The sequence below is a fragment of the Acrocarpospora pleiomorpha genome (genome assembly GCF_009687885.1).
Classification (GTDB): Bacteria; Actinomycetota; Actinomycetes; order Streptosporangiales; family Streptosporangiaceae; genus Acrocarpospora; species Acrocarpospora pleiomorpha.
Map to the genome: position 1 here is coordinate 55,625 of NZ_BLAF01000015.1, position 57,671 is coordinate 113,295.

The 57,671-nt window shown below is 68.2% G+C and carries 51 protein-coding genes (2 of these 51 running past the window's edge); 25 read left to right on the plus strand and 26 right to left on the minus strand.

The genetic code is table 11. The features are described from left to right. The 5 genes from Aple_RS15145 to Aple_RS15165 all read right to left on the minus strand — a co-directional run. Positions 1–895: the 5' portion of an amidohydrolase gene (locus Aple_RS15145; RefSeq protein WP_155345226.1), read on the minus strand. 728 nt of this gene lie to the left of the window's left edge; 895 of the gene's 1,623 nt are visible here — the first part of the coding sequence; its start codon is at positions 893–895; its stop codon lies off the left edge, out of view. A 76-nt stretch (positions 896–971) separates the two neighbouring features. Then, positions 972–2,450, minus strand: a complete 1,479-nt coding sequence (locus Aple_RS15150; RefSeq protein ID WP_155345227.1) for an aldehyde dehydrogenase family protein — start codon at positions 2,448–2,450, stop codon at positions 972–974. After that, on the minus strand, positions 2,447–2,833 hold the full coding sequence (locus Aple_RS15155) for a cupin domain-containing protein (RefSeq protein ID WP_155345228.1): 387 nt from the start codon (positions 2,831–2,833) through the stop codon (positions 2,447–2,449). Before Aple_RS15155 ends, Aple_RS15150 begins: the two co-directional genes overlap by 4 nt. A gap of 27 nt (positions 2,834–2,860) precedes the next feature. Further along, positions 2,861–4,462, minus strand: coding sequence for a phytoene desaturase family protein (locus tag Aple_RS15160; RefSeq protein WP_155345229.1), 1,602 nt, complete (start codon positions 4,460–4,462; stop codon positions 2,861–2,863). 32 nt (positions 4,463–4,494) lie between these two features. Then, a complete protein-coding gene (locus Aple_RS15165) occupies positions 4,495–4,881 on the minus strand; it encodes a nuclear transport factor 2 family protein (RefSeq protein ID WP_170321481.1) in 387 nt (128 codons plus the stop codon). Positions 4,882–4,986: 105 nt separating this feature from the next. Here Aple_RS15165 and Aple_RS15170 point away from each other — a divergent pair, with 105 nt between their 5' ends. The 5 genes from Aple_RS15170 (at position 4,987) to Aple_RS15190 (ending at position 10,923) form a co-directional block, all read left to right on the plus strand. Next, complete coding sequence (locus Aple_RS15170; protein ID WP_155345231.1) at positions 4,987–6,099, plus strand: PLP-dependent cysteine synthase family protein; 1,113 nt, start codon at positions 4,987–4,989, stop codon at positions 6,097–6,099. Positions 6,100–6,216: 117 nt separating this feature from the next. Beyond that, complete coding sequence (locus Aple_RS15175) at positions 6,217–7,284, plus strand: extracellular solute-binding protein (protein ID WP_155345232.1); 1,068 nt, start codon at positions 6,217–6,219, stop codon at positions 7,282–7,284. Further along, a complete protein-coding gene (locus tag Aple_RS15180) occupies positions 7,281–9,062 on the plus strand; it encodes an ABC transporter permease subunit (protein ID WP_170321482.1) in 1,782 nt (593 codons plus the stop codon). The genes Aple_RS15175 and Aple_RS15180 overlap by 4 nt, the downstream gene beginning before the upstream one ends. Continuing rightward, complete coding sequence (locus Aple_RS15185) at positions 9,059–10,150, plus strand: ABC transporter ATP-binding protein (RefSeq protein ID WP_155345234.1); 1,092 nt, start codon at positions 9,059–9,061, stop codon at positions 10,148–10,150. The genes Aple_RS15180 and Aple_RS15185 overlap by 4 nt, the downstream gene beginning before the upstream one ends. 11 nt (positions 10,151–10,161) lie before the next feature. Continuing rightward, the gene (locus tag Aple_RS15190) at positions 10,162–10,923 is read left to right on the plus strand and encodes an IclR family transcriptional regulator (RefSeq protein ID WP_170321483.1); all 762 of its coding nucleotides are present in this window, start codon (positions 10,162–10,164) and stop codon (positions 10,921–10,923) included. A 1-nt stretch (position 10,924) separates the two neighbouring features. Here the strand turns inward: Aple_RS15190 and Aple_RS15195 are convergent, their stop codons facing one another. The 4 genes from Aple_RS15195 to Aple_RS15210 all read right to left on the minus strand — a co-directional run bounded on the left by Aple_RS15195 (position 10,925) and on the right by Aple_RS15210 (position 18,149). Then, entirely contained in the window at positions 10,925–11,104 is a 180-nt protein-coding gene (locus tag Aple_RS15195; RefSeq protein ID WP_155345236.1) for a DUF6104 family protein, read from the minus strand. 67 nt (positions 11,105–11,171) lie between these two features. Then, on the minus strand, positions 11,172–14,834 hold the full coding sequence (locus Aple_RS15200; protein ID WP_425544265.1) for a multifunctional oxoglutarate decarboxylase/oxoglutarate dehydrogenase thiamine pyrophosphate-binding subunit/dihydrolipoyllysine-residue succinyltransferase subunit: 3,663 nt from the start codon (positions 14,832–14,834) through the stop codon (positions 11,172–11,174). Between the two features lie 118 nt (positions 14,835–14,952). Continuing rightward, a complete protein-coding gene (locus Aple_RS15205; RefSeq protein WP_155345238.1) occupies positions 14,953–15,594 on the minus strand; it encodes a B3/B4 domain-containing protein in 642 nt (213 codons plus the stop codon). Between the two features lie 47 nt (positions 15,595–15,641). Then, entirely contained in the window at positions 15,642–18,149 is a 2,508-nt protein-coding gene (locus Aple_RS15210) for a glycoside hydrolase family 9 protein (protein WP_155345239.1), read from the minus strand. 269 nt (positions 18,150–18,418) lie between these two features. On the opposite strand from Aple_RS15210, the gene Aple_RS15215 reads away from it, so the two are divergent. The 6 genes from Aple_RS15215 to Aple_RS15240 all read left to right on the plus strand — a co-directional run bounded on the left by Aple_RS15215 (position 18,419) and on the right by Aple_RS15240 (position 23,442). Then, positions 18,419–18,997, plus strand: a complete 579-nt coding sequence (locus tag Aple_RS15215; protein ID WP_155345240.1) for a helix-turn-helix domain-containing protein — start codon at positions 18,419–18,421, stop codon at positions 18,995–18,997. A 96-nt stretch (positions 18,998–19,093) separates the two neighbouring features. Further along, positions 19,094–20,293, plus strand: a complete 1,200-nt coding sequence (locus tag Aple_RS15220) for an MFS transporter (RefSeq protein ID WP_281361563.1) — start codon at positions 19,094–19,096, stop codon at positions 20,291–20,293. Then, on the plus strand, positions 20,290–21,351 hold the full coding sequence (locus Aple_RS15225; protein ID WP_246264479.1) for an MBL fold metallo-hydrolase: 1,062 nt from the start codon (positions 20,290–20,292) through the stop codon (positions 21,349–21,351). Before Aple_RS15220 ends, Aple_RS15225 begins: the two co-directional genes overlap by 4 nt. Before the next feature lie 32 nt (positions 21,352–21,383). Then, complete coding sequence (locus tag Aple_RS53245; RefSeq protein ID WP_218038335.1) at positions 21,384–21,749, plus strand: hypothetical protein; 366 nt, start codon at positions 21,384–21,386, stop codon at positions 21,747–21,749. Positions 21,750–21,962: 213 nt separating this feature from the next. After that, positions 21,963–22,763 carry an SAM-dependent methyltransferase gene (locus Aple_RS15235; RefSeq protein WP_246264480.1) on the plus strand — a complete coding sequence of 267 codons (801 nt, stop codon included), beginning with the start codon at positions 21,963–21,965 and terminating at the stop codon, positions 22,761–22,763. A 46-nt stretch (positions 22,764–22,809) separates the two neighbouring features. Next, entirely contained in the window at positions 22,810–23,442 is a 633-nt protein-coding gene (locus Aple_RS15240) for a nitroreductase family protein (RefSeq protein ID WP_155345243.1), read from the plus strand. A 9-nt stretch (positions 23,443–23,451) separates the two neighbouring features. On the opposite strand, the gene Aple_RS15245 is transcribed toward Aple_RS15240, so the two are convergent. Beyond that, positions 23,452–24,348 carry an SDR family oxidoreductase gene (locus Aple_RS15245; protein WP_155345244.1) on the minus strand — a complete coding sequence of 299 codons (897 nt, stop codon included), beginning with the start codon at positions 24,346–24,348 and terminating at the stop codon, positions 23,452–23,454. A 246-nt stretch (positions 24,349–24,594) separates the two neighbouring features. Here Aple_RS15245 and Aple_RS15250 point away from each other — a divergent pair, with 246 nt between their 5' ends. Further along, on the plus strand, positions 24,595–25,644 hold the full coding sequence (locus Aple_RS15250; protein ID WP_155345245.1) for an NAD(P)H-dependent amine dehydrogenase family protein: 1,050 nt from the start codon (positions 24,595–24,597) through the stop codon (positions 25,642–25,644). A gap of 99 nt (positions 25,645–25,743) precedes the next feature. Here Aple_RS15250 and Aple_RS15255 read toward each other — a convergent pair whose 3' ends face one another. From Aple_RS15255 to Aple_RS15285, 7 genes are all read right to left on the minus strand, one after another. Further along, on the minus strand, positions 25,744–26,388 hold the full coding sequence (locus tag Aple_RS15255) for a flavin reductase family protein (RefSeq protein WP_155345246.1): 645 nt from the start codon (positions 26,386–26,388) through the stop codon (positions 25,744–25,746). Then, on the minus strand, positions 26,385–26,897 hold the full coding sequence (locus Aple_RS15260; RefSeq protein ID WP_155345247.1) for an NADPH-dependent FMN reductase: 513 nt from the start codon (positions 26,895–26,897) through the stop codon (positions 26,385–26,387). Before Aple_RS15260 ends, Aple_RS15255 begins: the two co-directional genes overlap by 4 nt. Further along, positions 26,897–28,219: an LLM class flavin-dependent oxidoreductase gene (locus Aple_RS15265; RefSeq protein WP_246264482.1), complete on the minus strand. Its 1,323-nt coding sequence runs from the start codon at positions 28,217–28,219 to the stop codon at positions 26,897–26,899. Before Aple_RS15265 ends, Aple_RS15260 begins: the two co-directional genes overlap by 1 nt. After that, positions 28,216–29,193, minus strand: coding sequence for an ABC transporter permease (locus Aple_RS15270; protein WP_246264484.1), 978 nt, complete (start codon positions 29,191–29,193; stop codon positions 28,216–28,218). Before Aple_RS15270 ends, Aple_RS15265 begins: the two co-directional genes overlap by 4 nt. After that, entirely contained in the window at positions 29,186–29,983 is a 798-nt protein-coding gene (locus Aple_RS15275) for an ABC transporter ATP-binding protein (protein ID WP_155345248.1), read from the minus strand. The genes Aple_RS15270 and Aple_RS15275 overlap by 8 nt, the downstream gene beginning before the upstream one ends. Next, positions 29,980–30,981 (minus strand): ABC transporter substrate-binding protein, encoded by a 1,002-nt coding sequence (locus Aple_RS15280; protein ID WP_155345249.1) that lies wholly within the window; start codon positions 30,979–30,981, stop codon positions 29,980–29,982. Before Aple_RS15280 ends, Aple_RS15275 begins: the two co-directional genes overlap by 4 nt. A 190-nt stretch (positions 30,982–31,171) precedes the next feature. Next, on the minus strand, positions 31,172–32,383 hold the full coding sequence (locus Aple_RS15285) for a PP2C family protein-serine/threonine phosphatase (RefSeq protein ID WP_218038336.1): 1,212 nt from the start codon (positions 32,381–32,383) through the stop codon (positions 31,172–31,174). A gap of 307 nt (positions 32,384–32,690) precedes the next feature. On the opposite strand from Aple_RS15285, the gene Aple_RS15290 reads away from it, so the two are divergent. Then, positions 32,691–33,278: a type IV toxin-antitoxin system AbiEi family antitoxin domain-containing protein gene (locus tag Aple_RS15290; protein ID WP_170321485.1), complete on the plus strand. Its 588-nt coding sequence runs from the start codon at positions 32,691–32,693 to the stop codon at positions 33,276–33,278. 478 nt (positions 33,279–33,756) lie between these two features. On the opposite strand, the gene Aple_RS15295 is transcribed toward Aple_RS15290, so the two are convergent. Continuing rightward, a complete protein-coding gene (locus tag Aple_RS15295) occupies positions 33,757–37,713 on the minus strand; it encodes a ThuA domain-containing protein (RefSeq protein WP_174889827.1) in 3,957 nt (1,318 codons plus the stop codon). Between the two features lie 165 nt (positions 37,714–37,878). Further along, complete coding sequence (locus Aple_RS15300; protein WP_155345336.1) at positions 37,879–39,048, minus strand: ROK family protein; 1,170 nt, start codon at positions 39,046–39,048, stop codon at positions 37,879–37,881. A gap of 116 nt (positions 39,049–39,164) precedes the next feature. On the opposite strand from Aple_RS15300, the gene Aple_RS15305 reads away from it, so the two are divergent. The 7 genes from Aple_RS15305 to Aple_RS15335 all read left to right on the plus strand — a co-directional run bounded on the left by Aple_RS15305 (position 39,165) and on the right by Aple_RS15335 (position 47,498). Next, positions 39,165–40,697, plus strand: a complete 1,533-nt coding sequence (locus tag Aple_RS15305) for a sugar ABC transporter ATP-binding protein (protein WP_155345251.1) — start codon at positions 39,165–39,167, stop codon at positions 40,695–40,697. 33 nt (positions 40,698–40,730) lie between these two features. Beyond that, positions 40,731–41,783, plus strand: a complete 1,053-nt coding sequence (locus tag Aple_RS15310; protein WP_155345252.1) for an ABC transporter permease — start codon at positions 40,731–40,733, stop codon at positions 41,781–41,783. Between the two features lie 170 nt (positions 41,784–41,953). Then, a complete protein-coding gene (locus Aple_RS15315) occupies positions 41,954–43,018 on the plus strand; it encodes a substrate-binding domain-containing protein (protein ID WP_155345253.1) in 1,065 nt (354 codons plus the stop codon). Continuing rightward, positions 43,015–44,181: a Gfo/Idh/MocA family protein gene (locus tag Aple_RS15320; protein ID WP_246264485.1), complete on the plus strand. Its 1,167-nt coding sequence runs from the start codon at positions 43,015–43,017 to the stop codon at positions 44,179–44,181. Before Aple_RS15315 ends, Aple_RS15320 begins: the two co-directional genes overlap by 4 nt. A 145-nt stretch (positions 44,182–44,326) precedes the next feature. Then, positions 44,327–45,331, plus strand: coding sequence for a sugar phosphate isomerase/epimerase family protein (locus Aple_RS15325; protein WP_155345254.1), 1,005 nt, complete (start codon positions 44,327–44,329; stop codon positions 45,329–45,331). A 190-nt stretch (positions 45,332–45,521) separates the two neighbouring features. Beyond that, the gene (locus Aple_RS15330) at positions 45,522–47,219 is read left to right on the plus strand and encodes a hypothetical protein (RefSeq protein ID WP_155345255.1); all 1,698 of its coding nucleotides are present in this window, start codon (positions 45,522–45,524) and stop codon (positions 47,217–47,219) included. A 33-nt stretch (positions 47,220–47,252) separates the two neighbouring features. Continuing rightward, positions 47,253–47,498, plus strand: a complete 246-nt coding sequence (locus tag Aple_RS15335; protein ID WP_155345256.1) for a hypothetical protein — start codon at positions 47,253–47,255, stop codon at positions 47,496–47,498. A 96-nt stretch (positions 47,499–47,594) separates the two neighbouring features. On the opposite strand, the gene Aple_RS15340 is transcribed toward Aple_RS15335, so the two are convergent. From Aple_RS15340 to Aple_RS15350, 3 genes are read right to left on the minus strand one after another with little or no spacing between them, the layout of a single operon-like run. Beyond that, positions 47,595–48,680, minus strand: coding sequence for a Zn-dependent alcohol dehydrogenase (locus Aple_RS15340; RefSeq protein ID WP_155345257.1), 1,086 nt, complete (start codon positions 48,678–48,680; stop codon positions 47,595–47,597). A 31-nt stretch (positions 48,681–48,711) separates the two neighbouring features. Further along, positions 48,712–48,906 carry a ferredoxin gene (locus Aple_RS15345; RefSeq protein WP_155345258.1) on the minus strand — a complete coding sequence of 65 codons (195 nt, stop codon included), beginning with the start codon at positions 48,904–48,906 and terminating at the stop codon, positions 48,712–48,714. 10 nt (positions 48,907–48,916) lie between these two features. Beyond that, positions 48,917–49,369, minus strand: coding sequence for a pyridoxamine 5'-phosphate oxidase family protein (locus Aple_RS15350; protein ID WP_155345259.1), 453 nt, complete (start codon positions 49,367–49,369; stop codon positions 48,917–48,919). Between the two features lie 66 nt (positions 49,370–49,435). On the opposite strand from Aple_RS15350, the gene Aple_RS15355 reads away from it, so the two are divergent. Next, the gene (locus Aple_RS15355) at positions 49,436–50,083 is read left to right on the plus strand and encodes a class I SAM-dependent methyltransferase (RefSeq protein WP_155345338.1); all 648 of its coding nucleotides are present in this window, start codon (positions 49,436–49,438) and stop codon (positions 50,081–50,083) included. 25 nt (positions 50,084–50,108) lie between these two features. Here Aple_RS15355 and Aple_RS15360 read toward each other — a convergent pair whose 3' ends face one another. Further along, positions 50,109–51,227 carry a TIGR03364 family FAD-dependent oxidoreductase gene (locus Aple_RS15360; protein ID WP_155345260.1) on the minus strand — a complete coding sequence of 373 codons (1,119 nt, stop codon included), beginning with the start codon at positions 51,225–51,227 and terminating at the stop codon, positions 50,109–50,111. A gap of 132 nt (positions 51,228–51,359) precedes the next feature. Here Aple_RS15360 and Aple_RS15365 point away from each other — a divergent pair, with 132 nt between their 5' ends. Together Aple_RS15365 and Aple_RS15370 are read left to right on the plus strand one after the other, a co-directional pair. Further along, entirely contained in the window at positions 51,360–52,112 is a 753-nt protein-coding gene (locus tag Aple_RS15365) for a GntR family transcriptional regulator (RefSeq protein WP_155345261.1), read from the plus strand. Beyond that, the gene (locus Aple_RS15370) at positions 52,109–52,756 is read left to right on the plus strand and encodes a phosphonatase-like hydrolase (protein ID WP_155345262.1); all 648 of its coding nucleotides are present in this window, start codon (positions 52,109–52,111) and stop codon (positions 52,754–52,756) included. The genes Aple_RS15365 and Aple_RS15370 overlap by 4 nt, the downstream gene beginning before the upstream one ends. Here the strand turns inward: Aple_RS15370 and Aple_RS15375 are convergent. The 3 genes from Aple_RS15375 to Aple_RS15385 are packed head-to-tail and all read right to left on the minus strand — an operon-like array spanning position 52,753 to position 55,791. After that, positions 52,753–53,814, minus strand: a complete 1,062-nt coding sequence (locus Aple_RS15375; RefSeq protein WP_155345263.1) for a prenyltransferase — start codon at positions 53,812–53,814, stop codon at positions 52,753–52,755. The two genes, Aple_RS15370 and Aple_RS15375, sit on opposite strands and share 4 nt — an antisense overlap. Beyond that, positions 53,811–54,524, minus strand: coding sequence for a class I SAM-dependent methyltransferase (locus tag Aple_RS15380; protein ID WP_155345264.1), 714 nt, complete (start codon positions 54,522–54,524; stop codon positions 53,811–53,813). Before Aple_RS15380 ends, Aple_RS15375 begins: the two co-directional genes overlap by 4 nt. A gap of 37 nt (positions 54,525–54,561) precedes the next feature. Further along, a complete protein-coding gene (locus tag Aple_RS15385) occupies positions 54,562–55,791 on the minus strand; it encodes a glycosyltransferase family 4 protein (RefSeq protein ID WP_155345265.1) in 1,230 nt (409 codons plus the stop codon). Positions 55,792–56,033: 242 nt separating this feature from the next. Between Aple_RS15385 and gmd the strand changes: the two genes are divergently transcribed. Together gmd and Aple_RS15395 are read left to right on the plus strand one after the other, a co-directional pair. After that, a complete protein-coding gene (gene gmd / locus Aple_RS15390) occupies positions 56,034–57,038 on the plus strand; it encodes a GDP-mannose 4,6-dehydratase (RefSeq protein ID WP_425544264.1) in 1,005 nt (334 codons plus the stop codon). 81 nt (positions 57,039–57,119) lie between these two features. Next, positions 57,120–57,671, plus strand: partial view of an RNA polymerase sigma factor gene (locus Aple_RS15395; protein ID WP_155345266.1) — the 5' portion only. Its footprint extends 6 nt past the window's final position; only the first 552 of its 558 coding nucleotides appear in the window; the start codon lies at positions 57,120–57,122; the stop codon falls past the right edge of the window.

Below are 57,671 nucleotides of genomic sequence, written 5' to 3' on the forward strand. Positions count from 1 at the left end.
CCGCGGTGAGCCCGCCGTCGAGGAAGACCTTGAAACCGACCATCGCGAGATGGTCCGGGTCGAGGGCGTCGACACGGTCTTTGGTACGGCCGGCGCGCACGTCCTCGGCCGACACCACAGCCTCCAGCTTCGGGTACAGCGCGGCGCGCAGCACCAGGTCACCGTCGACGGCGACGGAAGCGATCGCGTCCAGCCCCGCGCGGTGCAGCGGGATGTCGCCGACCGTGGTGACGCCGACGGCGAGGTACCGGTCCTGCACTCGCTTGATCGCCGCCGCGAGATCCGGGACCGACGGCTGCGGGCCGCCGAGCGGCTCGAACATGTCGTAGGTGCGACCGGTGGCGACGCCGGTGGCCGGGTCGCGCTCGATCCGGCCGCCGGGCGCGTTCGGAGTGTCGTCGTCGACACCCAGCAGCTCCAGGCCCAGCGAGTTGAAGATGTTGATGTGGTAGCTCGCCCGGTACATCACCGGGTGGGTAGTGCTGACCCGGTCCAGGTCGTGCCGATCGGGATAGCGCCCCTCGGCCAGCTTGAGATTCTGGTAGTGCTCCCCCTGACCGAGGATCCACTCGCCGGCGGCCGTGGCGCCGGCGCGCTCCGCGAGCACGGCGACAAGCTCCTCGATGCTCGATACCCGGGACGAGCGGCAGTCGACGGCGAGCTCCCAGGCATAGGCGAGCAGCTCCAGGTGGGAGTGGCAGTCAACCAGCCCGGGGATCACCGCCGCGCCGGCCAGGTCGACGACCCGCGTCTCGCCGGCCCCCGCGAGAATCTCCTCGGTCGTCCCGATCGCCGCGATCCGGCCATTCTCGGCGCGAAACGCCTCCGCGACGGTTCCGGCCCGGTCCATCGTGCGGACCCGGCCGCCGACGAAGCACACGGTCTCTGTTGGCACTGCTCTACCTCTTTCTGGGCATGGTTGCGAAGCCGCCGTCGCGGGTGAGGCCGACGGTGGCGGGTCAGGACGTGCTTCAGCGGACGGCAGGCATCTGCACGGTCTTGGTCTCCAGGTACTCCTCGACGCCGAGCCGCCCCCGCTCCCGTCCGAGACCACTGCCGCGCATGCCACCGAACGGCAGGGCCGGCTCGCTGACCAGCGGAGTGTTGACACCGACCGAGCCCGCCTTGAGCTTGCGGGCGACCGCGGTCGCGGCGGCTTGGTCACCGCCGAACACGTAGGCCGCAAGGCCGTACTCGGTGGCGTTGGCCAACCGGACAGCCTCGTCGACGTCGGCGCACCGGATGACGCTGAGCACCGGACCGAAGAACTCCTCGCCGAGCACGGCGGGCTGGCTCTTTCCCTCGGCCGTCAGCAGCGTCGGCGCCAGGAACGCGCTCACCTCGTTCTCGGCGGTCCTGGCACCGCCCGCGACGACGGTCGCGCCGCCCGCCACGGCCTCGGCCACCTGCGCCTCGATCCGTCCCACGGCCGCGTGGTCGATCAGCGGGCCCATCGTGGTCGCCGGGTCGCGCGGGTCGCCGAGGACGATCTGGCCGACCGCCGCGGTGAGCTCGGCGACCAGATCGCCGGCCTTCGACTCCACGACGTACACCCGGTTGGCGGCCATGCACGCCTGCCCGGAGTTGAGGAACCGGGCCCGGATCAGGTCACGCGCGGTCTGGACGACGTCCGCGTCGGGAAGCACCACCGCGGCCGCGTTGCCGCCCAGCTCGAGCAGGACCCGCTTGATCGACGACGCGGCCTTGCGCAGGACGAGCTCGCCCACCTTGCGCGACCCGGTGAGGCTGACGCACGCGACCTCGGGGGCGTCCAGCAAGACGTCGCTGACCCGCTGCGGATCGCCGGCGACGACGACGTTCAGGACACCGGACGGGAGACCCGCCTCCTCGAAGCAGCGTGCGATGGCCAGCGCGGTGAGCGGCGTCTGCGGGGCCGGCTTCAGCACGACCGCGCAGCCGGCCGCGAGCGCGGCGCCGACCTTGCAGGCCACCATGAACGCCGGGAAGTTCCACGGCGTGATCGCCAGGACCACCCCGATCGGCTCGTGCAGCACGAGGGCGTCGCGTCCGGGCGCGACGTCGGCCCAGGCCTCACCGGGGAGCCGCAGCGTCTCGTGGCTGAACCACTCGAAGAAGCGGACCGTGTTGCGGGCCTCGCCGACCGCCTCGGCCAGCGGCTTGCCGGTCTCCGCGCTGATGAGCTCGCCGATGGCCTCGACCCGCTCGCCCAGCAGGTCGGTCGCCCGGCTGAGGATCTCGAAGCGCTGCCAGCCGGTCGCCGACGACCACCCGTCGAGGGCGGCCGCCGCCGAAGCGACCGCCGCGGCGGCCTGGCCGGCGTCCGCGTCGCCAACCGCGCAGATCGCGGCCCCGGTGGCCGGGTCGTGGACCTCGAACGTGTCCGGGGAGGTCACCCAGGTGCCGTCGATCCACGAGCCCGGACTGTCGCCCACGAGCCGTGCGACCAGATCGGCCGCGCGGCTGCTCATTTCGCGCCCTCGGCGTACTCGGCCTCGCCGACTTCTCCCGTCCACTCGACGTCACCGAAGTGGAACACCAGCTGGATCAGCTGGGCGGACGCGGTGGCGCCGTGCCAGTGCTCGATCCCGGGCTCGGTCCAGACGACGTCGCCGGGACGCATCACCACCACCTCGCCGCCGCGCTCCTGGATCCAGCCCTCGCCGGAGACGGTGTAGAGCATCTGGCCGCCCGGGTGCCGGTGCCAGTGCGTGCGCGACCCGGGCGCGAAGAACATGTTGAGGGCGCGGGTCCCGTCGCCGGTCAGGACGATGTCCGACCAGACCTGTCCGGTCGTGGTCTGCGACCGCATGGCCGACACCCGGTCCGCCGGAATGCCTCGTCCGATGATCATCGTGCTCCTCTGGTTCGTGGGGTCGCGTCAGTCGGTGGTACGGCGGAGGTCGGTCAGCACGCGGTTGCTCGCGTTGTAGCCGGTGACGCCGCTCATGAAGTTGCCCGGCCAGTTGCCGACGCCCGTCAGGTAGAGCCCCTCGACCGGGGTCCGGTAGTCGGCGCAGCCGGGGATCGGACGCGAGTCGAAGATGTGCCCGGGCACGATGTCGCCGTGGGCGCCGTTGCCCTCGACGAGGGCGAATTCGCGCTCGAGGTCCAGCGGCGAGTAGACGTGCACGCCGGCCAGGATCTCGGACAGGTTCGGGATGTGCTCCTCCAACGCTCCGACCACGGCCTTGCCCAGGTCGTCGCGCTGCTCGTCCCAGGTGCCCTCGGCCAGGTGATACGGAACTCCTCGGACGCTGATGCTCATGAAGTGGCATCCCGGTGGGGTCAGCGAGGGGTCGTGCGCCGAGTCGATCATCGCGGTGACGGTGGGTCGCTTGGTCCACCGCCCGAGCACCGCCTCGTTGTACGCGTTCTGGAGCACGTCGATGCTGGCTGCGACCCGGAAGTTGGTGCCGAGGAAGAGACGGTTCTCCTCCTCGTCCTGCGCGGCGGCGAACCGTGGGGTGCCGTCGAGCGCGAGGTGGACCTTGGCGGAGGTGCCCTTCATGCTGACAGTCTTGGCGAGGTCGTACAGCTCCGCCCCGATGTCCTCGGGTCCGACCAGCTCGGTCAGGGTCAGCTTCGGGTTCGCGTTGGAGACGACCCGGGGTGCGCGGAATTCGCGACCGTCGGTGAGGGCGACGCCGACGACCCGCTGGTCCTCGCAGAGGATGCGCTCGACCTGCGCGGCGGTGAGGATCGTGGCCCCGTGGGCGCGGGCGGACTCCGCCATCGCGCCGGTCACGGCGCCGATGCCGCCCAGCGGCGCCGCGTTTCGCATCATCAGCTCGTTGTCGTCGTGGCTGCCGACGCTGCGGAGTGACTCCTCCCACAGCGGCCGCTGGAGCAGCAGGTAGCCGCTACCCGGTGTGCGCGGGCCGACGAAGTTGGTCGCGACCGCGGTGCCGGCGAAGAACGCCTGCAGCTGCGGCGACGAGAGCCGCTCCTCGAGGATGTCCGCGACCGGACCGAACATGATCGACTCGAAGTCGCGGCGCTGGCGCGGGGTGGTGAAGCGGGCGGCCACCTCGGCGAACGACGGCGGCGGGTCGTAGAAGGAGACCTTCATCTGCCGGGCCACCGAGGCGTACAGCGCGATGACCGAGGCGTAGCCGTCGAGGTCCGCGTCCCCGTGCGCGAACTGCTCCATGACCGCCCGGCGCCTGGCCCGGTCCGGCCAGGCCGGCAGGGCCCGGCCGTCCGCGAAGAGGGTCAGGGATCCGAGCGGCGGGTGGGCGAAGCGGAGCCCGTGCTTGTCCAGCTCGAGCTCCGCGGCGATACGCGGATCGAGGCTGTGGCTCGCATTGGCCACGCTGCTCCCGCGGTAGCCCGGGAAGATCTCTTCGGTGACGCAGGTGCCACCGACGACGTCGCGCCGCTCCAGGGCGAGCACCTTCAACCCCGCCCGAGCCAGGTACCCGGTGGCCACCAGACCGCTGTGCCCGGTCCCGACGACGATCACGTCGTACGCCTGCTCCATCCGCTTCCTCTCGTTCCGTCGCCGCTCCGGGGTCAGCCCAGCGGACTGATACGTCGAGCCGAGACGCGCCAGCCCGCGTCGGTGCGGGTCACGGTGTCGCGATAGATCGCGGCGGTGACCTCCCCTCCAGCCCGCAGCGCGAGCGCCTTGCTGGTGCATGCCGCGGTGCCGTCGACGCCACCCACCACCACAACATTCGTAATGTGGTGACTGACCGCGGGCGTCGCGATCGCCTTGAAGGCCGCGATCACGTCATCGAGCCCGTCGGCCGTGAGGCGGCCCGGGTTGTCGAAGGAGACATCGGGCGCGAAGACCTCTCCGAGCCGGTCGTACTCGTGGGCGTCGAGGAGGTAGGCGACCCGGTTGAGGACTTCCTCGATCGCTCGGGCGTCGGCCGGGTTCACGGGTTGGTTGGTCACTGGACTCCCTCGAGTATTCCGTACAGTGGAAGTTGAACTTCCGCACCATAGGATGCCTTCGAATTCGAACCCGGTCAAGCGCCCCGAAGGAGACCTCGAATGACGATGCGCAAGCAGACCCGTGCCGACCGGACCTGGGTCGACGAGGCGATCCGCCGCGTCGAGGCCGATGCCACCCGCAGTTCCGACACCCACCTGCTGACCTTCGACCTGCCCGGCCGGCACGGCATCGACCTCTACCTGAAGGACGAGTCCTCGCACCCGACCGGGAGCCTCAAGCACCGGCTCGCCCGCTCGCTCTTCCTGTACGCGCTGTGCAACGGCTGGATCGGCCCGACCACGACGGTGGTCGAGGCCTCCAGCGGCTCGACCGCGGTCTCCGAGGCCTACTTCGCCCGTCTGCTGGACCTGCCGTTCATCGCCGTCGTCCCGGCCTCGACCAGCCCGGCCAAGCTCAAGCTCATCGAGTGGCACGGCGGGCGCTGCCAGGTGGTGGATCATCCGGGACAGGTGTACGACGAGGCGCGGCGTCTCGCTGCCGAACTCGGTGGCCACTACCTCGACCAGTTCACCTACGCCGAGCGGGCCACCGACTGGCGCGGCAACAACAACATCGCCGAGTCGATCTTCGAGCAGATGTCCGGCGAGGCACAACCGGTGCCGGCCTGGATCGTCGCCGGCGCCGGGACCGGCGGAACGGCGGCGACCATCGGGCGCTACCTTCGCTACCGGCGGCACCCCACCCGGCTGCTGGTGCCGGATCCCGAGCACTCGGTCTTCCTCGACGCCTGGCGCCTCGGCGATCGCGGACTGCGGTCGGCCGAAGGCTCCCGGATCGAGGGGATCGGCCGCCCGCGGGTCGAGCCGTCCTTCATTCCTGAGGTGATCGACGAGATGGTCCGCGTGCCGGACGCGGCGTCGGTCGCGACGACGCTGTGGACCTCGCGCCGCCTGGGCCGCCGGGTCGGACCCTCGACCGGGACGAGCATGTGGGCGACCCTCCAGCTCATCGCCGGACTGGAGCGCGACGGCGAGCGAGGCAGCGTGGTGAGCCTGATCAGCGACGGCGGCGAACGCTACGCCTCGACGTACTACGACGCGTCCTGGCGCGCGGACCAAGGGATCGACGTGGCGCCGTACGTCGCGGTACTGGACGAATACGAACGTTCGGGATCACTTGCCGGCGTGATCGCAGGAAAGCCTGGCTGTAGCACTTGACAGGCCGCCGCTCGGGCCACAGCATCTCTGCAATGGAAGTCGCACTTTCATTCTGTGGAAGTCCACTCGAGGTGGTTCATTCACTCAACCAGCCGCCCTGCCCAAGAAGGAACCCTTATGCGAACAAATCTTGACGTGACCAGGGGTCGGCGTCGCGTCGGCGCCGTGCTGGCCGCGGTTGTCGTGGCCGTGGGCAGCCTCACGGCCTGCTCGGGCGGCGGAGACGAGAAGGGGTCGATCACGTACGCCGGCTTCGGCGGCACCTACCAGGAGGCCGTCAAGGCGGCGCTCTTCGACCCGTACTCGAAGGACACCGGCGTCAAGGTCCTCTACGACAGCAGCGGCTCGGACGTCGCCAAGCTGGTGCAGATGTCCAAGTCCAACGCGATGACCCTCGACCTGATCGACGCCGAGGACTCCTCGCTCGCCCAGTTCATGGCCGCCGGCGTGCTGCAGCCGATCGACGCCAAGGGCCTCAGCGGATTCGCCGACCCGAGCGCGGTCACCGAATACTCGGTGCCGTGGTACACGTTCTCGCGCAACCTGTTCTGGAACAAGGACAAGGTGCCCGGTGGCCTCGGCTCCTGGGCCGACCTGTTCGACACCAAGCGCATCCCCGGTAAGCGCGGCATGGTGGCGCTGCCCTGGGGCATCATCGAGGGCGCCCTGATCGCCGACGGTGTCACGGTCGACCAGCTCTACCCGCTCGACCTGAACCGCGCCTTCGCCAAACTCGACACCATCCGCGACGACACCGTCTTCTTCACGTCCAACGGTGACTTGCAGAACGCCATCTCCCAGGGCGAAATCGCGCTGGGCTACGGGAACCTCGCGCGGATCAAGAGCATCGCCAAGAGCGGCGCGGTGCCGCTGGACTACACCTGGAAGGGCGCCGTCCTCTCCGTTCAGCAGCTCGTCATCCCCAAGGGAGCGCCGGACGAGCCGGACGCCTTCAACGCGATCACGTACGCGTTGAAGCCCGAGGTCCAGAAGGCGATCATGGACAAGCTCGGTTACACGCCGTCGCTGAAGTCGGTGCTCGACGGCCTCGACGCGACGGCACGCGCCGACCTTCCCGGCACCGAGGAAACCGCCAGTGACGAGACCTTCCGCATCGACGTGGACTGGTGGGCCAAGAACGGCGCGGACGTGCTCAAGCGATGGCAGGACTGGCAGAACGCGTGACCACCACTCCGACATCCCCGGACGCGGACCCTTCGGGGCCGGCCTCCCGCACCGCGGGAGGCCGGCGCCGCCGCCGGCGCGGCTGGGACCTGGGCGGGGTTCCCGCAGTCTTGGTCGTGACCCTGGTCTTCGTGCTTCCCGTCGCGATCCTCTGCCTGCGCAGCGTCACGGAACCGACCTTCGGCCTGGAGAACTTCACCCGGCTCCTCGGGCACTCCGGTTATGTCGACAACATCGTGCGGACGATTCTGATCTCCGCAGCCTCCACATTCGTGGCGCTGATCTTCGGCTACCCGATCGCGTACCAGATGGTGCACGGCGGCACCTGGCTGTGCACCTTCCTGACGGTGGCGATCATGGCGCCGTACCTGACCTCGATCCTGCTGCGGTCGTTCTCCTGGCTGGTGATCCTCGGGCGCCAGGGCCCGGTCAACAAGCTGATCGAGCAGTTCGGGCTGGAGCCGATCGCGATGGTCTTCACGCCGATCGCGGTCGTCGTCAGCCTCTCCCACTACCTGCTCCCGCTGATGATCCTGCCGCTGGCCGCCACGATGCGCTCGGTCGACGACTCGCGGATGCGCGCCGCGACCAGTTTGGGCGCCGGGCCGGCCCAGGCGTTCGTCCGGGTCTATCTGCCGTTGACCAAGCCTGGCATCCAAGCGGGATCGGTCCTGTGCTTCGTCTACGGCATCGGCGCGTTCGTGATCCCCGCGCTTCTCGGCGGCTCCAAGGGCAGCATGCTCGGCTCGCTGATCCACAGTGCGATCAAGCAGAGCGGTGACTACGGCCTCGCTTCGGCCGCTGCTCTCGTGCTCGGCGCCCTGGTCCTGGTCATCGTCCTGGTCTTCCAGCGGCTGACCGGGATGTCGACGACCGAGCTCGCCGGGCGGTCCGGCCCCACGGCCACCCGCTCCGCCAAACGCGGCGGCGGACGCGCCCTCAGGCTCGCGGGACGCGCGGCCGGCGGGCTCGACCGCCTCGGCGTCACCCGTAGCCGCAGGCTGCCGAAGGTCCTGGCCGCCGCCCTCGGCGCCCTCGTGCTGGCGCCGCAGTTCATCGTCATCCCGATCTCGTTCGCCTCCACCCAGGCGCTGATCTTCCCGCCGGTCGGCTACTCGACCCAGTGGTACGCGGAATTCTTCACCGCGAGCTGGCTCGATCCGCTCGCGGTCAGCGTCCGGGTCGCGCTCTTCGTGACCCTCATCGCCGGAGTGCTCGGGACGCTTGCCGCGATGGGCGTCGTCCGGGGAACGGTCCGCGGGTGGGGAGCGTCGACCTCGACCCTGATGATGCTGCCGCTGCTGTTCCCCACGGTGGTCGCCGCTGCCGGCTTCTACGTGGAGTTCGAGCGGATCGGGCTCGTCGACACCGAGCTGGGGATCGTCCTGGCCCACGTGACGCTGGCGCTGCCGTTCGTGTTCAGCGTGGTCAGCGCGGGGCTCCGCTCGCTCAACCCGGTCTACGAGCGAGCCGCCTCCAGCCTGGGTGCGAGGCGCACGGTCCAGCTGCGCCGGATCGTGCTGCCGCTGATCGCCCCGTCCATCCTGACCGCCGGCCTCTTCGCGTTCCTGACCTCGTTCGACGAATCGACGGTCGCGATCTTCCTCTCCGGCGTTCACGTCAAGACACTCCCCAAGCGGATCTTCGAAGCGCTCTCCCTGGAGACCAACCCGACCGTGGCGGTGATCTCCGTCTTCGTCATGGTGTGCGCCGCTGGCATCTGGCTCGGCTATGCGCTGTTCCGCCGCCTCACCCAGACATCGAGGAGCAACTCATGACCTCCAGTCACGGCGCGATCCACTTCGACAACGTCCGCAAGGAGTACGCCGACCAGGTCGCCGTCGACGACCTCACCCTCACGATCGAGCCCGGTGAGTTCTTCACCGTGCTCGGCCCGTCAGGATCGGGGAAGACCACGACCCTGATGATGCTCGCCGGTTTCACGGACCCGACGTCGGGGACCATCCGCGTCGACGGCATCGACATCGCGCACGTGCCGAGCGACAAGCGCAACATCGGTGTCGTATTCCAGGACTACGCGCTCTTCCCCCACATGTCGGTCCGCGACAACCTCGCGTTCCCGCTGGAGATGCGCAAGGAGCCGCGCAAGGTTATCGTCGAGCGTGTAGAGCGGGCGCTCGAGCTCGTCGACATGGCCGCCGCGGCCGACCGGCTGCCCGACCAGCTCTCCGGCGGCCAGAAACAGCGGATCGCGGTGGCGCGGGCAGTCGTATTCGACCCGGCGTTCCTTCTCATGGACGAGCCACTGGGCGCCCTCGACCGAAAGTTGCGACAGCGTCTCCAGGTCGAGCTCCGGCAGCTCCAGCAGGCGCTGAAGGTGACCATGGTCTACGTCACCCACGACCAGGAGGAGGCGATGTCGATGTCTGATCGCATCGCCTTGATGAACCACGGCCGGATCGAGCAGATGGGGACACCACGGGAGCTCTACGAGCACCCCCGGTCTGCCTTTGTCGCGGACTTCCTCGGCACCAACAACATGTTCGCGGTCCGTCCCGAGGCCCCGGGGCGGCTGAGCGTCGAGAACGGCGGACTGCTGTCAGTCGACGACGGCGGCGGCGTGCCCGCCGACGCGTCGGTGGCCGCGGTGCGTCCGGAGCGGATCGCGCTGACGGACATCGCGGCTGCCCCACCTCCTGGGTTCAGCCACTGCACCGGGAAGATCACCCACCGTCTGTACCTCGGCTCGCACACGATGTACACCGTCCACTCCGAGACATTCGGCCCGGTGCGGGTGCAGATGCAGCATGATGACGGCGAGCACCCCTACCGCACCGCCGAGACAGTGGGCATGATCTGGCGGACACGCGATGTGAACGTCTTCGGCTCGACGGCCGAAGGATGAAGGAGGACCCGGTGACCGAGCTGGCAGACGAGCCCACCGAGCAGCGCGGCGTCAGGTCGGTGATCCGTGCGCTCAACCTACTCTCCGCGGTCGCTCGCGGGAGCCGGACACTCACCGAGCTCGCCGGCGAGGCCGGTGTCAGCCTGAGCACCGCATCGCGGCTCCTGGCAACCCTGAAGATGGCTGACTTCCTGGAACAGGACGGGGATGGTCAGTTCGTCCCCGGACCCGAGCTGACCGCGCTCCTCTATGCCAGCGACCAGTGGTCGGGAATCCGCAAGCTCGCAGGAGAAGCCGCCGCCGGCCTCCGAGACGAGCTCGACGAGACCGTGGCGTTCTTCGTCCGCTCCGGGAACGACCGTGTCTGCATCGAGTCGGCCGAGTCCGGCAGGCTCGTGCGGAGGGTCTGCCACCCCGGTGAGCGCGGGCCGGTGTACCTGGGCGCCGCGGGTAAGGCCCTTATCGCCTTCAGCAACGCCGAGCACGGCTACCTCGGTCTGCCGCCGGGCACCGACGAGTTCAAGACAGAATCCGGGGCCGTGCGTACCCTGGCCGATCTGCGGGCCGAATGCGCCGTCATCCGAGAACGCGGCATGGGCTACAGCGGTCGCGAGTCGACCGAGGAATCGTGGGCGGTCGCAGCGCCTGTCTTCCGGGGGGACCTCCTTCTCGGCGTTCTGGCCGTGGTCGTCCCGATGACCCGGTCGGACGAGCACTACGTCGCGACGATCCAGGCGGCTCTGCAGCGAGCGGCGGCGGCCAACAGCCGCTGAGTCAGTCGTCCTCGTCGTCGTCGAGGCGTGCCAGCCAGGTCGCCAGGCGCTCGATCGGAGTCTCGAACTCGGGGTTGAGATCGACGAACTCGCGCAGGCGCTCGGCCAGCCAGAGCATCGCCACCTCCTCCTCGCCCCGGCGCTCGACCAGCTCCTCGATGCCCCGGTCGGTGAAATACACGGTGGTGCCTCCTCATAAGGAGAAGTCCCCCGCGGCGGGCCGCGGGGGACTTCTCGTCTTCTACGTTTTACTCGAAGATCTCGTTCACGATCGCGGCGAGCTCGGCGTCGTGCGCGGCATGCGACCCGGCCGCCGGAGAGGAGTTCGGCGTCCGCGACACCCGCCCCAGGCGACGGCCCCCGAGCGCGTCCGGCCGCTCGGTCATCTTGAGCGCCAGGTACGGCCACGGCCCCATGTTGACCGGTTCGTCCTGAGCCCACACCAGCTCGACACTGTCCGCATACCTGGCCAGCTCCGCCTTGAGCGGGTTCTCCGGGAACGGGAAGAGCCGCTCGAGCCGGACGATCGCCACATTCTGGCGGCCCGACTTGTCGCGGGCGGCGGCCAGGTCGTAGTAGATCTTGCCCGAGCAGAGCACCACCTTCGTGACGTTCGCCGGATCCACCGTCTCATCGCCGATCACCGGCTGGAACGCGCCCGAGGTGAAGTCCGCCGTGGCCGAGGCCGCCGCCTTGGCCCGCAGCAGCGACTTGGGCGTGAACACGATCAGCGGCTTGCGCCGATCCGACAGCGCCTGCCAGCGCAGCAGGTGGAAGTAGTTCGCCGGGGTGGAGGGCTGGGCCACCGTCATGTTGTCCAGCGCGCACATCTGCAGGAACCGCTCGATCCTGGCGGAGGAGTGGTCCGGGCCCTGGCCCTCGTAGCCGTGCGGCAGCAGCAGCACCACCGAGGAGCGCTGGCCCCACTTCTGCTCGCCGGCCGAGATGAACTCGTCGATGATCGACTGGGCGCCGTTGACGAAGTCGCCGAACTGCGCCTCCCAGAGCACCAGCGCCTCGGGCCGCACCACGCTGTAGCCGTACTCGAAGCCGAGCGCCGCGAACTCGCTGAGCAGCGAGTCGTAGACGTAGAACTTCGTGGTGCCCTCGTTGAAGGTCTTCAGCGGGGTGTGGTCCTCGCCGCTCACCCGGTCCACCAGCACCGCGTGCCGCTGGCCGAAGGTGCCCCGGCGCGAGTCCTGGCCGACCAGGCGGACGGGGTGGCCGTCCAGCAGCAGCGAGCCGAAGGCGAGGGTCTCGCCGGTGGCCCAGTCGATCGCGTCCTCTTCGATCATCGAGCCGCGCTTGTGCAGCACCGGCGACAGGCGCGGGTGCACGGTGAAGCCCTCGGGCAGGTTGAGCTGGGTGTCGATGACCCGCTTGACGGTCTCCTGGGAGATCGCCGACTTGACGTCGTCGTGCGACCACGGGATGACCTCGTCGGCGGGCGGCTTCACCACCGCGCCCGGCTCCAGCGGCTTCCTGGACGCCTCGCGGGTCTCGGTGAAGGCCCGCTCCAGCTGCTCCTGGTAGTCGCGCAGCGCCTGCTCGGCCTCCTCCACCGTGATGTCGCCGCGGCCGATCAGGGCCTCGGTGTAGAGCTTGCGGGTGGAGCGCTTGGCGTCGATCAGGTCATACATGAGCGGCTGGGTGAAGCTCGGGTTGTCGGCCTCGTTGTGGCCGCGCCGCCGGTAGCAGATCATGTCGATCACGACGTCCTTGCGGAACGCCTGGCGGTATTCGAAGGCCAGCTTGCCGACCCGCACGACCGCCTCGGGGTCGTCGCCGTTCACGTGGAAGATCGGGGCCTGGATCATCTGGGCCACGTCCGTCGCGTACACCGAGGACCGGGACGAGGCGGGCGAGGTGGTGAAACCGACCTGGTTGTTGACCACGATGTGCACGGTGCCGCCGGTGCGGTAGCCGCGCAGCTGCGACAGGTGCAGCGTCTCGGCCACCACGCCCTGGCCGGCGAAGGCCGCGTCGCCGTGCACCAGCACGGGCAGCACGGTGAAGCCCTCCTCGCCGCGCTCCAGCAGGTCCTGCTTGGCCCGGACGACACCCTCGAGCACGGGGTCGACGGCCTCCAGGTGCGACGGGTTGGCCACCACCGAGGCGGTGATCTTGCAGCCGTTCGGCGAGACGAAGTCACCGGTCGCGCCGAGGTGGTATTTCACGTCGCCGGAGCCGTGCGCGGAGCGCGGGTCCAGGTTGCCCTCGAACTCGCCGAACACCTGCGCATACGACTTGCCGACGATGTTGGCCAGCACGTTCAGGCGGCCCCGGTGGGCCATGCCGATGACGACCTCGTCCAGCTCCTGGGCCGCGGCCGCGCAGATCACCGAATCCAGCAGCGGGATCAGCGACTCGCCGCCCTCCAGCGAGAACCGCTTCTGGCCGACATACTTGGTCTGCAGGAACGTCTCGAACGCCTCGGCGGTGTTGAGGCGGCTGAGCACGTGCAGCTGCTCTTCGCGGTCCAGCCGGGCGTGCGGCTTCTCCACCCGGGCCTGGATCCAGGCCCGCTCCTCGGGGCCCTGGATGTGCATGTACTCGATGCCGACCGTGCGGCAGTAGGAGTCGCGCAGCACGCCCAGCACCTCGCGCAGCGTCATCAGCGGGCGACCGCCGAAGCCGCCGGTGGGGAACTCGCGCTCCAGGTCCCACAGGGTCAGGCTGTGCTTGGTGATGTCCAGGTCGGGGTGCTTGCGCTGGCGGTATTCCAGCGGGTCGGTGTCGGCCATCAGGTGGCCGCGCACCCGGTAGGCGTGGATCAGCTCGATCACCCGCGCCGACTTGGCCACGTCGTCGTCGTGCGTGGCCGACACGTCCTGGGTCCACCGGACCGGCTCGTACGGAATGCGCAGCGACTCGAAGATGTCGTCGTAGAAGTCGTCGGCCCCCAGCAGCAGCTGGTGGATCCGGCGCAGGAAGTCGCCCGACTGCGCGCCCTGGATGATCCGGTGGTCATACGTCGAGGTGAGCGTCATGACCTTGCTGATCGCCAGCCGGGACAGGGTGTCGCCGGAGGCGCCCTGGTATTCGGCCGGGTATTCCATCGCGCCGACACCGATGATCGTGCCCTGGCCGGGCATCAGCCGCGGCACCGAGTGCACGGTGCCGATCGTGCCCGGGTTGGTCAGCGAGATCGTGGTGCCCTGGAAGTCGTCGACGCCCAGCTTGCCGGATCTGGCCTTGCGCACGATGTCCTCATACGCCATCCAGAAGTGCTGGAAGTCGAGGGTCTCGGCGACCTTGATGGACGGGACCAGCAGCTGCCGGGTGCCGTCGCTCTTCTGCACGTCGATGGCCAGGCCCAGGCCCACGTGCTCGGGCTTGACCAGGGTCGGCTTGCCGTCCACCTCGGTGTAGGCGTGGTTCATCTCCGGCATGCTCTTCAGCGCCTGGACGATCGCGTAACCGATCAGGTGGGTGAAGGAGATCTTGCCGCCGCGCCCGCGGGACAGGTGGTTGTTGATGACGATCCGGTTGTCGATCAGCAGCTTGGCCGGGACCGCGCGCACGCTGGTCGCGGTCGGCACCGCGAGGGACGCCTCCATGTTGAGGGCGGTCCTGGCGGCGGCGCCGCGCAGCTTCTCCTCCAGCGCGCCCGCCGGAACGGGGGTCACGGCCTTCGGCTGCGGCGGGGCAGGAGCCTTGGGGGCTGCCTTTGGCGGAGCGGGTTTCGTCGCTGGGGGGGTCGGGGTTGCGGGAGCGGCGGCAGGGGTGGCGCCGTTCGGGGGTGGGGCTGTCTTCCCCGTCCCGTTGTAATCAGCGAAGAAGTGCCACCAGGCCTTGTCCACCGACTCGGGATCCTGGAGATACTTCTGGTACAGCTCGTCGACAAGCCACTCGTTTTGCCCGAAGCTTGCCAGCGGGTTTGACCGCGACTCTGACGACACGGCGGAAATCGCCCTCTTCCGCAGATCGGCGTTGATGTTAAGAACCTGTCCAAGGCTACTCGCCCGCAACAGTGAGGCGTGCCCTCTCTCACCCTATGGCTTTCACCGTTGGAGCGTCACAACCGTCTCACTCCAGGAGACGGGTTTCGGTCCGGATCTCGGGGGTGATCTGGGCCAGCAGATTCACCAATTCCCCACCGGCCACGGTGAGCTCGTCAACCGACATCGGTTCCAGGCGCTCCAGTAGGAACACCGCGTTCTCGGTCTGCTCGGTGATGCGCGTCCTGACGCACTGCCGCCAGTTCCAGCGGCGGCAGGTGACGCCCACGTCGTCCCGCCAGACCACCTCGCCGATCTCCGGCTCGCCCAGGGCCTCGTCGGAGGGCTCGTCGCCGCTCGCGCGTACCAGCCGGGCCGGGCCCGCGTAGTGTCCGGCGTCCTCGCCGCCGATGGGCAGCGCGTGCCGTACCGACACGGCGTTGTACGCGTCGACCACGAGGTTGATCTCGGGGAGCGGCATGCGCCGGATCAGGGCGTCCACCGAGGGGCGGGTGCGCTGGGGTTTCGCGCCGAAGGCGCGGTAGGCGGCGCGCCAAGCCTCGATCTTCTCGTGATCGAGGGGTACGGCTTGCGCCGCCGCGTCGGCCAGCCATTCCCTGGAACGTTCGTCGGAGGGGCCGTTGCGCAGCCCGTACGCGCCGATGACCAGCACGGCGAAGTCGGGTCGTAGTTCGCGGACGCGATCGTCCACCCAGATGTCCTCGATCACACCGACCAGGGTAGGACCCGCGGCGCTTGCCGCGGGTCCCGCGCCTGCTACTTACACGCTGCGCCGTTCAGCTTGATCAGGTCCGGAACCGGGTTCGGGCCGGGGGCGTTCTTCGCGACGAAGCCGAACTTGACCGTCTTGCCCGGCTTGATCTGCTTGTTGAGGGAGATGTTCTTAGCCGTCACGGTCGCGCCGCTCTGGCTGTCGTCCGCGCCGACGGCGGCGAGGATCTTCTGGCCGCCGAGGAAGGACCACGTGAGCGACCAGCCGTTGATCGTGCTGGAACCGGTGTTCTTGATCGACACCTCGGCGGCGAAGCCCTGCGGCACCGAGCCGAGGATCTTGTAGTCGACGTCGCACTTGCCGGGCGAGGTGAGCGAGCCGTCGCCCTGGTCGGCGATGAACGCCGAGATCTGGGAGAGCGGCGAGTTCCAGTTGATGGTCAGCTCGTTGGTGGACCAGGACTCGATGTCGTCGATGTAGCAGAACTGCGGCTTGCAGCCCTGCAGCTTGGTCTGGGCGACCGGGTCCTGGATGGAGGAGTTCGGGCCGCCGGACAGGGTGCCGCGGGGCGGGTTGGGCAGGTCGGGGTTGAGCTGGTGGGAGTACCAGCGGCTGTGCTGGTTCTTGGAGGCGACCTCGCCGTAGCCGGTCACGTACGACTGGTTGAGGGCGTTGCGGCCGAGGATGTAGTCGATGCCCTCCAGGACGCCGTCCAGGTACTTCTTCTGGCCGCTGATGTCGTACGCGGCGGCCATGACCGCCATGTTGTTGAGCACCAGGTTGTTGGAACCCCAGTCGAAGACGTTGTCGGCGGGGGCGTAGGGCAGGCCGTACGGGTGGGCCTTCAGGGTGGCCAGGTACTTGTCGGCGCCGGCCAGGACCGAGGCGCGGACGGCCGCGCGGCCGGGGAGCGCGTTCGGGACGGTGGCCAGGTCGAGGCGGCCGAGCTGGGCGGTGGCGGCCCAGTCGAAGCCGCGCTCGCGCCAGACGTCGGCGGAGTGCAGCGGGGAGGCCAGGAGGTAGTCCTTGTATTCCTTCTCGCCGGTGCTGATGTAGAGCTCGGCGGCGGCCCAGTAGAACTCGTCGGTGACGGTGTCGTCGTTGTAGGCGCCGCCGCCGTTGCCGTCGGCGGGGGAGGCCAGGATCGCGGGGTTGGCCTTGGCGGCCGTCCATGCCTTCTTCGCCGCGGTCAGGTTCTTCGCGGCGAAACTCGCGTCGTACGGGGCGAAGAGGCGGGCGGCCTGGGCGGCGGTGGCGGCCAGGTTGAGGGTGGCGGCGGTGGAGACCGGGTGCAGTTCGCGCAGCTGCGGGTCCAGGTGCGGCAGGAGCGGCAGGCCGGTCCAGTTCTGGTCGTGGATCTTGTGGTGGACCATGCCGTCGGGGCGCTGCATCTTCAGCAGGAACTCCTGCTCCCAGCGGGCCTCGTCGAGCACGTCGGGGACGTTGTTGGCGCTCTCCGGGATGGTCAGGCCGCCGATGGTCTCGGCGGTGGCGGCGTTCTTGGTGCGTTCGAAGGTGCTCATCACCTGCCAGACGCTGATGCCGCCGTTGACGACGTATTTGCCGTGGTCGCCGGCGTCGTACCAGCCGCCGGAGACGTTCAGGGAGTAGTCGCAGACGCCCGGCTGGCAAGGGACGTTGGTGTCGCCCTGGTTGGGGGCCGTGCCGACGTGTCCGGCGGGGCGGCCGTAGCCGGGGCGGAGGGCGTCGTCGATGGCGATGCCGCTGCGCTGGGTGTAGTAGAACTTCAGCGCGTCCAGTTTGAGCTGATCGTAGGCGGCGGCCGAGATGTCGAACGGGCGGCTGGTCTCGCCGTCGGCGGTCAGGGTGTAGCCGGTGCCGGCTTTGGTGTATGAGCCGAAGTTGATCGAGTGGACGTTCTGGCCGGAGGAGGCGTCCACGCCGCGTGGGGTGGTCTGGCCGTGGGCGACCACGGTGCCGCCGGAGTTCTTGAGCTGCCAGGGGAGCGCGGTGGTCGTGGTGGTGACGACGGTGGCGTTCTTGGGGCCCTTGGGGAGGTAGGCGACCTGGTTGACGCGGACGCGGGGGCCGGTGTCGGGGACGTACACCTCGGGCTCGGCGCCGCCGGTGAGGGAGACGTTGTCCAGGCAGAAGCGCCACGGGGTGGCGCTGCCGCCGAGTTGGAAGGCGACCTGGCCGGTGGGGAGGTCGACGGGGGAGGTGAACGTGTAGTTGTAGGTGTTGCCCGAGACGCTCAGTTCTGGGTTGGCGGTCAGGTACGAGGTGAACGGGTCTACCGGGAGTTGGATGAGGGCGCGGGCGACCCTGGCGGGGGTGGCGGTGGCGAAGAAGGTGTAGGCGTAGGTCTCGCCGGCGACCAGGGGGATGTTGTCGAGGCCGATGATCGCGTCCCAGGGGTTGGTGGTGCCGCCGGGGACGTCGGTGCAGAGCTGTCCGTTGGTGATGCCGACCGTGAGGTTGCCGGTGTTCCACCAGGGGGCGGTGGTGGTGTCGAAGGTGCCGTTGGAGATCTGTTCTGGGCCTTCGGCGTGGGCGGCGGTGGGGGTCAATCCGGCGACGAGGAGAGCCATCGCGGTGAGTATGGCGAGGCGTTTCTTCTGGATTCGACGGGTTGGGTTCTTCGCTTCGGCTGGTTTCAAGGTGCACCTCGGTTGCGGGGTGTCGTTCCAAGAGGGACGTGGGAGCGCTCCCATTACTGTGAGTCCATTGATGTTTCCAACACGTTTCCCCTGAGTCAACGAGTCCCGGGCCGCGACCCACCGTGACCGGGCGATATCCCGTTGGGCGGCGTGAAAGTTTCACGATTGCAAAGAAGTATTTGCAAAGGTATCTTTGCAATATGGACATGGACGAGGTCTACCACGTCAGCGATCCGCGCACCCTGAAAGCCGTCGCTCACCCTCTCCGGGTCCGCCTGCTCGGCGCCCTCCGCACCGACGGCCCCGCCACCGCCACCGAACTGGCCGCCCGGTTGGGCGAGAGCTCCGGCTCCACCAGCTACCACCTGCGCCAACTCGCCCGCTTCGGCTTCACGGAAGAGGACCCCACCCCTCGAGACCGCCGCGAACGCCGCTGGCGCGCCCGCCACCGCTACACCTCCTGGAGCAACGCCGAACTCTCCGCGACGCCGGAGGGCCGCGAGGCGGCTGAGTTCATGCGCCACCGCCAGCTGGAGGTCATGACCTCTTCCATCGACACGTTTCACCGCGAACACGAAACGTGGAGCCACGCCTGGATCGAGGCGGCCGGCATGTCCGACATCGTGGCGCGCCTCACACCCGCCTCCGTCATGACTCTGTACGAACGCGTGACGGCGTTGATCGCCGAACTGGAGGAACACGACGAGGCAGCGATCGACGCGGAACAGGTCCATGTGTACATAGGCGCTTACCCCCGCCACCTGGAATCGTCCCGGTGATTCGCGTCCGAAGAGGTGATTCAAATGTCCCCCCGTTCGATTCGAAGGCGATTCGTTTTAGTGGCCTTTCTGGGCTGGTTGCCCGCTGGGCTGATGATGGCTCCGCAGGTGCTGTTGATGACCTCGCGTGGGGTGGAGCTGGCGGAGATCGGAGTGGTGTTCTCCATTTACGGTCTGACCGTGATGGCGCTGGAACTGCCCACGGGAGGATTGGCCGACGTGATCGGGCGGCGGATGGTCGTCGTGGCGTCGGCGGTGTTCACCGTCGCAGGGCTGAGCGTGCTCGCGCTGGCGACGTCCACGGGGATGTTCGTGGTGGCCATGGTGCTCAAGGGCATGGCCAGGGCGCTGTCGAGCGGACCGGTCGAGGCCTGGTTCGTGGACGCGTTGCACGAGGCGGAAGGGCCGGAGGCGGATCTCAAGCCAGGGCTGGCGGCAGGGTCGGTGGCCGCTTCGGTCGCGTTGTGCGGTGGCGTACTCGCCGGGGGGTTGCTGCCGCTGGTGGTGCCGGGCGAGTCGCTGACGGTGCCGATCTGGGCGGGGGCCGGCGCGGGAGTCGTCCTGCTCGTGGTCGTCCTGGTCGTGCTGCGGGAACCCGCGCGGGGACCGAAGGCGTCGCTGGGGACGGTGCTGCACGGCGTTCCCCTGGCCATACGGTCCGGATTCGGGGTGGCCATCCGGGATCGCGGGGTCGGGCGGTTGCTACTGGTTTCGGCCGGTCTCGGAGTGATGCTGAACGCGATCGAGATGTTGACGCCGGGACGGCTGGCCGTACTGACCGGGGGAGTGGAAACCGGCAGCACCGCCTACGCGCTCGTCGCCGCGGTCGGTTTCGCCGCGAACGCCGCGGGCAGCTCGCTGGCGCCCTGGTTCGCACGGCGTTTCGCCACCTCGGAACGGGCCGCGATAGCCGGGACGATCGCGACCGCACTGGCCGTAGGCGGCCTCGCGGCCTCGGTCGCCCTGGCCGGATTAGCAGGCATGATCGGCGCCGGATCCGGATATATCCTCATCTTCGCAGCCCTGGCCCTGAGCGAGGTCATCCGCATGGAGCTCCTCCATCGCCGCGTCGTCTCCGGCCTGCGCGCGACCGTACTCTCCGTCAACTCGCTCCTGCTCCAAGCGGGCGGCACCCTCTCCGCCGTCGCCCTCGGCGCCCTCGCCGCCACCGGCGGCGTCGCCTGGGCCTGGGCGGTCTGCGCCGCCGTCATGCTCCTGCTGGCCCTCCTGTACGTACGCCTTCCCGCCCCCCGAATAGAAGGATGTTCTGCCGACGAGGCACAATCGACGGCGTGAGCAAATTGGCGAAACCCGCGAACCCCTCCCAACGGGATGCCTGGCTCGACAAACGACTCCCCGACGTCGAGCAGGTCCGCCCCGGCCTCTGGTCGATCCCCGTGCCGATCCCGATCAACCCCCTCCGCTACGTCCTGGTGTACGCCCTCGAGCATCCCGGCGGCGTCACCATCATCGACGCCGGCTGGAACACCGACGAGGCGTATGACGCGCTGGCCGCCGGACTGGCCACCGCCGGATACCAGATCACCGACATCAAGGCCGTCCTGGTCACCCACATCCACCCCGACCACTACGGCCTGGCCGGACGCATCCGCGAGAACACCGGCGCCTGGATCGGCCTCCACCCCGCCGACGCCGCCCTCGTCCACGACCGCTACGACGAGTCGGCCATCGACGACCTGGTCGCCCGCGAGGGCGCGCTCCTGCGCCGCTGCGGCGTCCCCGACCTCACCGCCCAGGAACTCGCCGGCGCCTCCATGATGATCAGACACCTGGTCACCATGGCCGTCCCCGACCGCCTGATCGACGACGGCCAGCACCTCGACATCCCCGGCTGGGACCTCCAGGCCCGCTGGACCCCCGGCCACTCCCCGGGCCACCTCTGCTTCGTGGAACCCACCCGCCGCCTCCTCTTCTCCGGCGACCACGTCCTCTCCAAGATCACCCCCATCGTCGCCGTACACCCCCAATCCGCCCCCAACCCCCTCGCCGACTACCTCGACGCCCTCCGGGGCATCGCCAAACTCGACATCGCCGAGGTCCTCCCCGCCCACGAGTACCGTTTCACCGACCTCGCCGACCGCGTCAACTACGTCGTCGGCCACCACGAGGACCGCCTGGCCGAGGTCGCCACCACCGTCGGCGAGTCAGACGGCATGACCTGCTGGGAACTGGCCTCCCAACTCACCTGGTCCCGCCCCTGGGACACGATCCCCCCGTTCATGCAGCGCTCGGCCAACAACGAGACCCTCGCCCACCTGGTCTGGCTCGAACTCGACGGCAAACTCACCCGCACCCCAGGCGAACCCGACCTCTGGCACCGCAACAAGCTTTGACGCGATGATTGCATCACCGCATCATCGACTGCATGCTCTTCCCAACGCCCGCCCTCAGCCGTGAAGACGACCAGGTCGTAGCGGATATCGAGGCCATGCGACACGAGCTGCGGCACCAATTGCGCAGCACGCCGGCCAAATGGACGGAAGGCCTGCAGAAGTTCCTCACCGCTGACGCCGTCGCCGCGTCCAACTCCATCGAAGGATTTCGCGTGTCCACGGTGGATGTGGAAGATCTCATGGACGGGGAGCGCGACCTCGTGACCTCTGAGGTCCTCACGCCCGTCGGACGCACCCGTGCGCGCATGTATGTAGCCGGTCCATGCTTCCCGGAACGAGCCCTCGGTGTGGCCCGTATGCCCATGACCCTGACGGACCCATACCGCTCAAGCGCTTGAGCGGCTCACGATCAAGAATGTGAAGCCGGAGGTTGGGGAGTCTGCCGACATGGCATGAACCGATCTAAATGGCTGATATCGACCGATATCGGGTGGTATCGATTGAATGACTGATAGGGGGGAGGTTTTAGGAAAATTCCTGTTTGTCGCTATGATCCTGAGTGGCGCCCCGTCAAGCACGCGGCCCCAGGGGATGTGTTGTGGAGGAACGCATTGGACGAGGCCAGCGCACCTGTCGAACTCAAGGTTCACATCGCGCATCCAGCCCGCATGTACGACTACTACCTCGGTGGTAAGGACAATTTCGCTGCCGATCGCCGGGCTGCGGAGGAGTCGTTGCTGGTGGCTCCGGAACTACGGGACATCGCCCGAGAGAACCGGGCGTTCATGCAGCGTGCGGTGCGATTCATGGTGGACGCCGGCATCCGCCAGTTCCTCGACATCGGTACGGGCCTGCCCACCCAGCGCAACGTCCACCAAGTCGCGCAGGAAGTCGCCCCTGATGCGCACGTCGTCTATGTGGACAACGACCCGATTGTGCTCACGCATGCCAGAGCGCTGCTGGCCGGCCACGGCAAGGGTGAGACGCGGGTCATCACCGCCGACCTGCGCGATCCCGAAGGGATCCTGTATCGGCCCGAGGTCGAGGGCTTTCTCGACTACACCCAGCCGATAGCGATCATGCTGGTGTCCGTTTTGCAGTTCATTCCCGATCGGGATCCCGAGGAACTGATAGCCCCGCTGCGAAAGGTCATGGCCCCCGGCAGCTTCCTGGTGATATCCCACCCCACTCAGGACTTCCGCCAGGAGCAGGTGTTCCAGGTCGCCGACACCTACGTGCGGGCCAAGGCGCCTGCCGTACCCCGGCGAAAGGCGGAGATCGAGGCGTTGTTCGGGGATCTGCGACTCGTCGAACCAGGGCTCGTCCAAACCCCGCTGTGGCGGCCGGACCGGGAGTTCATCGGTGATCTCAATAAAATCTGGATGTACGGCGGAGTAGCTCAGAAGAAATAGCCCGGCGAACTTCCATTTATTCCAGACCTCTCCCCTAAGGTATGCCATGGACGTCATTGAGGCGATGACAGGAACGGGAACGTGCCGCTATTTCCGCAGCGACCCCGTACCGGAGAAAGTGCTGCTGAGCGCGTTCGACGCCGCTCGCTTCGCACCCCAGGGCGGTAACCGGCAGCCGGTGCGCTGGGTGGTGGTCACCGATCCCGACCTGAAACGGCAGCTCAAAGAGTGGTATCTGGTGCCGTGGAAGGCCTACCTTGGCGCGATCACAACCGGTGACATCGCCGTAGGCGCGCTGCCCAAGGCCGTCACTGACGCCGACTACTTCGCCGAGCACCTCGACGAGGTTCCCGCCATCGTCGTCTGCTGCGCTCAGCTCGATGGACTGCACCCCACCGACAACGAGCTCGGACGGCTGAGTGTCGTGGGCGGCGCGTCCATCTACCCCACCGCCCAGAACTTCTGCCTGGCCTTGCGCGCACAGGGCGTCGCCAGCGCGATCACCACGCTGCTGTGCCACTACGAGCCTCAGGTGAAGGAACTGCTCGGGATCCCCGACGATGTCATCACGGCAGCGCACATCGCGGTCGGATACCCCGCCACGCACTTCCCCGCCAAGCTGTCCAGGATCCCGGTTGAGGAGATCGCCTTCTCCAACGCGTACGGCGCGCCACTCTGACGTGGGACATTAGAGCATCGCCTGCATCGAGGCGCTTGCCTGCTGCCCTAGGGTCGTCGGCTGGAGGTACGGCTGTTCGGTCATGATGGTGTCCCAGTTGTCGCGGATGGATTCCATCGTGAGGTCGTCCGTGCGCCAGCCGGGGCCCTCGGCGACGAACACGCGGGCGACCCGGCCGCCGCCGACGCTGAAGACCTCGCCGGAGGTTTCGCAGGATTCGTGGGCGAGGAACGCGACCAGGGGGCTGATCGCGTCGACGGTGAACTTGGCTTCGAACTCGGCGGGGAGGAGGGCCTCGGTCATGCGGGTCCAGGCGATGGGGGCGATCGCGTTGGCCTTGATGTTGGCGCGGGCGCCTTCGATGCCGAGGGTCTTGGTCAGGCCGACCAGGCCCATCTTGGCCGTGGAGTAGTTGGCCTGGCCGAAGTTGCCGAACAGCCCGGCGGGGGAGGAGGTGTTGACGATCCGGCCGTAGGCCTGCTCCTTCATGTGCGGGAAGGCCGCCCGGCTGACCAGGAACGACCCGCGCACGTGTACGGCGAGCACGCTGTCGAACTCCTCCACCGACATCTTGCCCAGCGACTTGTCGCGCAGGATCCCGGCGTTGTTGACGACCACGTCCAACCGCCCGAACGTGTCGACGGCGGCCCGCACGATCGCCTCCGCGCCTTCGGGGGTGGCCACGTTGTCGGCGTTCGCGACCGCCTTGCCGCCGTTCTTGGTGATGAGCTCGACGACCTCGGCGGCGGGGCCCGCGGACGCTCCGGAGCCGTCCAGCGCGCCGCCCAGATCGTTGACGACGACCGCGGCCCCGCGTTCGGCCAGCAGCAGCGCGTGCGCCCGCCCGAGCCCGTGCCCGGAACCGGTGACGACCGCGACTTTCCCGTCGAATCTGAGCTCGGACATTCGCCCACCCTCCACGAAGAGAACAAGATTCTAGTCAGGGGCACCATATCAAGAGCGCTGGGACCCACAAATGGGTCGTTGCGGATAGTGATCGGACGAGTAAATTCCTGCTATAGTTTCGGCTTCGCCAGGGCGTGGGGCTACCGGCGACACCCCTCCCCAGCATGCCCTCCGCCCGGCTTGGCTCCCCAGCGGCCAAGCCTGTCGCGCCGGAGGCGCGGCCATAACCCAGTCTGGAGGCTCTGCATGCCCCGTCTGCGCGTGGTCCAATGGGCTACCGGAGCAGTAGGCGGCTACGCTCTGCGCAGCGTCATCACCCGGCCGGAATTCGAGCTCGCCGGCGTGCTCGTCTACGACCCGGACAAGGTGGGCGTGGACGCGGGCTCGCTGATCGGCCTGGACCCCGTCGGCGTGAGCTGCACCGACGATGTGGAACAGATCCTGTCCCTGGACGCCGACTGCGTCCTGCACATGCCCCTCCCCGCGTCGTATTTCGGCGGCGACCACGCCACCGACGTGGAGACGATCTGCGCCCTCCTGTCCTCGGGCAAGAACGTCATCACCACGACCGGCTTCGTCTACCCCGCCGCGTACGGCCCCGGCGTGGTCGAGCGCCTCGAAGCCGCCTGCGCGGAAGGCGGCACGACACTCCACGGCACCGGCATCAACCCCGGTTTCGTCAGCGACCTCCTCCCGCTGGCCCTGACCGGCCTGTCCTCCCGCCTCGACCACATCTACGTCCGCGAATCCTCCGACTACCGCGGCCACCCGTCCCGCCAGATCGTCACCGACCTGATCGGCTTCACCCGCTCCGCCAAGGATTACGCCGCCGCCGTCCGCCCGTTCCGGGCGTTCCAGCGCGCCCTCTTCGCGGAAAGCGTGCAGCTCGTCACCACCGCCTTGAATGTACGGCTCGACGAGATCGAGGAGAGCGACGAGTTCGAACTGGCCACCGAAGAGTTCGAAATCGCCGCCGGAACCGTCCTCCCCGACACCGTCTGCGCCTCCCGCTGGACCTTCAGCGGCCTGATCCGCGGCCGCCCCTTCATGACCGTCGAATGCGTCTACAAGGCCGACGCCACCAAGGTCCGCCGCTGGGCCGACCCCGGCTTCGCCATCCACATCGAAGGCCGCCCCACCATCGCCCTTACCATCGACGAGGTCAGCCACGGCCTGGCAGGCGCCGCAGCCCACGCAGTCAACTCGATCACATCAGTCTGCGCCGCACCCCCAGGCATCCGCACCATGCTCGACCTCCCCCTATCCATCGGCCGAGGCACCGCCCGCCTGGCCTGATACCGGATTCTCCGGTTCGTACGGGTACCACGGCGTTGGCGGGGGCGGGCGGAGCCCGAGGATAAACAAAGGGCTGGGCGGGTGGGAGAACCACCGCACCTATCGTGGTTGGAAATCCCCGAATCGGCCTTGGTGGTAGAGGAGTGGGCGTCCGTCGTCGCCGCCTGCGGTGGCCACGACGAGGCCGACCACCAGGATGTGGTCGCCGACTTCGCTGGTGTGGTGGGCGCGGCAGACGAGATGGCCCGAGACCTCCTCGAGTAACGGAACGTCCGCCAGGCCGGGTGACCATCGGGTCGGCGCGGCGAAGCGGTCCACGCCTTTGCGCGCGAATCTCGCGGCCACGTCCACCTGATGGCTGGCCAGCACGTTCACCGCGAAATACTCGGCTTTGCTCAGGGCGGGCCAGGTGGTCGAAGCCTGATCGACGTAGAACGAGACCAGCGGCGGCGCGAGGCTGACCGAGGTGAAGGAGGTCGCGGTCAGCCCGACCGGCTCGCCGTCCGGCCGCGCGGTGACCACGACGACTCCCGCGGCGTGGGCTGCCAGCGCCTGCCGGAACTCCTCGGGTCCGACTGCTTCCCTACCGGCAGGCCAGAACTCCTCCGACTCCGACCCGACCGGTTCGCCTTCCCTGCCGACAGGCCGGAACTTCCGCCCGCGGCCGCCCTGCTGCGGAACGGACACCTCTCCGACCAGTCGAAGATGGCTGGCGGGAGGCTGTTCGTCGGGCGCGGCGGTCATGTCAGCACCTCCGTACGTCCATTCAGTTGCGGGACCACCCGATCGGCCCAGGGGCCGAGCAGCTCGTCCAGATCGGGGATGCGCGACTCCAACACCGCCAGCCCGGGGGTGGGAACGTTCGCGCCGAGTTCGACCAGGAGCGGCCGAAGGTGGACCTCGACGGCGAGGGAGTGCTTCGGGTCGCCCAGGACCAGGAGCGGAAGGGCGGCCTTTCCGGCGAACGCTTGGTTGGGAAGCTTGTCGAGGAAGGCCTTGAGCAGGCCGGTATAGGTGCCTTTGTAGGTAGGGCTGGCCACGACGAGCACCGACGCGTCCAGCACCAGCTCGAGGGCGACCTCGACGCCGGGCGAGGGCTCCGGATTGAACAGCGCCGGAGCCAGGCCGGACAGGTCCACGACATCGCCCGCCTCGACCCCCAGCCGGGTGGCGATGGCTTCGGCGGCTCTGGTGGCGACGGTCAGCGTACGGGACCCGCTGCGCGGGTTGCCGACCACGGTCACGATGCTCATCAGACCACCGCCAGTTCCGCGTAACGGTTCGCCGGTCGGGCCAGGCCGTAGTTCTCGCGGAGGGTACGGCCCTCGTACTCGTACCGGAACAGCCCACGCGCCTGAAGCACAGGCACGACATGGTCGACGAAGTCGGTCAGACCGCTGGGGAGCACCGGCGGCATGATGTTGAACCCGTCAGCCGCGCCCTGCTCGAACCATTCCTGGATCTGGTCGGCGATCAGTTCCGGGGTCCCAGCCAGGACCCGATGCCCGCGCCCACCCGCCAATCGCGCGATCAGCTGCCGAATCGTGAGGTTGTCCCGCGAAGCCAGATCGAGCACCAGCTTGACCCGGCTCTGCTGACCCTCGGTTTCTGGCGATATTTCCGGCAACGGTTCATCGAGCGGATGGTCGGACAGATCGACCCCGAGAATGGTGGACAACTGCGCCACGCCGTACGCCGGAATGATCAGCTCTTCGAGTTCGCGCTCCAACCGGAGGGCTTCCCGCTCGGTGCTCCCGATGATGGGCGAAATACCGGGAAGGATCACGATGTCCTCCGGCCTTCGCCCGGCGGCGACGGCCCGGGCCTTGATGTCGGCGTAGAACTCCTGCCCTTCGGCCAGGGTCTGCTGGGCAGTGAAGACGGCCTCCGCGTGCCGCGCGGCGAAATCCTTGCCGTCCGGCGAAGACCCCGCCTGCACGATCAGCGGATGCCCCTGCGGCGGCCGCTGGGTGTTGAGCGGACCCTTGACGGCGAAATGCGGACCGGAATGCTCGACCGCGTGAATCTTGTCGGTATCGGCGTAGATGCCGCTCTCCCGATCCTTGACGACCGCGTCGTCCTCCCAGCTGTCCCACAATTTGGTGACAACCTCGAGAAACTCGTCGGCACGCGCGTATCGATCACGATGCGCCGGGCGTTCGATCCCGAAATTGTGGGCTTCGGCCTCACTCGCCGAGGTGACGATGTTCCAGCCGGCCCGCCCGTTGCTGATGTGATCCAGGGAGGCGAACTTGCGCGCCAGATGGAACGGCTCGTTGTAGGTCGTGGACGCGGTCGCGATCAGCCCGATGTGCTCGGTGACGGCGGCGATGGCCGACAGCAGCGTCAGCGGCTCAAGCCCGCCGAGCGCGTTGTGCCGGACATTTCCCCACAAGGCAACCCCGTCGGCCAGGAAGACCGAATCGAGCTTCCCCCGCTCGGCGATCCTGGCCAGGTTCTGGAAGTGTTTGACGTCGGTGACCAGCGCGGGTTCGGTCCGAGGATGCCGCCAGGCCGCCTCGTGGTGACCCACACCCATCAGGAACGCGTTGAGATGAAGCCGGCGGGGGCTCACGTGATCCTCCAGGTCGAGAAGCGCCGCTCCAACGTGACGAGCAGCTGGTTGAACAACAATCCGAGCAGGGAAATGGTGATGATCCCGGCGTACATGTCGGGGATGCGGAAGTTGAACTGAGCGGCGTTGATCAGGTAGCCGAGGCCCGCTTTCGCCCCGACCATCTCGGCGAAGAGCAGCACCAGAATCGAGTACGCCCCTGCCAGCCGAACCCCCGTGAAGATGGTCGGAACGGCGGCCGGAAGGATCACCTTCTGGAAGAGCCGCAGCGGCCCCAGGCCCATCGACCGCGCGGATTTGATCAGGAGCGCGTCAACGGTCTTCACGCCGCTGATCGTGTTGAGCAGGATCGGCCAGGCGCAGGCGTACAGGACGAAGGTGATCTTCGCGGTCTCGCCCAGGCCGAGGATCAGCGTGAACACCGGCAGCAGCGCGACCGCGCTGGTGTTCCGGAAGAGTTCGAGCAGCGGCGTGAGGAAGTCGGCGACCGGTTTGTACCAGCCGATCAGCAGCCCGAGCGGGATCACGGTCACGATCGCCAGCGCGAATCCGGCCAGCGACCGCCCGAGCGAGGCTCCCACGTGCTCGCCGAGTTCACCCCGGAGAATCAGTTCATACCAGGCGCCCAGCACCTCGGAGAGCGGCGGCAGGAACACCCGGTCGACGACGCCCAACCGGGGCAACGTCTCCCAGACGACCAGCAACAACGCCACCGCGGCCGACCGCCTCAGCAACGACGTGGTCTTCCGGATCACTCGCTGGAGGCGGGTGCCACCGGGGATGCTCTCCTCGCCAGGAGGGGGCACGTCCTCGTCGTGGCCTGGCCCATCCTCAGTTCGCGCCGCCTGGCCTTGCAGCTCGGCTTCCTCCGGATCGGCGTCGTCGTCGGGCAGGTCGTACCAGTGCACGTCCCCGGGGAATTTCTCGGATTCTTCGGGATTCGCCGGGGCGAGGACGCCCTTGTTGTCAGCCAACGGAGAGCACCTCGTCCCGGCGGGCCGCGGCGACCTCGTCGCGCAGCAGCGTCCAGATGTGATGGCGGTACTCGCCGAACCGGGGATCAGCGCGCAGATCCCCCGCCCGGGAGTCGAACGCGACGTCGATGATCTGCTTGATGCGTCCCGGCCGGGATGTCATGATTGCCACACGTTGTCCCAGGTAGACGGCTTCGTCGATGCCATGCGTGATGAAGACGATGGTCTTGCCGGTCTTCTCCCAGATGCTCAGCAGCTCTTCCTGCAGCGACTCCCGGGTCTGCGCGTCGAGCGCCGCGAATGGCTCGTCCATCAGCAGCACCTCAGGATCGAACGCGAGGCTGCGCGCGATGGCCACCCGCTGCCGCATCCCCCCGGACAGCTCATGCGGATACCGATCCGCGAACCCCGCCAGCCCGACCAGGTCGAGAAAGTGCCGCGCCCGCTCCTCCCGCTCCTTTCCCGGTACGGCCTTCGCCTCCAGCCCGAACTCGATGTTGGCCTGCGCCGTACGCCACGGAAACAGCGCGTACTGCTGGAACACCACGCCGCGATCGAGCCCGGGACCGTTGATCGGTCGGCCGTCCAGCTCCAGCGTGCCGCTGGTCGGCGTGGTCAGCCCCGCGATCAGATCGAGCAGCGTCGACTTGCCGCAGCCGCTCGGCCCGACCAGGGTGAGGAACTCCCCGGCCCGCACGTCCAGATCGATCCCCTCAAGCGCCGCGAACGGCCGTCCTTCCCCGCGCACCTGAAAGGTCTTCCCGACACCCCGGATCGTGATCTTGTTCACTTGACGCTCCCGGTCGCGTACGGATTGAACTGGTTGGTGTAGACATCGCCAACCTTCACCTGGCCGGGCTTGAGCTCGCCTTCCCGCTCCAGCCAGTCGATCCACGTCTGGAACTCCCGATCGGCGATGGCTCCGCCCTTGGAGGAGACCCCGAAGCTCTTCCAGTACCCGATCGCCGAACTGTCCTCGTTCCGCCCTCGCTTAGCCACGATTTCCCGAAATTTCGCGATAACCTCGTCGCGGCTGTGCTCCCGGGTCCACTCGATCGCCTTCGCGACCCCTTCGCCGAACTTCTTGGCGGCGGTCGGGTTGCGCGCGATGAAGTCCTCGCGCAGCACGTACGTCCCCGCGTTGAAGGGCCCGAGCAGTTCGGTGTCACTGAACAGCAGCCGGATGCCCCCACGTTCCAGCGCTTTGTCCCGGAGCACGCCGGTCAGCGCGCCCACGTCGATCTGCCCGCCGCGCAGCCCCTGCTCGGTGTTGACCGGTGGCACGACGACCAGCTCGACCTGCTTGACCTCCTCCGGGCTGAGCCCGCCACGCTTGAGGTATTCCTTGATCACCGCTTCCGCGTGCGCGCCCAGCGTATTGACGCCGATCTTCTTCCCGATCAGATCCCGCGGACCCTTGATCGGACTCTCCTCGGGGACCCAGAACCCGCTGAAGGTGTCCTGGTCACTGCCGTAGTAACTGATGACCGCTTTGATCGGCGCCCCACTGGCCCGAAGCTTCACGACGGCGCCGTTGAACGCCCCGCCGAAGTCGGTCTCTCCGGTGGCCGCGGACTGGATGTCCTGCGGCCCGCTGATGGTGTTGCCGATCCACTTGAGCTTTACGGGCGCGAGATAGCCGAGCTCCTCGGCCAACTCGGGAAGGGTCACGGCCCCGACGTTGCCCTGGTAGCGCAGCTCGGTGACCTCGGTTCCGCTCGATCCACCGCAGGCCCCTAAGGCCAGCAGAAGTCCGGACGCGACGACGACGTTTCTGAAGTTGTTCATGGGTTTCCTGTAGCCAAGCGAGAAGGGGGGTTCCGGTGGGTCACTCGCCGTGGCAACACTGGGCACTGGCGACGTGACCGTGGTCCACGTGCACGCGCCGGATCAGATACAGGCCCTTGCTCATGTTCAGCACGCTAGACACCGCTGGGACAGAAGTCAACATTTCCTACTTGATATACAGGAAATACCCTCAAGCGGACTCGGGTGCGATCCCGTGCCATTCGGTCAACAACACGGTGGCATCGTCGTTCAGCCGGCCGTGATGGTAGGCGAGGATGCTGGTGATCAAGCGGCGCAGAGTCTCCGGCACCGGCAGACCGGCGCTGGTGTGCTTGATGATGAAATCCACGAACCGCGCCAGCCCGAACTCGCGGCCCTGCGCGGCGCCCGCCTCGACGATGCCGTCGGTGTAGATCAGCAGCCGGTCACCGGGCTCCAGCTGCTCCTGGCACACCGTGATGGGCACGCCCAGGTCCAGGCCGAGCGGGTGGGCCGGCGGGCACTCCAGCGAGGCGCTCCACCGCCCGCTGCGGATCAGCACCGGCGGCGGGTGACCGCGACTGACCCAGGTGAGCTGCCCCGTGCGCAGGTCGAGATCGGCGATGACAGCGGTGACGAACCGGGTGCCCGGCCCGAACTCGCTGATCAGGGTACGTTCGATCGCCTCGCTGTTGGCGGCCAGGTCCATGCCCAGGCGACGATGGTTCCGGCAGGCGGCCATGGCCAGACTCGCGGTCAGCCCCGCCGAGACGTCGTGCCCCATCGCGTCGAAGACCCCCAGGTGCATCGTGTCCCCGGACAGGGCATAGTCGAAGACATCCCCGCCGACCTCGTAGGCCGGCTCGATGACCCCACTGACCGTCACCTCCGGCGTGGCGAACGTGTGCGGCGGAACCAGCCGCCACTGCATCTCGGCGGCCACGTTCATCGCCCGCGTCCGCACCAACTGGGCGTAGGTGTCACTGTGCGCACGCTGGCTGACCAGCAACAACGCCACCAGCCCCGCCAGATGCCTGGCGGCATCCGGCAACTCCGCCCCCGCCGCGGTCACCCGCATCACACCCAGCCGTTCCGCCCCGTCAAGCAGCGGCACCCACCAGTGCTGCCGCTCCGCCCCACCGTCCTGCGACAGCGCCCTGACCTCCTGAAACGCGCGCCCGGCCAGCGTGGCATCAATCCGCAACTCGGCACTCTGCCCCTCCGCCGCGAGCGCAGGACAGCCAGGAGCCGCCAACAGGCACAAGACAGCCTGCTGAAGATCAGCCAAATAAATCAGCGCCCCACCAAGATCCGCCTGAGCGCCATATTCGGCCACCAACTCAGGCAGCCGCTCCAACGTGACCAGATGGCTGGCATCCAGCAACCCCGTCAGCATGCGCTCCAGCCCAGTCACCCCAGCCATGGCCTCTGCCCCCGCCCGGCCTAATGCCACACCCGCCCAACCTCCATCATCTCCCACCGCCCCCAGCCACTCGCGCCCCCCTCGATCGCCCTGACCAGACGCGGCATCGTCAACATCAATCTACAACCCTCTTGTAGTTTGATGTTGATAAGACCGTCCCTCATGACTACATGAGACTACAACGACATTGTAGTCTCATGTAGTCGATACCCATTTTGAACAGGCATAATGTGCAAGCTAGTGGTACGAAGAGGAAGCGATGCCAAACCCTGTTGATCACATGCCGGCACCACGTCGGTCTAGAACGTTGGACACCCTGTTCGAGATCGCAATCGAGCATGGCGGACTCTTCACCACGAAAGAAGCACGGGATGCCGGTGTTCCGTACACCATGCTCAGCTATCACACGGAACATGGCGACCTAGAGCGCCTCATGCAAGGTGTCTATCGCCTGACACGGTTCCCTGCAGGCCGGTTTGAAGATGTGATTGCCGTCACCCTGTGGGCAGGATTCGACTGTGCCGCCAGCCATGAAACAGCTCTGGCGATATATGGCCTAGCAGACGCTTTGCCCGGCCAAATAAACATAACTACTCCCAGTCGATTCCGTGGAGTTAGAGATGGCGTAATTGTCCACTATGCGCCGCTATCTGCGTCTGAGGTGTGGCAGTGGGAAAATGTTCAGGTGACTCGTCCGGAGCGAACACTTGCGGATGTCGCACGGAGAAGTGATCCCAATCTGGTCAAACAGGCCGCAAAAGAGGCACTAGATTCGGGTTTGACAACCCGTCGTCGGCTCGCTATTTTTTTGGCCGAACAACCGGATCAATCTCACATAAGAAGAATATGGCGGCTTAGGCTGCCCTCCCTGAATAGGAACCGGCAGGAACCGTGATCACGGCGGATCGGTCCGGCCAGGAACTAAGCACCGACCGGTGTGATGTACTCAACAGAGGGCGAAAGCTGAGATATCAGGCAGCTGGTCGCTGCCTGCAAGGCGACTTTCTCCATCCGCAACACGGAGTGGCCTCCTTCGCTGAACCGCCCTCCTGTCACATGGGCCGCGGCGTGGCATGGGTTTGTCGAAGATTACCACCTGCCTTTCGTTACCCTGGACGAGGCATATCAAGCCCTGGGGATATTCTGGGCACAACCCATGATAGAAAACCCGGTTGACAGCCGCTGGTCGTCTGAATCGTGGAGTTGGTCGGTCTAGCCATATCTAAAGAGCTTCCGCCTCGGACCGCCAAGATTCGTGGTTCGGAAGGCGTGATCGCGCGAGTCTATGGAGCCCGCGCTGCCGATCGTCTAGCGGGAAAAGTGCAGCGGCCCCATGATCGGGGGTGATCATGGGGCCGCGCGTTTCCGTTCAGTTAGCTGCCGTAGACCTCGAAGGTGAAGAGGGAGTAGCCCCAGGCTGTGGCTCTGGTGGTGCCGTTGATGCGGACGTATCTTGCGGAGTTTGACAAGCCGGTGTGGTCGTCGATGCCGCCGTTTTCGCCGGTGACCGTTTTGATGGTGGACCAGGTTGTGCCGTTGGGGGAGGTCTGGATCTGGTAGGCGGAGCCGTAGGCGGCCTCCCAGCTCAGTCGTACCCTGCTGATGGTGTAGGTCTGGCCCAGGTCTACCTGGATCCACTGGGGGTCGGAGAAGGCGCTGGACCAGCGGGTGGTGGCGGAAGCGTCCACCGCGTTGGCGGCCGGGAATTCGGCGCTTTCGACGCTGGAGGCGACGGCGGGCTTGTTCAGGGCCACGTTGGTGGGGGTGGGTGGGCCGCCGGAGCCGTACACCTCGAACTCCCAGAGGGAGTAGCCGTAGGGGGTGCCTCTGGCGGTGCCGAGGATGCGGACGTAGCGGGCCGTTCCGGTCAGGCCGGTGTGGTCGTCGATGCCGCCGTTTTCGCCGGTGACCGTCTTGATGGTGGTGAAGGCGGTGCCGTCGGTCGAGGTCTGGATCTGGTAGGCGGAGCCGAAGGCGGCCTCCCAGTTCAGGCGGACGCGGTTGATGGAGTAGCTCTGCCCGAGGTCGACGGTGATCGACTGCGGGTCGGCGAAGAGGCTGGACCAGCGGGTGGTGGCGGAGCCGTCCACGGCGTTGGAGGCGACGTAGGCGGCCTCGGTGCTGGTGACCGTCACCGGCTTGTTCAGGGCCAGGTTGGTGCCGGTCGGGGGAGAGGGTGACGGGGAGGGCGAAGGTGAGGGCGAGGGGGACACGACGGGGCCGGTGTTGAAGGTGAACTCGTCGATGTCGTACAGGCCGGAGCCGGTGCCCTTGAAGACCAGGAACAGTTCCTGGGTGCCCGCCGGTGGGGTGATCGTGCCGGTCACGTTCTGGAAGACCGCGTACCCGCCGGTGGCCGGAACCGTCGCCGAGCCCACCAGCTGGCCGGTCGGCGAGCCGACCCGGAACTCCAGCGTGTTGCCCGCCGTCGGGGCGCCGACGCGCGCGGTGAACGAGGTGACGCCGGTCAGGTTGTACGGCTTGAACGAGATCCAGTCGTTGTTCTCGATGAATCCGACCGCCCGGCCGCCGTTGGCCGAGGCCGGCGCGCTGATCTGCACGCCGCTCATCGCGCCGAAGTGCTCGGCCTGCCGGATCTTGGGCTGGATGATGGCCTGGGTGTGCGTGGTGAGCGCGCCCTGGCCGCCGCCGCCGTTGTCGGTGTATTCGGCGTCGATCACGCCGAAGATGTTGGCCGCCGTGTCGTGCTCGCCGTCGGCGGTGGTCTGCAGGGTGCCGGTGCAGCCGTTGGCGCTGGTCATCGGGTGCCCGTGCGAGTCGTGGCCGAGGATGTAGCTGACCTTCACCCGGGCGCAGTCGATCGTGCCGTCCTGCGGGTCGGTCACGGTCACCTGGAACGGGATGGCGTCGCCGAAGGAGAACACCCGGCCGTCCAGCGGCGCCTGGATGGTCACCGTGGGCGCGTTGTTGCCGACCGTGATGACCACGCTGGCCGTGCCGGTCTTCCCGGTGCTGTCCCGCGCGGTCAGCGTCGCGCTGTAGGTGCCGTTCGTGGTGTACGTGAAGGACGGGTTGGCCGCCGTCGAATCGGTGGAGCCGTTGCCGTCGAAGTCCCACGCGTAGGTGATCGGGTCGCCGTCGGGGTCGACCGTGCCGGCCGAGGAGAACGTCACCGCGAGCGGCGCGAGCCCGGAGGTCCGGTTGGCGGTCACGACCGGCGCGGGGGCCTGGCCGTTGCGGGCGTACTCGATCCGGTAGAGGCCGGAGTTGGCGTCGCCGTTGAACCACCCGGTGCCGTAGTCCAGCACGTAGAGCGCACCGTTCTTGCCGAACTCCATGTCCATGACCTGGGTGCCCGTCCACGGGAACGGGTTGATCGCGAGCGGCGCGCCGGCGCTGTCCACGACCACGTTCTTGATCCACCGGCGGCCGAACTCACCGGCGAAGAAGGTGCCGTCGTAATAGCGCGGGAACGCGATTGGCGAGGTCGAGGCCGGGTCGTAACGGTAGACCGGGCCGCCCATCGGCGACAGGCCGCCGCCGCCGAACTCGGGCGGGGTGGAGCCGGTGTAGGGGATCCAGCCGCGCTGCGACGGCGGCAGCGTGGTGAGGCCGGAGTTGTTGGGGGAGTTGTTGGTCGGCCCGCCCGCGCAGTTGTACTTGGCGCCCGAAGGACCGGACGGGAAGGTGTACTCGTTGTACGCGTCGTTGAAGCTCGAGCAGTACGGCCAGCCGTAGAACCCCGGCTGGGTGATCCGCGCGAACTCCACCTGCCCGGCCGGGCCCCGGTTCGGGTCGGCGGTGCCCGCGTCAGGCCCGTAGTCGCCCAGGTAGACGATCCCGGTGCCCTTGTCGACGCTCATCCGGAACGGGTTGCGGAAGCCCATCGCGTAGATCTCGGGCCGGGTCTGCGCGGTCCCCGGCGCGAACATGTTGCCGGGCGGGATCGTGTACGCCGGGCTCCCCGACGCGGTCGGCTTGATCCGCAGCACCTTGCCGCGCAGGTCGTTGCTGTTGGCCGAGGAGCGCTGCGCGTCGTAGGCGGGGTTGCGGCCGGCCCGCTCGTCGATCGGCGCGTATCCGGCCGAGTCGAACGGGTTGGTGTCGTCGCCGGTGGACAGGTAGAGGTTGCCCGCCGAGTCGAAGTCGATGTCGCCGCCGACGTGGCAGCACATGCCGCGGCTGGTGGGCACGTCGAGCACGGTCCGCTCGCTGGCGGGGTCGATCGTGTTGTCGGCCCTTACGGTGAACCGGGACAGGCGGTTGACCCCGTTGAACGGCGCGAAGTCGGCGGCGGTCCCGGTGCTGGGCGCGTCACCGCCCGGCGTGCTCAGCGGTGGGGCGTAGAACAGGTAGATCCAGCGGTTGGTGGCGTAGCCGGGGTCGGCCGCGATGCCCTGCAGGCCCTCCTCGTCGTGGCTGTAGACGGCGAGGGTCCCGGCCACCTTGGTGTTGCCGGCGTTGTCGGTGTAGCGGACCGTGCCGTTGCGCGCGGTGTGGAAGACCGCGCCGTCGGGCAGCACGGTCAGGCTCATCGGCTCGCCCACCTCGTCGACGCCCTTGGCCAGCGCGACCTGCTGGAAGTTGGTGTTGACGGTGCCGCCGCACTCCCCGGCGACGAAGCCCGCGGCGGTCCTGATGCCGCCGAGCAGGTGCTGCCGGAAGTTGCTCTCGGCGTAGGATTCGTCGGTGTGGCCGCCGCCGGTGTACCAGGAGCGCCCGCCGTCGTAGTTGTGGCACCAGGCGATGGGGTGGTCGAAGCCGTTGCCGCCGCCGGTGTAGGTGGTCTCGTCCAGGGTGGCGAGCACGTGCACCTTGCCGCGCGGGTTGGCCTGGTAGTTGTACCACTCGTCGAACCGGCTCCAGCGCTGTGGCAGGTGCGCGGTGGACGGGTGGAAGCGGTCGGCGACCTTCACCGTGGCCTGCTGGGGGGCGGGGTGGGAGGCGAAGTAGGCGCCGACGAGCTGGCCGTACCAGGGCCAGTCGTATTCGGTGTCGGAGGCGGCGTGGACGCCGACGTAGCCGCCGCCGGCCTCGATGTAGCGCTCGAAGGCGGCCTGCTGGGTGGCGTTGAGCACGTCTCCGGTGGTGGACAGCCAGATGACGGCCTTGAACCTGGCCAGGTTGGCGTCGGTGAACTGGGCCGCGTCCTCGGTGGCCTCGACCGCGAAGTTGTTGGCGGTGCCGAGTTGCTGGATCGCGGTGATGCCGGGGCCGATGGAGCTGTGCCGGAATCCGGCGGTCTTGGAGAAGACCAGGACGGTGAAGTCGGGTGCGGCGAAGGCGGGGGGTGAGGCGACGGTGATCCCGGCCACGATGAGTGACAGGGACAGGAGTAACCGGGATAACAGGCGGGGCAATGGGCGCACGACGATCCTTCCGGAACGGGACGCGTGCGCCGAACGCGCCAATGAGGGAGCGCTCTCTTAACCAGGCCGACGTGTCACGGCGGCCCGAAGAAGGCGTTCGCCCACATTGTTGCGACAATGTTGCCGATGCGTCAAGTGCCTGTTAGCCGAGGTCAGAGAGCGCTCTCAGCTATTGACCACGAGGTCCACCGCCTCCGGCGCGAGCACCGCCTCGATGACCATGACCGCCGCTCCGATCACGCCCGCCCGGTCGCCCAGCTCGGTGGCCCTGATGCTCAGATGCTGGGTGGCCAGCGGCAGCGATCGGCTGTAGATGACCTCGCGGACCCCGGCCAGCACGTGCTCGCCCGCCTCCGCGATATCGCCGCCGATCACTATCACCGACGGGTTGAAGAAGTTCACGATGGAGGCCAGCACGTCGCCGATCTCCCGCCCGGCCTGCCGGATGAACTGCACGGCCTGGGTGTTCCCGGCCCTGACCAGGCCCACCACGTCCCGGCTGTTCTCGGCCTGGATCCCGGCGTTGCGCAGCTGCGAGGCGATGGAGGCCCCGCCCGCGACCGCCTCCAGGCAGCCGGCGTTTCCGCACCGGCAGATCACCTCGGCGGCCGAGGTGACCCGGATGTGCCCGATGTCGCCCGCGGCCCCCTGCGCGCCGCGATGCAGCCGCCGCTCGGAGATGATCCCGCAGCCGATGCCGGTGCCGATCTTCACGAAGACCAGGTGCTCGACCTCGGGCCGGGCGGCCCAGTGCTCGCCCAGCGCCATGATGTTGACATCGTTGTCTACCAGAACCGGCGCGCCCAGCCGTGAGCCCAGCCACTCGGGCACGGGGAAGCCATCCCAGCCCGGCATTATCGGCGGGTTCACCGGCCGCCCGGTGATGTGCTCGACCGGCCCCGGCAGTCCCACCCCGACCCCGCACAGCTGCCCGCCGGTCTCGACCAGCAGTTCCTTGAGCGTCTCGACCAGCCAGCCGAGCGTGACCTCGGGGCCGCGGTCGATCGGCAGGTCGGCGGTCCGCTCAACGAGCACGTTGGAGGCTAGGTCGGTCACCGCGACGCGGGCGTGGGTGGCTCCAAGATCCGCCGACGCCACCACCCGGGCCCCCTGGTTGAAGGCGAAGGCGGTCGCGGGCCGCCCCCCGGAGGAGATCGCGTCTGTCGCGGGCACGATCCACTGGTGCGTCAGCAGCGCGTCCAGGCGCTGCGAGACCGTGGATCGGGCCAGCCCTGTCAGCTGCACGAGCTCCGCCCTGGTGCGGGCCTGGCCGTCCCGAAGGATCGAGAGCAACGCTCCCGCGCCGGTGACGGAACCGGTGGGCTCGCTCAGCATCCCCTGTGTCAACCTCGCCTCCTCTCGCCTAGTCGATGATTCCAGATCTCATTATGACATCATGCCATCGACTTTTGCTTGACCGTCAGCATAAGTCCTCTCTAGCATCCGGAAATATGGAAGACATAAGCCGGGAACAGACGGATAACCCCTCGCTGCTACTGATGCGCGGGATCGTCAAGCAGTTCCCCGGAGTTCGCGCCCTGGACGGCGTCGACCTCGACGTCCGGGCCGGCGAGGTGCACTGCCTCCTCGGCCAGAACGGCGCGGGCAAGTCAACCCTGATCAAAGTCCTCGCCGGGGCGCACCAGCCGGACAGCGGCGAGGTGCTCCTCGACGGCCAGCCCGTGCGGCTGGCCACTCCCACGGCCGCCATGCGACAGGGCATCGCCACCATCTACCAGGAGCTCGACCTGGTCGACGGGCTCAGCGTCGCGGAGAACATCTTCCTCGGCCACGAGCAGGCCACCTTCGGCTTCACCCGGCGCGGCGAGATGTTCGCCGCCACCCGCGAACTGCTCGCCAGGCTCGGCCATGGCGAGATCCGTCCCAGCACCGAAGTGGGCCGCCTGTCGCCCGCCGGCAAGCAGGTCGTCAGCATGGCGCGCGCCCTCTCCCACGAGGCACGCCTGATCGTCATGGACGAACCGTCGGCGGCGCTGGCCCACGACGAGGTGATGAACCTGTTCCGGATCATCCGTGAGCTCACCGGCCAGGGCGTCGCGGTGGTCTACATCTCGCATCGTCTTGAGGAGATCCGGGAGATCGGCGACCGGGTCACCGTGCTGAAGGACGGCAGAACCGTGGCGGTCGGCCTGCCCGCCCGTACCACGCCGACCGCCACCGTGGTCTCCCTGATGACCGGCCGCAACGTGGAGTACGTCTTCCCGCCCCGCCCCACCGGCGGCTTCGGGGACGAGGTGCTCCGGGTCGAGAACCTCACGGTTCCCGGCGTGGTGTCGGGCGTGTCGTTCACCGTACGGGCCGGGGAGATCGTCGGCCTGGCCGGTCTGGTCGGCTCGGGCCGCTCGGAGATCATGGAAGCCGTGTACGGCGCCCGCCGGGCCACCGGCACGGTGCTGCTCAACGGCAAGCAGGTCAAGCTCGGCGACACCGCCAACTCGGTCCGCATCGGCATGGGCCTGGCCCCGGAAGAGCGTAAAGCTCAGGGCCTGCTCCTGGACCAGAGTGTGGCGCGCAACATCACGCTGGCGAGCCTGGGCCGCTACTCGCGGTTCGGCTGGCTCAACCGCAAGCAGGAGAGCGACGAGGCCGAACGCCTGGTCAAGGCGCTCGACATCCGCCCGCCCGACCCCAACCGCCCGATCAAGACGCTCTCCGGCGGCAACCAGCAGAAGGCGGTGCTCGGCCGCTGGCTGGTCGAGGGGCGCAAGCTGCTGCTGCTGGACGAGCCCACCAGAGGCGTCGACGTGGGCGCCCGCGCCGAGCTCTACGCGCTGGTCAGAAGGCTGGCCGACGAAGGCGTCGGAGTCCTGCTCATCTCCAGCGAAGTCCCCGAGGTGCTCGGCCTGGCCGACCGCGTGCTGGTCGTCAGGGACGGCCGGATCATCCACGAGGCCCCCGCCACCGAGCTCGACGAGCACCACGTCCTCGACCTCGTCATGGACGCGACCCCGTCCCATGGCTGATATCGCTTACATCCGACCTCAGGAGTTCGTCCGATGACCGAGGTTAATCCGCAGAAAGTCTCCGCGCCGGAGGCCGATGAACAGGCGCGGGTGGAGGCGGCCGCCGTCGCGCCTCCAGGGCCGGGGGGTGGGCGGCTGACCCTGGGCAGGATCGGCGAAGCCCGCCATCTCGGCCTCCTGATCGCGCTGGCCCTGCTGGCCGCCGTCGGCCTCATCACCGCCCCGGACACGTTCGCCACCACGTCCAACATGGTCAGCCTGCTGGCCCTGGCCTCCACCATCGGCGTCATCACCGTCGGCAGCACCTTCGTCATCATCGGCGGCGGCATCGACCTGTCGGTGGGCGCGGTCATGGCGCTGGCCTCGGTGTGGGCGACCACGCTGGCCACCCAGGCGTACGGTCCCGTCGTGATGGCCATCTGCGCCATCCTGGTCGGCACCGGCGCCGGGCTCGTGAACGGCTTCCTCATCTCGTACGGCCGGATGGTGCCCTTCATCGCCACCCTGGCCATGCTGGTGGCCGCCCGCGGCCTGGCCCAGCGCATGTCCGAGCGGCGCACCCAGCTGGTCAGCCAGGACAACAGCGCCCTGGTCGAGCTGTCCACCACCCGGGTGCTCGGCCTGCCGCTGCTGGTCTACATCTTCGCGGTGGTCGTCATCATCGGCTGGCTCATCCTCAACCGCACCACCTTCGGCCGCCGGACGTACGCGGTGGGCGGCAACCCGGAGGCGGCCCGGCTGGCCGGCATCGACGTCCGCCGCCACACGATGCTGCTCTACGCCCTGTCCGGCCTGTGCTGCGGCATCGCGGCAGTGATCATCATGGCCCGCACGACCACCGGCTCCTCCACCCACGGCGACCTCTACGAGCTGGACGCGATCGCCGCCGTCATCATCGGCGGCACGCTCCTGACCGGCGGCCGCGGGACGATCATCGGCTCCATCCTCGGCCTGCTGATCTTCACCGTGATCACGAACCTGTTCATCCTGAACGGTCTCAACACCAGCGACCAGCTCATCGCGAAAGGCCTGATCATCGTCGTCGCCGTGCTCCTGCAGCGACGCAGCCTCCAGACAGCCACTTAGCACCCCGCCATCAACGGGCCTAGGGATCCACCCGTGGCCCCGGTTCCTCACTGCCTGATTAATCAGAAACCCGTCCCATAGACAGCCGCATAGCCGCCGACCAGGTGAATCACCGCTGCGGCCGTCCAGATCACGACTTTCTAATTAATAGCTAACAAAGGGAGAACACCATGGCCCAGAACCCGGGTCGCCGCGGATTCCTCGTCGGCGGAGCGGTCATCGGCGTCGGCGCCCTCGCGGCGGCGTGCACCAGCAACGAGCCGGCCCCGGCCGCCAGCGCCGCCGCCCCCACGGCCGCCGCGCCCGCCCCCACCGGCGGCAACGACGCCCCCGGCACCAAGGTCGTCATCGGCTTCTCGGCCCCCGCCGCCGACCACGGCTGGATCGCGGCCATCGCCAAGAACGCCGAGGCCGCGGCCAAGCAGTACAGCGATGTCGAGTTCAAGCCGGTCGAGCCGACCAACGACATCAACCAGCAGATCTCCGCCGTCGAGTCGCTGATCCAGCAGAAGGTCAACGTCATCGTCATGCTGCCGAACGACGGCCAGCAGCTCAACCAGGTGGCCCGGCAGGCCACCGACGCCGGCATCCCGGTCGTCAACCTGGACCGCATCTTCCCCGACAAGCTGTCCTACCGGACCTGGATCGGCGGCGACAACTACGGCATGGGCGTGGCGGCCGGCCACTACATCGGCAAGAAGCTCAAGGACGCCGGCACCAGCAACCCGGTCATCCTGGAGATCCAGGGCATCGCCACCCTGCCGCTCACCCAGGACCGCAGCAAGGGCTTCGAGGACGCGCTCAAGTCCTACGGCTTCAGCGTGACCGCCAAGCAGGACGCGCAGTTCACGGTGGAGTCCGGCACCGAGGTGGCGAGCAACCTGCTGCAGGCGCACAAGAAGATCGACGCCATCTGGAACCACGACGACGACCAGGGCATCGGCGTGCTGGCCGCCATCAAGGAGGCCAACCGCAGCGAGTTCTTCATGGTCGGCGGCGCCGGTTCCGCCAACGCCATGCGGGACATCCAGGCCGGCTCCAGCGTCCTGCAGGCCACGGTCACCTACAGCCCCACGATGGCCTCCTCGGCGATCAAGCTCGCCCGCCTGATCGCCCAGGGCAAGGGCATGAGCGACCTGCTGGAGAACCAGGTCCCGCAGTCCATCACGCTGGCCTCCGAGACCATCACCAAGGAGAACGTGGACCAGTACCTGCCGCTGGGCTTCGAGTCGTGAAGCAGCCAATCGGGGTCGGCATGGTGGGGTACGCGTTCATGGGACGCGTGCACTCCCAGGCCTGGCGCAGCGTCGGAGCCTTCTTCGACCTGCCCCTCTCGCCGTCCATGGCGGTGCTGTCCGGCCGGTCGGCCGGCCGGACAGCGGACGCGGCCGAGTCGCTCGGCTGGGCCGCCGTCGAGACGGACTGGAAGGAGCTGGTCAAGCGCGACGACGTGCAGGTGGTCGACATCTGCACGCCGGGCGACTCGCACGCCGAGATCGCCATCGCCGCGCTGGAGGCCGGCAAGCATGTGCTCTGCGAGAAACCCCTCGCCAACACCGTCGAAGAGGCCGAGGCGATGGCCGCCGCGGCCCGGGCCGCCTCGGCCCGGGGCGTGCGCAGCATGGTCGCCTTCAACTACCGCCGGGTGCCGGCCATCGCGCTGGCCCGCCAGCTGGTGGCCGAGGGGCGGCTCGGCCAGATCCGGCACGTCCGGGCGCAGTACCTGCAGGACTGGATCATCGATCCGGAGTTCCCGCTGGTCTGGCGGCTGCAGAAGGACAAGGCCGGGTCCGGCGCGCTGGGCGACATCGGCGCGCACATCGTGGACACCGCCCAGTTCATCCTGGACGACCGGCTGACCGGCGTCTCGGCCCTCACCGAGACGTTCATCAAGGAGCGCCCGCTGGCCGACGACTCGGCCGGGCTCTCCGCGGCGGGCAGCGGGGCGGCCACCGGACCGGTCACGGTCGACGACGCCGCGCTGTTCACCGGCAGGTTCGCGGGCGGGGCGGTGGCCTCCTTCGAGGCCACCCGGTTCGCCACCGGCCGCAAGAACGCGCTGCGCATCGAGGTCAACGGCTCGCTCGGGAGCATTGCCTTCGACTTCGAGGAGATGAACGAGCTGTGGTTCCACGACCACACGCTCCCGCCCGAAGAAGGCGGCTTCCGGCGTGTCCTGGTGACCGAGGGCGGGCATCCCTACGCGGGAGCCTACTGGCCGCCCGGCCACGGCCTCGGCTACGAGAACACCTTCACCAATGAGATCAAGGACTTCCTGGAGGCGATCGCGGGCGGGTACGACCCGGCGCCGTCCTTCGAGGATGGCCTGCAGGTGCAGCGCGTGCTCGCGGCGGTCGAGCGCAGCGCGGCAGAAGAGAGCAGATGGACCGCCATATGAGCTCGGGGGACCGCTTGCCTGCCGCCCGGAACGCGTCCTGGTCAGGGCGCCCGATTCCACGCTGCGCCGAAGCGCGGAACCGGGCGGGTGCCACCCGACCTGACCGGGCGGCAGGCTTGAACCTTTACAGCGAAGGAGACGTGGGATGACGCGACCGATCACTCTGTTCACGGGCCAGTGGGCCGACCTGCCCTTCGACGAGGTGTGCCGGCTGGCCGCCGAGTGGGGGTACGACGGCCTGGAGATCGCCTGCTGGGGCGACCACTTCGAGGTCGACCGGGCGCTCGCCGAGCCCGACTACGTCACCCGCAAGCTGGAGACCCTGGACAAGCACAACCTCAAGGTCTGGACCATCTCCAACCACCTCGTCGGCCAGGCCGTCTGCGACAGCCCGATCGACGAGCGGCACAAGGGCATCCTGCCCGGGCGGCTGTGGTCCGACGACGCCGAGACGGTGCGCCGCAACGCCGCCGAGGAGCTCAAGAACACCGCCCGCGCGGCGGCCAAGCTGGGCGTCTCCACCGTGGTCGGCTTCACCGGCTCGTCGATCTGGCACACCCTCGCGATGTTCCCGCCGGCCTCGGCGGCGATGATCGAGGCGGGCTACCAGGACTTCGCCGACCGGTTCAACCCGATCCTGGACGTCTTCGAAGCAGAAGGCGTGCGGTTCGCGCACGAGGTGCACCCCAGCGAGATCGCCTACGACTACTACACGACCGTGAAGACGCTGGAGGCCATCGGCCACCGCGCGTCGTTCGGCCTCAACTGGGACCCCTCGCACATGGTCTGGCAGGGCCTGGACCCGGCGAACTTCATCCTCGACTTCGCCGACCGGATCTACCACGTCGACTGCAAGGACGCCAAGGTCCGCACCCCCGACGGCCGCCGCGGCCGGCTCGCCTCGCACCTGCCCTGGGCGGACCTGCGCCGCGGCTGGGACTTCGTCTCGACCGGCCACGGCGACGTGCCGTGGGAGGACTGCTTCCGCGCGCTCAACGCGATCGGCTACGACGGCCCGATCTCGATCGAGTGGGAGGACGCGGGCATGGACCGGTTGGAGGGCGCGCCCGAGGCCCTCGGCTACATCACCCGGCTCAACCGGATCACCCCGCCGACGGCGTCCTTCGACGCCGCCTTCTCGTCGGAGTGAGCAATTTTGTGATCCTATAGACGGGTACGGCCTGCGCCTCAGGTCAGGGACGCAGGCCGTACCGACCAGGCCCAACCGGATGTTCGCCTCGTCAGGGGATGTTCAGACGCTCCGCTGCAGCCCAGTCTGGGTGCTCCACGGTGCATCGTCGCGCCAAGATCACCTCCTATGCTCCGGTATGGTCCCGCTCATGCCCGATGCACTGTCGCTGAAGCGGTTCCTGGCCGAGCTGGATTCCCTGCTCTCTCCGCTGGACGAGAAGAAGCTTCGATCGGTGTTCACCGGATACGCGAGCGGCCTGCCAGCGAGCGCGCGGACGGAGTTCCTGGGCCATCTACGCGGCTTGTGCGCATCGGCCCCGCCCGTCCAGCAGCGAGATCCAGACCTGATCGCCGAGATCGAGTCCTTCATCGCCGCCGTGGAGTCTGGGAAGTACTACGACGGCTGGGGCTGGGATCCCGAACTGCGCCACGAACGAGCATTCGGCGACGAGTCCTGGGTCCCACGAATGGACACTCTGTTCACCGGGGCGGCGACCGCGTTCCTCGACAGTCGGCACGACCTGTCCGCCGCAGCTCACCGGCTACTGTTCGGCGCGCTGGCCCTCGACGGTGACGAACCGGTGTTCAGCTACGAATTCTCACCCGCCGAGTCGCTGACGACAGATCTGGTGGAGGCCGGCGCCCGCTGGCTGCGCTCGATTTACGAGCTTGCCGCCGACCCTGGCGAGGCTGCGGAGGTCATGGCGGAGACCTGGCTGGAGCTCTTGCCGCACGGAGCGCGGCCGAGCTCCTTGCTGGCCGTACGAGAAACACTGCCGACGGAACCGGCGAATCTCGAGGTCTTCTATCCACGCTGGAGCCAGGAGTTGGTCGAGCGATCCGGCGGTCACGATCCGCTGCGTGGCCGTCTCCTGCGCGAGGTCGCAGCGGCAACCGGAAACGTGAGCGCGCTGATCGAGGCCGCCCGGAAGCCGGGACTCGGGCAGCCCCATGCCTATCTCGACCTCGTCGACGCCTTGCGTGATCACGGTGATGAGGAGGCAGCGTTGGACATCTGTCGTGAAGGGCTCGGTCTGCTGTCCGGCGGGGACCGCAGCGGGTGGACCGCCTACCAGTGGGCGCCGCTCGCCGAAACAGCGGCCGACCTCGCCTACGGGAAGGAAGCCGTTGAATTCCGCATCCAGGCCTTCACGCTGGCCACCTCCACGCGGCGCCTGGTCGCCCTCCACCGGGCCGCCGAAGCGCAGCACTCCGGCTCGGGCGGGCAAGTGGCAGGGGAAGCGGCCGACCGTCTGGCCGCAGGTGCTCCCGGGCTGGCCCATCACCATCTGGCCAACTTCCGCGCCCAAGCGTTGCTGCTGGCAGGTCGGGTCGATGACGCGCTGAGCCTCCTACCCACGGCCAACGCCGTGGCCAACGGTGCCTCGGACACCACTTTGACCGTTCTGCCGTACGTGTTGGCCGCTTCCTGCGGCGCGGTGGCGCATCGCGACTGGGAGAACACGGTGCTGCACACGATGCTGGCCGCGACCGCAGATGCCGGGCACAGCGTCTTCTATGGCGACGATCACCGCGCCGACGACGTCGAAACGCTCTCCCACCTGCTGGAACGAGCACTCCGCGAGCAGATCAGCACCGCGCCTGAACGTACCGCGTGGCTGCGCACCGCCCACGGCGTCATCGACCGCTGGATAGGCACGACCCTGAACGGCAAGCAGAGGGCGCTCTACGGCGACGCCGCCCGCCTGGCCGCGGCACTCACCGAAACCGGGATCATCCTCGACGGCGAGAGCGTCTACCTCGACGGTGTGATCGACACCTATCGCCGCTACGTCGCCTTCCGCCGCGAAGCCGACAAGGTACGGAGGGAATCCGTGTTGCTGTAGCAGCCGCGTGGGCCCCACGTCGGAGTACCGGACGTGGATCTCGCGCTGCTCGGTGGGCCAGCGGGTCCACTCCCGGTGCGCGTTGCCGGTGTCGAGCAGCTGAATCCTCAGGCGGAGCCCGTCGGCGGTGACCAGCTGCGCCGGGTCGAAACGGCGCTGCGCGACCGCGAGTTCGGTCAGCGAGGCGACGTCGGCACGAGCGGCAAGCTGGCGGATCGCTTGCCGTACCTCTTCCTCGCCCAGGTGGCCGCAGAGGCCATCGAAGCGGGCGATGTCTAGCGAGGGTTGAATCTTCTTTCAGGGCGGCCTCGACCATAATTCAGCCAGGCCCGCAAGGTCCCTCTAGAGCCATGCGGGCCCAGTAGCCCCGGGGTGTCAGTCGATGACGACTATTTGGCGGAGGACCTCGCCGCTCTTGAGGTTGGTTACGGCGTCGTTGAGGTCGGTTAGGCGGATCCTGGAGCTGATCATGCTGTCCAGGTCGAGCTTGCCGGCTTTGTAGAGGCCCGCGAAGAACGGGAAGTCGCGGCGGACGTCGGAGCCGCCGTACAGGGAGCTGAGCAGGTTCTTGCCCTCGAAGAGCAGGCTGAAGGCGGTCAGGGGGACCGTGTCGTCCATCGCGCCGGCGCCGACCACGATCACGTCGCCGCCGCGGCGGGTGGCCTGCCAGGCGGTCATGATGGCCTGGGACTTGCCGACGACCTCGAAGCCGTAGTCGAAGCCCTGGCCGCCGGTGAGGGTGGCGATGGTGTCCATCAGCTGGTCGGGGGTGCAGGCGTGGGTGGCGCCGACCTTCTTGGCCAGGGCGTGCTTGGACTCCAGGGGGTCGATGGCCAGGATCGTGGTCGCGCCGGAGAGGCGGGCGCCCTGGATCACCGACAGGCCGACGCCGCCGCAGCCGACCACGGCCACCGTGGAGCCGGGCCTGACCTTGGCGGTGTTGAGTACCGCGCCGACGCCCGTGGTGATGCCGCAGCCGATCAGGGCCGCCGCCTCGTACGGAACCTCCGGGTCGACCTTGATCGCGCCCTGCCAGGGGACCACGATCTCCTCCGCCCAGGTGCCGCAGCCGGCCATGCCGAAGGCCTGCTTGTCGCCGTCGAACCGGAATCCGGCGTGGGAGAAACTCCGCAGGACGTACGTCATGCACAGGAACGGCTGGCCGCGCACGCAGCTGGGGCAGGTGCCGCAGGCGGGGGTCCAGTTGATGATGACGTGGTCGCCGGGGGCGACCGTGGTGACGTGGTCGCCGACCTCCAGCACCTCGCCCGCGCCCTCGTGACCGGGGATCAGCGGCAGCGGCATCGGGAGCACGCCCGACATCGCCGACAGGTCGGAATGGCAGACCCCGGTGGCCCGGATCCGGACCCGCACGTCGGCGGGGCCGACCGGCGACAGCGCGAGATCGTCGCGGATGTCGAGCTTGTCGTCGCCGACCGCGTGCAGCAGTGCGCCGCGCATGTGGAACCTCCTGAGTGGATTAGCCGCCGGATTAGTCTTCGTCCAGGGCGAGGGCTGCCTTGGGGCACGAACGCACCGCGTGCCGGACTCGGTCCAGGACGTCGGCGGGCGGGTTCGGCAGCAGGACGTGCAGGTTGTCATCGTCGTCCACGTCGAACACCTCCGGGGCCAGGCCCGCGCAGATCGCGTTCGCCTCGCAGACCTCGTAGTCGACGATTACCTTCATGACGTCTCCCTCAAGCGAGTTTGCGGTGATCCCAGGAGACTACGCGGGTTGGTTCCACGATGAATGCCACCCGTTTGCGGGCGGTGTGCTCGACGTACTCCCGGAGTTGGGTCACGTCTGTGAGGCCGGTCATGCGGCGGGTGACGTCCATGCCGACGGCCAGGATCTCCTCGGGATCGTCGATGAGCTCCGCCTTGCCGTAGACGAGGGCGCCTCTCAGCTCGAAGTAGTCCTCGCCTGTCTCGATCAGGCAGGTGACGCGCGCGTCGCGCTCGATGTTCTTCGTCTTCTGGGCTTTGTGGTAGGTCCAGAAGGTCAGCCGACCGCCGGTCAGGCCGTAGAACATGGTGACGAGGTGCGGAGTGCCGTCCGGGTTGATCGTGGCGAGCTGTAGTTTCCGGGAGTCCCGCAGCAGCGCCGCGATCTCTTCCTCGCCCATCGCGATCCGAGCACGCTGGTTCACGCAGCAAAGTAGAACACGTTCCAGAACTGGCGACAAGGGGTCCGGTAGTGTTCCCCGGTGACCGTAATGCCCCCGGACCTCCGCTTCGCGGCCGAACGCGCCAAGGGTTTCATGCCGTCCGCCGAAGGCCAGGCTCTGTTCGAGATCGGCTGTGCCTATGCCTCGCTGGGTCCGCTCTGTGAGATCGGTACGTACTGCGGGAAGTCAGCCATCTACCTGGGCGCGGCGGCCCGGTTGGCGGGTTCTGTCCTGTTCACCGTCGATCACCATCGGGGGTCTGAGGAGATCCAGCCTGGGTGGGCTCATCACGATCCCGCGCTGATGGATCCGCGTGTCGGGAAGATGGATTCCCTTCCGTTCTTCCGTCAGACGATCGCCGCCGCCGGACTGGAGGAGCAGGTGATCGCCGTCGTCGGGCCGTCCGCGACCGTGTCCCGGTACTGGAACACGCCGCTGGCCCTGCTGTTCATCGACGGCGGCCATTCGGACGATCCGGTCACCCGCGACTACGAGGGCTGGTCCCCGCACATCCTGCCCGGCGGTGTCCTGATATTTCATGACATCTATCCGAACCCGGCTGACGGAGGGCAGGCGCCTTACCGGGTCTACCAGCGTGCGCTGAGCTCGGGGGACTTCGTCGAGGTCCGGACCGAGGGGTCGCTGCGCGCGCTGGAACGTCAGGTGAGCCCGCGCCGTACGAACGCGGACAGCTGATCGACGCCGACGACCAGCACCAGGCTTATGTATCGAGAAGGTCGTCCAGGACGCGTGGGGCCAGGCCGAGCGCCGTGGTCATGCCGATGCCGGAGGTGACCGCGACCACGCGGACGCCGGGCATGGGGGAGGCGTTGAGGAAGGGGCGGTCGGCGGCGGCGTAGACGCCGCGCCAGCGTTCGCGCACGGTGAGGCGGGGGACGCCGAGCAGCCTGGCTGTCTCGGCGAGGATGTGCCGGTCGAGCTCGTCGGCGTTGAACGGGTCGAGCGTGGTGGCGTAGGCGTGGGTGTCCCCGATGGTGAGGTCGCCGTCCGGCCGCTGGGTGAACATGAGGTTCATCCCGATCTCGACCAGCGGTGAACTCTCGGCCGTGAGCCTGGCCTGGACGGCGGGCAGGCTCGGGCAGGCCGCGAAGCCGTCGTAACGCAGCATCGAGAAGCCGGTCAGCACGGCCGGGTCGATCTCGCGCCGGTGCGGGTCGGCGACGCGGAGCATGTGCAGGGCGCACCGGTGTACGCCGCTGTCCTCGGCCAGGCCGGGGAAGTGGCGGTCGACGTTGTGGCCCACCGCGACCACCGTCTTCCCGGCGGTGATTTCGCCCCGGCTGGTGCCGATCAAGCCGGGTTCCAACGCGAGCACGGTCGTGTTCCAGTGGAAGCGCACGCCCTGGGCGGCCAGCCAGGAGGCGAGGGCGTGCGCGGCCTCGCGGGCGTCCACGCGCAGGTCCAGCGGGAACCACGCGCCGCCGGCGACGCCGGGTCCCGCGGGCACCCGGGCGGTCACCTCGTCCCGGCTCAGCAGGACGACCTGGTCGCCGCGCTCGGCCTGGAACTCCGCCAGCACGGCCAGCTCGTCCTCGGCCCTGGCGATGAGGACGGTTCCGGTGTCGCGCAGCCAGAACCCGGCCTCCTTCGCCAGCTTGATCCAGGCGGTCCTGGCGTCCAGCGCGTACTCCAGGGCCTCGCCGGACTGCGCGGTGACGCAGCCGTGCCCGAAGTTGCGCACCGAGGCGCCGGTCGCGTGGCCGTCACGCTCCACGACGGCGACCGAGAGCCCGCGCGCGACGGCGTCCACCGCGTGCGCGAGCCCCACGATCCCCGCCCCGACGACCACCAGATCGGCCGAGCCGAGAGAACTTGTCATGACAAGTACGGTGCGGCCCTGCGCGCGGCATCGTCAACACAGCGTGGGCACATGTCACTGCATGTTTCTCTGCCTGTCACCCCGCGCGGATACCTTCCGGGCATGACCTGGCCACCTGTAATGTCAAGTGACATGGACCGGCCCCTGTACGAGCGCATCGCCGCCGAGATCCGCCACCAGATCGCCTCGGGTCGCCTCCCGGTCGGCGCGGCGCTCCCGTCGGAGTCCCAGCTATGCGAGCAGTGGGGCGCCTCCCGAGGCCCGGTACGGCAAGCGCTCGCCGCCCTGCGCGCGGAAGGCATTATCGGCGGCGGTCAGGGCAAACCCCCGGTGGTTCGCTCACAAGCGGTAACCCAGCCCTTCGAGACATTCCTCTCCTTCTCCCGCTGGGCGCACGACCTGGGCCGCACTCCGGGCCAGCGCACCCTGGAGATCGCCAGACGCCCCGCGTCCCCCGAGGCGGCCGAAGCGCTGCGCGTTGCCAAGGGCGAACCGGTCGTCGAGCTGCTCAGACTTCGTTCCCTCGACGGAACCCCCGCCATGATCGAGCGCACCACGTTCATCTGGTCGGTGGGCCGCCTGCTCTTCGACCACGACTGCGACTCGGGCTCGATCTTCGCCTTCCTCAGCGGTCAGGGCGTCGACCTGGCCCGCGGGCGGCACGTCTTCGACGCCGTCAACGCCGACGCGACCGATTCGGAGCTCCTGGAGATCCCGCCGGGCGCGGCCCTGCTGCGCGAGCGACGCCACACCTCCACGACCGCCGGTGAACCCCTCGAATACTCCGACGACCGTTACCGCCCCGACCTCGTCTCCTTCACCATCGAGAACTCCCAGCAGGCGGCCCGCCCCGCCCTGCTGCGCACCCAAGGACTCGTCTCATGATCGAACTCGTCGTCCTCGACATCGCCGGCACCACCATCGAGGAGCACGGCTCCGTCTACGTCGCGCTGGCCGAGGCCGTGCGTGCCGCCGGTGGCGATCCCGCGCCGGCGGACATCGAACGCTGGATGGGGGCGGACAAGCGGGAGGCCATCGCGGCTCTGCTCGGTTCCGGCGAGCAGGTTGAGACGGTTTATGCGGATTTCCGGGCACATCTCGACGCCCTCTACGCCGAGCGTCCGCCGAGTCCGCTGCCCGGTGTGCCCGAAGCGATCGCGAGTCTTCGTTCGAATGGGATCAAAGTCGCGTTGACGACGGGTTTCGACAGGGATGTCACGGAGAGGCTGCTGGCGTCCGTCGGCTGGGACAAGGATGTGCTCGACGCCGTCATCTGTGTGGACGATGTTCCGGCTGGGCGCCCGGCGCCGTACATGATCTTCCGGGCCATGGAGGCCACCGGGGTGCACGATGTGCGGCGGGTTCTCACGGCGGGGGACACCACGCGGGACCTCGAGGCCGGGAGCAACGCTGGGGTGGGAATCGTCGTCGGCGTGCTCACCGGCGGGCAGGACTCCGCCACCCTGGCCGGGGCCCGGCACACGCATCTGCTGCCGAGCGTGGCGGGCATTCCCGATCTCCTCGCTTAGAGGCTGGCCACCTGCTGGCAGCCGCAGCCGGTGGGGGCGCGGTCGGCGGCGTGTTGGCCCGCGTTGCGGAAGATGGAGGCGCCGCCGGTGGAGTTCGAGAGGGCGTCGGCGGCGAGGATGACCGCCGCGGCCGTATACGCCGAACGTTCGTGGGGGAAGTGTTTCTCGTTGACGAATTGCCAGCCGGTCCAGTAGGAGCCGTCGTCGTGGCGTAAGTGCTGCATGTCGGCGAAGAGTTCCAGGGCTCGGTCGCGGTCGCCGAGGGCGTCCAGGGCCAGCACGAGTTCGCAGGACTCCGCGCCCGTCACCCACGGCTGGTCGGAGACGCAGAGGATGCCCAGGCCGGGCACCACGAAGACGCCCCATTCGTCGTCGATGCGCTGGTGAGCCTGGGAGCCGCGGACCGCGCCGCCGAGGACGGGGTAGTACCAGTCCATGGAGAATCGGCTTTTGTCGGTGAAGGCTTCGGGGTGTTCGCGGAGGACGTGGCCGAGGTGGTCGGCGGCCAGTTCCCATTCGGGGCGTGGGTCGTTCAGGCGTTCGGCCAGGGCGACGCCGCAGCGCAGGCCCTGGTAGACCGAGGAACAACCGGTCAGCAACGCGTATGGCGCAGGATTTCCGTGTATGTCGCGTTCCCAGACGATTTCGCCGCGGCGGGTCTGCAGGCCGACCACGAAGTCCAGGGCGGCGGCGACCACCGGCCACATCGCGCGGGCGAACGTCTCGTCGCCGGTTACCAGCAGGTCATGCCAGACCCCGACGGCTACGTACGCGGCGTGGTTGGACTCGCCGCCCGCCTCTACGGCGACCCCGTCGCGGAGTTTCATCGGCCATGAGCCGTCCGGGCGCTGGTGCCGTACGAGCCAGTCGAAGCCCTTCCTGGCCTGGGCCCGCAGGCCCGCGACGGTGAGCGCCATCAGGCATTCCACGTGATTCCAGGCGTCCACGTGGCCTTCAGGCCACGGGATGCCGCCGTCGGCGTCCTGGATGGCCGCGATGCTCTCCGCCGTCCGCCGCACCTGCTCAGCGCTCATCACGCCGGGTACGGCCGGGATCATGCCGGTTTCCGGCCGTAGACCACCACACTCTTACCGATCAGCGGATTGAGCACGGCTTCGGCGATCCGGGTCACCGCGGGCCGCTTCATGATGTCCCACACCAGCAACTCGTGGTACGCCTTCGCCAGCGGATTCCGGTCGTCGTTCACCCCGACCGCGCACTTAAGCCACCAGTACGGCGTGTGCAGCCCGTGCGCGTGATGATGCCCCCCGACCTCGAGCCCGGACGACTTCAACTTCGCCCGCAACTCAGCCAACGTATAAATCCGGATATGTCCCCCGGGGGCGGTGTGGTAGTCCTCCGACAACGCCCAGCACACCCGCTCCGGCAGGAAGCTCGGCACGGTCACCGCCACCTGACCGCCCGGCTTCAGCACCCGGACGATCTCCGCCATCGCCGCCAGGTCATCCGGAATGTGCTCCAGCACCTCCGAGGCGATCACCTGATCGAAGTACGCGTCCGGAAACGGCATGTCCAGCGCGTCCCCGACCACGGTCTCCGCCCGCGCGCCGGCCGGGATCTCGCCCTCCTTGTCCATGGCGGCGAACATCGCGGCCACGCTCTCCATCTCACCCGCGTCCTGGTCGAACGCGACCACGTCGGCCCCCCGGCGCAGCACCTCGAAGGCGTGCCTGCCGCCGCCCGCGCCCAGGTCCAGGACACGATCTCCCGGCCCCACCGGCAGCTTGTCGAAGTCGACGGTCAGCACGCGAATCCTCCCATCGCTAATCCTCCATATTGATGTGTCAACGAGCGGAGATGGCCTCGCGGTAGGCCTCCACGGTGCGCTGGGCGACGACCGGCCAGGCGTACCGTTCCATCACCCGGTCATAGCCGCGCTTGCCGACGGCCGCCCGCTCCTCGGGCGAGTCGTGCAGCCGCAGCAGCACCGCCGCCAGCTCCTCGGGATCGCCCGGCGCGACCTGTACGGCGGCGTCCCCGACCACTTCCGGCAGCGCGCCCGTACGGGAGGCCACCAGCGGCGTGCCGCAGGCCATGTGCTCCACGGCGGGCAACGAGAAGCCCTCGTACAGGGAGGGCACCACCGAGATCTCGGAGGTCGCGATCAGCTCGGCCAGTTCGGTGTCGGAGATCCCGTGCACGAACCGCACCCGATCCTGCAGCGACAGCTCGGTGACCAGCTTCTCGGTCGGGCCGCCCGGCGTCGGGCGGCTCACCACGGTGAGGTTCACGTCCCTCTCGGTGGCCAGCTTGGCGACGCCGCGCAGCAGCGTGGCGACCCCCTTCATCGGGGAGTCCGCGCTGGCCACGGCGACGATCGAGCCGCGCCGTTTGGGCAGGTCCGGGCGCGGATGGAAGAAGCGGGTGTCCACGCCGAGCGGGATCAGGCGCATGTTCGCCTGCGGCACGTGGAAGTCGCGGTGGATGTCGGCCAGGGAGGATTCGCTCACCGTGAGGATCGGGCTCAGCCGGGGGGCGACACGCGCCTGCATCCGGACGAAGCCGTACCAGCGGCGCATGGAGAGCTTCTTCCATCGTTTCGCGGCCTTGAGCTCGATCCGGCGGTCCACGCTGATCGGGTGGTGGATGGTGCCGACCACGGGGAAGAGCTTCTGGATGCCGAGCACGCCGTAGCCGAGGGTCTGGTTGTCCTGGACGACGTCGAAGTCGCCGACCCGCTTCTTGAGCTCGCGGTGGGCGCGGAGGCTGAAGGTGAGCGGCTCGGGGAATCCGGCGGTCCACATGGTGGCGACTTCCAGGACGTCGATCCAGTCCCGGAACTCCTTCAGCGGAGGGGTGCGAAAGGGGTCGTCGTCGTTGTACAGGTCCAGGCTGGGGATCTTGTTGAGGATGACGCCCTCGTCCAGTTCCGGGTAAGGCTGGCCGGAGAAGACCTCGACATGGTGGCCCAGGGCGATGAGTTCGCGGCTTATGTGCCGGAGATAGACCCCCTGGCCGCCGCAGGTGGGCTTGCTGCGATAGGACAGCAGCGCGACGCGCAGCCTCTCCGCCAAGGGAGCACCCCTTTCCGGCCCCGGTCCGGGGCGCCACAAAGATGACCTTAGCTCCCATTTGCGGTGGAGGGTGCTAGGTAAGGAGACCTTGTCTCTTTCGTCGTCCCTCGCTGTCACATTTGTGCTGTCACCTTGGAAAGCAGCCTAGCCGAACATGGTTCGGTGGAACACGTTCTACCCCGGGATGGCGCTCGGATAGGGGCAGGGCGGTACATTCGGTACAACATCAGCAGAGGGAGGGCGTGTTGGCCAAGCGTGCGCTGATCACGGGAATTACCGGTCAGGACGGGTCCTACCTCGCCGAATACCTGCTGTCGGAGGGATACGAGGTCTGGGGTCTCGTCCGTGGCCAGGCCAACCCGCGCGTCTCTCGCCTGCGCCGCCGGCTCGGCGACGTCCAGGTCGTCCGCGGTGACCTGCTCGACCAGGGTTCGCTCATCTCCGCCGTCGAACGCGTGCGGCCTGACGAGGTCTACAACCTGGGCGCGATCTCGTTCGTCCCCATGTCCTGGGAACAGGCCGAACTGACCGCCGAGGTCACCGGCATGGGCGTGCTTCGCATGCTGGAGGCGATCCGCGTCATCAGCGGAGCTTCGTCCATCCGCTTCTACCAGGCCTCCTCTTCCGAGATGTTCGGGCAGGTACGAGAGACCCCGCAGACCGAGCGGACTCCGTTCCACCCGCGCTCGCCCTATGGCGTGGCCAAGGCATATGGCCACTTCCTCACCCAGAACTACCGCGAGTCGTACGGCATGTTCGCCGTGTCCGGCATCCTGTTCAACCACGAATCTCCCCGCCGGGGCGCGGAATTTGTGACCCGCAAGGTCTCGCTGGGGGTGGCCCGTATCAAGCTCGGCCTGGCCGGCGAGCTCCGGCTGGGCAATCTGGAAGCCCGCCGCGACTGGGGTTACGCGGGCGATTACGTGCGGGCCATGCACATGATGCTCACCGCCGACAGGCCCGAGGACTATGTCATCGGCACCGGCCGGACCCACTCCGTGCGCGAGCTCATCGAAGCGGCCTTCACGGCGGCCGGTCTCACCTGGCAGGACTACGTCATCGCCGACCAGTCGCTGCATCGGCCCGCCGAGGTCGATCTGCTGTGCGCCGACCCCAAGAAGGCCCGCACTCAGCTCGGGTGGGAGCCGACCGTGTCCTTCGAGGAACTCGTCGCGATGATGGTCGAAGCCGATCTCCGCCTGCTCTCCGATGGCGGTGATCCCGACCAGGACAGTTCCTGGCCGTAGAAATTTCCTCGGTTGGGGGAAACAGGGCGCGATTCTCCGACACGTACGGAGAGAAGGAGTCCCCCAACGAGAGGGAGCGGCGTGGGTTCCCCTGACCTCAAGCAGCGCTTCGAGGAGATCTACACCGCGCACTATCCGGACATTCTTGCCTATCTCCGGCGGCGTACCAGCTCTCCGGACGACGCGGCCGACGCGTTGGCGGAGACCTTCGCCACCGCCTGGCGCCGGGTGGCGGACATTCCGGGCGGGGCGCGAGCCCGCCTGTGGTTGTACGGCGTCGCCCGGCGTGTCCTGGCCAACGGCAGGCGCGCCGAATCCCGCCGCAGCGAGCTTGTCGAACGGCTCAGCGCGCAGCTCGCCCTCTGGGGTGACGCGGTAGATCAATCCGGCGTGGACGACCTCGACAGCGTGCGCGCGGCCTTCAAACGGCTCAATCCCGACGATCGGGAGGTGCTCTCCCTGGCCACCTGGGAGGAGCTGGGCTCCCAGGAGATCGCGACGGTGCTCGGCTGTTCACGGGGCGCGGCCCGGCTGCGGCTGCACCGCGCCCGGAAACGCCTGGCTGTCGAGTTACGCGCCGCCGGTCTCTCCCAGTATGGCCCGCGCGCGATCGCACTCACGAAAGGTAAGAGC

Coding starts and splice junctions, on each gene's coding strand:
- Aple_RS15150 (WP_155345227.1), bottom strand. CDS start 2,450: ATGAGCAGCCGCGCGGCCGATCTGGTCGCACGGCTCGTGGGCGACAGT.
- Aple_RS15155 (WP_155345228.1), bottom strand. CDS start 2,833: ATGATCATCGGACGAGGCATTCCGGCGGACCGGGTGTCGGCCATGCGG.
- Aple_RS15160 (WP_155345229.1), bottom strand. CDS start 4,462: ATGGAGCAGGCGTACGACGTGATCGTCGTCGGGACCGGGCACAGCGGT.
- Aple_RS15170 (WP_155345231.1), top strand. CDS start 4,987: ATGCGCAAGCAGACCCGTGCCGACCGGACCTGGGTCGACGAGGCGATC.
- Aple_RS15175 (WP_155345232.1), top strand. CDS start 6,217: ATGCGAACAAATCTTGACGTGACCAGGGGTCGGCGTCGCGTCGGCGCC.
- Aple_RS15185 (WP_155345234.1), top strand. CDS start 9,059: ATGACCTCCAGTCACGGCGCGATCCACTTCGACAACGTCCGCAAGGAG.
- Aple_RS15210 (WP_155345239.1), bottom strand. CDS start 18,149: ATGGCTCTCCTCGTCGCCGGATTGACCCCCACCGCCGCCCACGCCGAA.
- Aple_RS15215 (WP_155345240.1), top strand. CDS start 18,419: ATGGACATGGACGAGGTCTACCACGTCAGCGATCCGCGCACCCTGAAA.
- Aple_RS15220 (WP_281361563.1), top strand. CDS start 19,094: ATGGCTCCGCAGGTGCTGTTGATGACCTCGCGTGGGGTGGAGCTGGCG.
- Aple_RS53245 (WP_218038335.1), top strand. CDS start 21,384: ATGCTCTTCCCAACGCCCGCCCTCAGCCGTGAAGACGACCAGGTCGTA.
- Aple_RS15240 (WP_155345243.1), top strand. CDS start 22,810: ATGGACGTCATTGAGGCGATGACAGGAACGGGAACGTGCCGCTATTTC.
- Aple_RS15245 (WP_155345244.1), bottom strand. CDS start 24,348: ATGTCCGAGCTCAGATTCGACGGGAAAGTCGCGGTCGTCACCGGTTCC.
- Aple_RS15250 (WP_155345245.1), top strand. CDS start 24,595: ATGCCCCGTCTGCGCGTGGTCCAATGGGCTACCGGAGCAGTAGGCGGC.
- Aple_RS15255 (WP_155345246.1), bottom strand. CDS start 26,388: ATGACCGCCGCGCCCGACGAACAGCCTCCCGCCAGCCATCTTCGACTG.
- Aple_RS15260 (WP_155345247.1), bottom strand. CDS start 26,897: ATGAGCATCGTGACCGTGGTCGGCAACCCGCGCAGCGGGTCCCGTACG.
- Aple_RS15280 (WP_155345249.1), bottom strand. CDS start 30,981: ATGAACAACTTCAGAAACGTCGTCGTCGCGTCCGGACTTCTGCTGGCC.
- Aple_RS15285 (WP_218038336.1), bottom strand. CDS start 32,383: ATGGCTGGGGTGACTGGGCTGGAGCGCATGCTGACGGGGTTGCTGGAT.
- Aple_RS15300 (WP_155345336.1), bottom strand. CDS start 39,048: ATGCTGAGCGAGCCCACCGGTTCCGTCACCGGCGCGGGAGCGTTGCTC.
- Aple_RS15305 (WP_155345251.1), top strand. CDS start 39,165: ATGGAAGACATAAGCCGGGAACAGACGGATAACCCCTCGCTGCTACTG.
- Aple_RS15310 (WP_155345252.1), top strand. CDS start 40,731: ATGACCGAGGTTAATCCGCAGAAAGTCTCCGCGCCGGAGGCCGATGAA.
- Aple_RS15315 (WP_155345253.1), top strand. CDS start 41,954: ATGGCCCAGAACCCGGGTCGCCGCGGATTCCTCGTCGGCGGAGCGGTC.
- Aple_RS15325 (WP_155345254.1), top strand. CDS start 44,327: ATGACGCGACCGATCACTCTGTTCACGGGCCAGTGGGCCGACCTGCCC.
- Aple_RS15330 (WP_155345255.1), top strand. CDS start 45,522: ATGCCCGATGCACTGTCGCTGAAGCGGTTCCTGGCCGAGCTGGATTCC.
- Aple_RS15340 (WP_155345257.1), bottom strand. CDS start 48,680: ATGCGCGGCGCACTGCTGCACGCGGTCGGCGACGACAAGCTCGACATC.
- Aple_RS15345 (WP_155345258.1), bottom strand. CDS start 48,906: ATGAAGGTAATCGTCGACTACGAGGTCTGCGAGGCGAACGCGATCTGC.
- Aple_RS15355 (WP_155345338.1), top strand. CDS start 49,436: ATGCCCCCGGACCTCCGCTTCGCGGCCGAACGCGCCAAGGGTTTCATG.
- Aple_RS15360 (WP_155345260.1), bottom strand. CDS start 51,227: ATGACAAGTTCTCTCGGCTCGGCCGATCTGGTGGTCGTCGGGGCGGGG.
- Aple_RS15365 (WP_155345261.1), top strand. CDS start 51,360: ATGGACCGGCCCCTGTACGAGCGCATCGCCGCCGAGATCCGCCACCAG.
- Aple_RS15370 (WP_155345262.1), top strand. CDS start 52,109: ATGATCGAACTCGTCGTCCTCGACATCGCCGGCACCACCATCGAGGAG.
- Aple_RS15375 (WP_155345263.1), bottom strand. CDS start 53,814: ATGATCCCGGCCGTACCCGGCGTGATGAGCGCTGAGCAGGTGCGGCGG.